The following is a 54,546-nucleotide window of genomic DNA, read 5'->3' as shown; positions in this document are numbered from 1 at the left end:
CCTTGGAGGGTATGCGATGGCTGACCACCGCATGCCGCGCACAGCCAAGCCGCCTCGACCTTCTCGAGAACCTCCGCGGGCGCGTGCTCCGCATCATGCTTCGGGATGACTACCAGGAGCACGACGAAACCTGGACGCAGGAGGTGGAGGTCCGCGCGAACGCGGCCGGAGAGGTCGACCTCATCCTGCGCGAAGCACTCGAGCGCGCCTGGACCTCCGAGCTGGACGACTACGGTCGGTTGCTTGTCACCGCTCTGCGAGCCGACCTGGACATGCGCGTCGCTCAACCGTGGGAGGCTGAAACCGCTCTCGCGTGGGCAGGGAAGCTGGAGACCCCCGCGACTGCTCCGTATGAGGAAGGTGCGTCCAGGTCGGCTCGGGACGCGCTCACCCCTCAAATCTGGGCCCTTCTGTGGGAGTTCCAAAACACTCCGGTCAAGCATTTGGATTCCGTTTTCAGCCGGTACCCCGAAGGCCTGGGGCCGCGGTGTGATGGGCTGCGCAAGGTCGTGACGAGCTTGACTGCTAACGGCAGCGACCAGGAAAACCTCTTCTTTGAAGGCATGGCGCTCCTTGCGAGCGTGGCGGACCAGGAGGATGGCATGTTCGGCCAGGCCCTCACCGTGCAGCACAAGGGCAGCGTAGAGGTGTTGCCCGTGGGCTGGAACTCGTTCCTCGCGCCCAGCCTTAGTGAAAGCCTTGCCCGGCTCATGGACGAGGCCGAGCGCATTCGCTTTCAATGGCGTGACGAACTGGCTTTGGCAGCTGTGATTTGGACGGCCCTCGCGCAATACGCGGTCGTAGACAGGGAACTGCCTGGGGATGATTCCAGCTTCGCTTGGCTTGGCGACAAGGTGCCGCTCTTCGCATTCCAGGCGGCGCATGTCCATGCCCTGCCAGCGCAACGCCTGTTGTTGATGCTCCGAGCACTGCACGGCTGGCTGAAGCGGGGGCAGTTGCCGCCGACCACCCACGTCTGGGCTGACTTGGAGGCTATCCTGTTGAGCGCGGAGGAGCGAGCCGAAGTGCGGGCGCTACTTGGGAAGCTCGCGGTCGCGGACATGGCCGAACCCATATGGGAGGTCTGGCTGCAGGTCGTGGGCCCCGCCTTTGTGGCTCTGTGCAATGGCTTCGAGACCCAAGAGCACGCTGGCGTGCTCGCTCTCGCGCGGCAGTTCCGGGATGACCTTGAGAAAGGGGAGGGTGGCTTCCGGCTTGGGTATCTGGAGCAGCTGGCGGGCTCTTCCAGCCTGTCCCTGGAGAGCTACCTCTCGGTGCTGGCGGATGAGCAGAAGGCGTCGTTCGAAAAGTCCACGCTCGGCAACCTGCGGATATTGCTTGACAAGGAAAAGAGCGAAGCTGCGGCCGCGGCTGCCGTGACGCGCCTTACCGAGGCCGCATTGCCTGAACGCGTCGCTGAGGCGCGTGGCGAGCTTCTGAAGCTGGCAAAGGCCCGGCTCGCGGCACTGAAGAAGGAGGCTCAGTACGAGAAGACCGCGGTCAATCGTTGGCCCTCCATCGGAGCTCCCGCCAGAAAGCTCCTGGGCGTCCTCGCCCAGATTCAAACCTACAGCAGCATGGACGAGCTCGCCGACTACGCCCACATGGAGGTGAAGTGGGTTCGATTCCACTACGAAAAGCTCGTCGATACCGGCATGATTTTCGAGAGTGCCGGCAAGTATCGAATCAACCCGCACATCGCTCCGCTCGTCGAGCAGGAGGACCAGCACAAGCTTGTTGGCCGAATCATCCGCGCGCAGGGGACGAGCACCGTCAAGCAGGTCTTCAACAGCGGGCTCGAGTTCCGCATCTATCAAATCATGACACAGCTGTGCCCGAACCACCTGGTGTTCCCGAACTGCGCGTTGCAGAGCTTCATGAAGTACGAGTTGGTGAAGGAACTCGTGACACCCGAGGACTTCAACTACTACCTGTTGGCAAGCGTGGACCTGCTTGTGGTCAATTCGACAACCTATATGCCGATGCTCGCCATCGAGGTCGACAGCATCTATCACGACACGGAGCGCCAGCAGAAGAACGACGGGAAGAAGGACCGGTTGTTCGCAACAGCCGGGGTCCCGTTCCTGCGCCTGCGCCCGGTCGGTAGCCCCTCCGAGCAGGTCGTGCGCGGCCAGGTGGCGGAGCACCTCGACGAACTGGTCCGCACCCTGCGGCCGGAGATTCCAGGCTACGCGCAGGCCCGCATGCTCCTCGAAGACCTGTCCGGCGGAAAACTCGTTCCTTGAACGAGTCGCGCCGCGAGTCAACTGGTCAAGGCTTGGTGAGCGCTACGCCCGACTAGGCCGGCTCGACGCCAGGCGGGCGGCCAGCCCCGCGACGGGCTCACGTTCTTGGCCTCATGGCCGGCCGGATTTAAACGGTCGTTGGCTATACGCGAAAAGCCCGTCTCAATGCGCTTCCATGCGCTCTCCTTTTCGCTTCTCGATGAACGTTTTTACCATGCGGCGCTCTGGCGCCGCCCTCGTCCTTGCAACAGTGCTGGGCTTCGCCGGCGCCGCAACCGCCGCACCAACCCTTGTCTTCAAGGTGCCTGCCACGGGGCTTACTGTTTTGGGAGCGCCTCCGGTCGGCGGTCCGCGGTCCGAGACGCCGAGCGACTCCGCGTTCAAGGCGGCAAGCGCGAGGTTGGTGAATCTCCAAGCATCCGGCGCCCTTACGGTCGGAAGCACTGTCGAGCTGGTGGCCGACGTCGTCGATGCCGAGGGAGCGAAGGCCCCCGACGGTGTGGAGGTCCGATGGGCCGCAGACGTGGGCTTCCTGTCCGCGCCAACCACCTATACGGCCGGAGGAAGGGCCCGCGTCACCCTTGAAGCCCCCACGTTGGCCCAAACGATTCGCGTGACTGGAACGACGCCAAGCAGCGCAGCGTCAACGTCTCTCGAGGTGGCGGCCCGGCCCGACTACGGGCGCGCCACCGTGCTCTACGTCTTCGCAGCGCCCTCCACGATTTCCGCGGGCGGCCAGACCACTCTGCGCGCGCTGGTTGCCGACCCGCACGGGAATGGCGTCAGCGACGGAGCAACCGTGCAATGGGAGAGCACGAGCGGAACGCTCAGCGCCGCAACGAGCCGGACCGCTGGCTACGGCGAAGCCACCAACATCTTGACGGCAGGGGACAGCCCGGGCATTGCCATGGTGACCGCAAAGGGGTCGGCCTCCGACCCCGGCAAGTCCATCAACATCACGGTCAACCGCCGGCCCGGGGTTTACTTCGCTTCGCCAGTGCCGACCACGGCCGAGGGAGACAGCGCGGCCGGCTCGACTTTCAACGTGAACGTGTTTGCGAGCAACACCGCGAGCGTTCCAATGCCGCGCGCCGACTTTGGCTGGGACGGCCAAGGTCCGATGCCTGACATCAGCAGTGGCTGCGCCGCGATGATTCCGGCCTACAGCAACTGCATGGCGACGTACAAGTTCAGCACTGCCCAGCGAGGCACCTACTCCGGCACGCTTCAACTGAAGCTCGATGGCCAGGTCGTCGACGCGGCTCCCCTGACATACACGGTCTACACCAACATCTCACTCACCTCTCCGCAGACCGACGGGCTCATGACCCTGCTATTCCAGGCACCGTCGCGCACGTCCGGCGACCCGGACGTCTTCACCTTCAACGCGACCTTGACGAATCCCGCTTCGTCGCATGAAGCGGTGTCGGTCGCCGGCGTGCGCGTCTCGGGCATCACCAACGGGACGAGCGTGGACCTCGGCACCTGTGGGGCTGCCCTCGAGCCCGGGCAAAGCTGCGCGATTCAGGTGGCCTTCGTTCGCCCCTCGAGCTTCGTGGCTGCGACGAACTTTTCCGTTTTCGTGGCGAAGCGCAGCCCGGAAGGGCGAGTGGCGGAGCAGCTCTTCATGTTGAGGGTCAGTCCAACCAACTGATAAGGGCTCAAGGCCTGGTCATGGGGGGACGGTAGCCCAAAGACAAGCGACGCCGAAGCGCCGCTTGCTGCCTGCAGTCGATATGCATGGTGCTAGATGCTCTCGTCCTGGTCATTGGCACACCCGAAGGTGACGCAAACGCCCGGCTATACCGAGCGCGCGAGAACATCATAGGCCCAGTCGCGCCGCGGCGCGATGCCGTCAGTCGGCACTTTCAGCGACGGTGCGCGGTCATGGGCCGGCGGCGATGCGCTCCATATGCTCCTCGAGCAGCTTGAACCGGTCCGTCAACTTGTCCATGCGCTGCACATTGCAGTGAAAGCAGAGGAGCGGGCCCCACGCCGTGCCGGCGGGCCGGCCGCAGCGCCACAGGCAGAGCTTGCCCGTGTGGTGTTCTGCGGAATTTCCGGGGTGGTGAGGGTCTTGGTAGGGGAGCATGCGAAGGTATAGGACCGCGATGTCCCTATCGGCAGCGCGCCGCACACGACCAAGAAAAAGCCGCCCGGGTGGGCGGCTGGAAGGAGGTGTAGGGGGCGCCCTGGAGCACCAATGTTCCTGAGGAGGCGCGCGAACGTTGCGGCGCGCCAGGCTGTCCTACTTGGTGGCAGGCGGAAAAATGCTGGCTCGCAACGCTTTCGACGCTCTTGGGCTGAGTGCCAGGCCGGCCTCGCGCGCATCGCTCAGGATGCATTGCAGGGGCTCTGCTGCGGCGTTGACCGCATCCGCCAGGGCAAGCTCCAGGAACGCACGCTCGGCGGGCGAGCCCTCCTTGCATTCAAGCGCTTGCCCTGAGACGTTGCAAACGCCCATACCGCTACCAGTCTCGTAGCGCGTGTAGAACGTCAGGCCGTCCCGGCGCTCGATTCGATACTTGCGGTCATCGTCCATTTCGCCGAACAAGAGGTTCGTCTCGAAGACGGGCTTCTTGGTGAACCCCTGGAAATCAGGGTTCGGGTCGTCGCTGTAAAACATCACCGCCTTGGGATGGAAGCGGTGCTCGAAGTCGGCTTCGACCACGGCCAGGTCCGGATGGCGCCCCGTGACATATTTTTCCACGAGGGACTTGACCTTGGAGAGGGTAGATTGGGTTTGCTTTGGCATGGATGGCCTTTGATGTAGTGGTCCTCTCGTGTGTAGCGCTTGGCTCCCCCGCGCCCTAAAACACCAAAGACACCCGGGTCGATGTTGACGCAGGGCTCGGAAGTGACTGGGGCCGAAGGAGCCTTAGCTGGCTGGGGCTAAGTTCAGGCGTCCAAAGAAAAACCACACCGGTGAGGGTGTGGTTTCGAAGCAGAACAGAAGTTCGACTTGGGCGTCTTGCAGTTGCCTGCAATGGCCAGGTTACCAGCCGGCCGGAATTCGGAGGGTTTCGACGGACGGGCGGCGTTGGGAGACGCGCTTGCGAACGACGGTGACCTCCTTGAACCGGGTCGGAGCAGGGACGTTTTCAAGCAGGAACTGCGGAATTTTCAGCTCGAGGAACGTGCGCGCCTTGGGGGCAGGCATCTTCAGGAGCTGGAAGTCCTCACGGATGTCGTCCAAGCTACGACTTGCGAGTTCGGCGTTCAAAGCGTGGCGGGACTTCCGACGCTCGTTGCGCTTCAGCATTGCCGTGAGGGCAGCACCATCGAACATAGAGCGGCGACCGCTCAGTTCGTAGCTTGCCCAGCTGTTGGGGACGATGGCAGCGTTGACAGTTTTCATGGAGAGAGTTACCTCGTAAAAAAGTTGACCTACTCCGTGTAGCGACGTCGGCGACGCCGCCCCTTGGCACGGCCAGGCGGCGGCGGGGCGCCCCGCCCTGCTCCGGACCTAATTGCGCCGCGCGGGTCAGGCCTCCGCGACCTCTTCCAGCGAGATGAGCGCTTCCAGCTGAAGACGGTTTGCCTTTATGATGCCGCCGACTTCGCCTTGCTCCGCCCCAAACTCCAAGCCGTTGCACGGCAGGCATCGCACGAAGCTGTCGCGCAGCGCCAGCTCGAACGCCTCCTGGCTGAGTGCCCCGCCAATGACCTCGTGCACCGACTTGCCGCTTCCCTTGCCAACAAGCTGGAGCTGTGAAGTTCCTCCGCACTTGGAACAGGTGCAGCCTGCCAGGTAGGCGTCCCGCTGGGCGACGTAGCTGGCGCGAACGACCTTCTTGCGGACAGCGGAGCGGTCGACGTAGTCCTGCTTGTTGCCGGCGTAGTGGCTCTTCGAGTAGTTGCGCGTGCATTCCTTGCACTTGGATTGCAGCAGCCCGGTTTGGCGGTTCTTCACTGAAAAATCAGTTTTTGGCTTGCACACTTTGCAGCAGCCGCATGTTTTCATTTCCATCACAGATGTCCTAAAGAGAAAGCCGGCTAGGCGCCGGCGAGTGAGTTCTTCAGGGTGTAGCAAGCTGCGGTAGGAAATGGCCGCGCCTAAAGCGGATGGCCCACCCCTGGGGTTGCATTTAGGTGGCGTGCTAGCCGACTGAATTGAAAAGAGCCGACGAATGGCAAATGTCTGCGGCTCGCCAGGTCGTCATCAAATTGGTGTAGCCAAAAGTTAACGTTTCTGGTCCACTTGGACCCCATTGTTGGCAAGGCTGGAGGAGCGTTCGATGCAGAAGTTTGTGAATGTCCAAACCGTGAACCTTCGCAGTGCGCCCAGCACCGAGGGGAACGAGCCCATCGGCCAGCTCTCGCTCGGCCAGTCGGTCGAGCTGCTGGACGGCGGTCAGCCAGGCTGGCATCGGGTCAAGACTCAGGTTGACGGCAAGGACGTCGAGGGCTTCTGCGTCGAAGGCCTGACGGACGGCCGAATCTCCTGGACCACGGCCAAACAGCCTACCTTGAGGGACCCCGCGTCGCCGGCGCGCGAAACCCTGGCCGCGACGGCCGCGGAGCAGTGGCTGCTCTTCAGGAAAGGCGAAGGCAAGGAGAACGTCGAGCCATTCAGCAGCATGGTCGGGAAGATGTGGAAGGCGTTCAACAAGAATTTGACGGGCAAGGACCAGGGCATGCCCTGGTCCGCCGTGGCCATCTCCCTGATGGTGCGAAACGCCGCGAAGTCCGTTCCGGGGTACAAGGCCTTTCCTGAATCTATCGGGCACTCGAAGTACATGTGGGATTCCATCCGGAAGGCTGCCAGCGGCGACACCGCGGCCCCCTTCTGGGGCGTTGCCCTCGACAAGGCCAAGCCCCAGGTGGGCGACATCATCGGCAGCTGGCGCAACACGCCGTTCAGCTTCCAGCAGTTCCAGGCTGCGACCAGGAACCCTGAGACCCCTTGCCATTCGGACATCGTGGTTGCGGTCGGCCCGGACCTCGTGCTCGCCATTGGCGGCAACATCAAGCATTCGGTCTACGCCACCGGCTACCAGGTGACCTCGGACGGATTTTTAACTCCAAACCGTCGCATCGACGTCGGCGGCAAAGTCGTCGGAGAGGCCGTCGTTTTGATGGCCAACCGGGTCTAGCCCAATCTTCGACGCGTGCAGCCTACCCGGCTGCGGCCCCCCTTTTTCCTAAACTGACCTGAAATACGAATCCCATGTTGACATCCTCCCCGCCCTAAAGCACGGGGATTCCCACCGCTGGACGGCCATGCCCGGCCGCGGCACCTAGCCCTAAAGGGCCAGGTGCCTTATTCACTGCGGCCGCACTCTTTGTCGAGCTCGAATCCGCAGCGGAAAACGTCTTCTCAAGCCACACCAGCCCGCGCGCAAGGATGTTGCGCGCCGCGTTCACGTCCCGGTCATGATGCGTGCTGCAGCAGGGGCAGGTCCACTGCCGCACGGCTAGCCCGGCTCGGCCCTTGGGGCCGGCTCGCGTGCCGCAGACGTTGCAGTCCTGAGTGGAGAAGGATTCGTCGACCTCCGCGAACCAAGCACTTGCGTCATCGCACTTGTACTTGAGCATGGTTCGGTAGCTGCTCCAGCCTGCATCGAGCACCGACTTCGCAAGTCGTGTCTTCGCGAGGGAAGCGGCGTTGACGTTGCCGACGAAGACCGCCGCATGGCCGCAGGCCTGGGCGGTGGAGAGCTTGTGCAGGAAATCCTTCCTGCGATTGGCGACCTTGGCGTGCAGCGCCCGCACCCGGTGCTTCTTGCCAGCGCGCTGCGCGCTGGCAATCTTCGGCTCAAGGTCGCGATAGAAGCGCTGGGCGTCCACCGAGGTCCCCGATGAGTCGGTCATATGGCTCTTGAGCCCCAGGTCGGCACCAATGGCACCTTTGAGGCCCTCGGGCGACGGCTTTGCCTTCGGCTGCACCTTGACCGTGACGTTCAGGTACCAGCGCCCGCGCGCGTCCTCGCTGATGCTGCCCGCCCCGAGTTCGTGGCCGGCGAGACCGTAGCTGTCCCAAAGACTCAGAAGATGGCCCTGGAAGGCCACCTGCCCGCCCTTGTAGCGCAGCGAGCGAGCTTTGAAAGGAATCCACCCCAGGCTCCGGTTCGCGCGCTTAGGGTCGGAGACGCGCCAGCGCAGGCGCGCCTTCTTGAACTGCCGCCGGCGCGTGGCGAACTCCTCGGCGACCTGCTGGAACACCGCAGAGCCCACGAGTAGGCCCTCCTTGCTTGCGCCGTTGAGGTACTTCTGAAAGTCGAACCCGCTCATGAAGCGGCCCTCGCGGCGCAGCACCTGCTGGCCGAGGTCGTTGCAGTAGTTCCAGACCTGGTTGACGTCGCGCGCCATCGCGCGCAGCACGGCCGCATGCTTGTCCTTCAGCCGAAGCCGAAGGACACGGGTCGAGAGCGGGGGAGAGCTGGGAAGGGACACCGCGGCACTGTTGTTTCATACAGTGTATCGGCGCGTTTTAGATAGAGCAACGCCTTCGGCTGCAAACAACCGCGATTCACTCCCCGCCCTAAAGGGACGGGGCTTCTCTCGCGTTGGCTTCTGGTGAAAGTAGTCGACCGGCAAACGTTTGAGCGCACCTGCGGAAGGGTAATGCCCGTGCTACGAAATATGGCAACATTCAACGGAGACAGCTTTAAGTGCGGCTGCGGCGGCGAGCACACCTTTGACACCGCCTATGTCCCCGTGCTGCTCGAAGGATTCAATGGCCGCTTCGTGGTCGCCTGCCCAAGGAACAATGAACTCATCAGCCTTATCAAGACGAAGATGAAGTTCGGCATTCTGTACAAAGGGTTGGAGCTTCTCGCCGCCCATGACCCGGGAGCTGAGCCGGGGCAGCGCCGCGTCGCCTAGAGGGCCAGGCTAACACGCCGAAAGCGTACGGAGCTGGGCCAACAGTTCCGACCGCAAGAGCTCGGCAGCTCCATGGAGAACAATCGTTGCGACCTCGTCGAGCTCGATTGGCTCCATGTTCACCGCGATGATGCTCGCACCGCGCCTTCCGCCCAAGGTATGGCCGGAAGGCGCTGGATGCGCACCTGCTGTCAGCGGCACGCGATGCCGCCGTGGCTTGCGACGCCTTCCTGGCTGTCGGCAGCACGGCTGCGGTCTTCCTGGCCAACGCATTGCCGCTCGGACATCCGGTCGCGCCGGTTCGCCGCATGGCTCGGACCTTCGACAACGCCGCTGCTGGCCTCCCTCGACCTAGAACCTTGACAAGCCTATTCGGCTTATCGACACTGCGCCCTGGACGCTGAAATCGACAACTCCAACAAACGGGTCCCGCGGAAGCGCACGTCGAAAATGGCCGGGACTGGTCAAAGCGTGCGCGCCTTCGCATGTCGACCTGACTGGAGGCTCGAATGAACGGCTTGGCAAAAACGAACGAAGTCACTTTGCGTTTCCCGGAACAGGGAAAACCGGTTAAAAGGGAGCACCTCTACGAGTTGTACAGTGATGTCATAGGGGTTCTGCAAAAGGACCATGACTGGTACATCCCGAGGAAGCGCGCTTACTACTTGCTCTCGCGGGTCACGCTAGTTGGGTCGACCGCATTGCTGGGCTTTGCAGCCTTTCTTGCTTTCACCGACCAAAGCTGGACCCCGAGCTTCCTCGGCCTGACGTTCGCCAATCCGGCTCAATTCGCCTTGGCACTTGCGGCTTTAGCGGCCTTCCTTCTGGCTGCGAACCAAGTCCTGATGTTTACGGGTACTTGGGTGCGGTATACGGAGGCCGCCATGAAGCTGAACTCACAGATGCTCGCTGCCCAATTCGACTGGAGGCTGTGCACGATTGGCTGGGAGGCCAATGACGGCAACGCGTCCGCGGACCAACAGGTGAAGGCGCTGACTCTGCTCAAGACCATGGTCGCAAACTCGCGCGCGGTCATGGAGTCTGAGACGTCGAAATGGAGTAGTGAGCTTGTAAAGGCGGTCGACCAGCTAAAGGCGCTCACTACCAGTCAAACGACCGCTACCCAAAGCCTCATCACTGCAGCAGGGAAGGCAGCAGTAGCCGCGTCCCCCGCAACCCTAAAGGTTAATTTCGCGGGCGCGCCGGACCGTCTAAAGGGACGCGAGGTTGTCGTCACCGTAGGGGACCACACCGAAAAGCGCACCGGCGTCGATTCAAGCGTGGTCTTCCCGAGCGTCGCACCTGGTACTTACAAGGTCGGGCTTGTAGGCACTGATGAGAAAAACGTCGAGGTCCGGGTGGATGGCATTGTGCAGGTTGAGGGCGGCTCGACTAAAGACATCACGCTTAGTGTGCCGAAGGGTTAGCGCAGCCCTTTCCCCGCCAGCTCTCTAGTTGCAGTAAGTTTGGTCGCCGATTTGCTGGCACGTCCGCCCGTTGGGGCCATAGGTGGTGTCACCAATCTGCTGCCAGGTCTGTCCGTTCGGCCCGTAGGTGGTGTCCCCAATCTGCTGGTACGTCTGGCCATTGGGCCCGTATGTCGTATCGCCTATCTGCTGATAGGTCTGCCCCTGCGGCCCGTACGTGGTGTCGCCGATTCGCTGCCACGTCTGGCCGTTGGGGCCATAGGTCGTGTCGCCGATTTGTTGGTAGGAGCGGGTCTGGGCCACTGCCGGCAAGGCAAGCAGGCTTAGGACGACTACGAGTGCAAGTTTCATAGAAATAGTTGTTTAGGGGCGGTTGACGCCTTCTGGGGCTCCCAGCGTTGAGTTTATGGAGAAACGCAACTACGGAGCAGGAACTCCGTCACGCATGCCTCAAGCCTATATCTCCCTTGCAGGGTAATCCCTAGCCTGTCTGCTAGACTACCTGTACTCCAGGGGCCGGAACACTCCGGCCCTTTCCTATGAACGCCACTTACCTCATCAACGCCACGGGCTTGGTCGCACTTGCGCTGACTGTTTTCAGCCTGGTCGGCACCAACGACAGGATTCTTCGCAAGTCCACGGGCATCGCATCCGCCATCTGGGCGGTGAACAACCTCCTGCTTGGAGCTCACACGGCGGCCGCGCTGAGCGCGGTCTCCGTCGGCCGCCAAGCCTCCGCGGAAGCGGTGCAAACACGCAGCTCGAGGACGAGGTTGCTCGCCTGCCTCAGCTTTGTCGCCATTACCGTTGTCGCCAGCGCGCTGACCTGGAAGGGCTGGACCTCGCTGGCAACCGCAGCCGGTTCGCTGCTGGGCACTTGGGCCATGTTCTACCTTCGCGGGGTCGGCCTGCGCTTGGTGATGGTGCTGGTCGCAGCGCTGTGGATGTACAACGCCTGGGCTTACAACTCGTGGTGGCAGATGGTGGGCACTTCTGCCTCAGGCGCTGCCGCGTTGTACGGCGCTTGGCGCACCCGCGCGGTGGACGGCGGCGGCGCGGCCTGAGCCCGTACCTGCCGATGAAAAGCACAAGCGAATAGGCCAGGCGAGCACTACGGCACGCAGCAGGGTTCGGCCCTCAAGCGGAACCGCTCTGGCTGCCGCCAGCCGAGTTAGAGTTCAGGCATGGCAACAATTCCTTGGCACGAAAGTTTGAGCAAGCAAGCTCAGGCTGACCTTTATCGGCTTTATGAAGTGCTATTCGAGGTACGTGACCTCCCGGCGCCAAACAAGCAGCGCGCGTTTGAGGCAGCGGCGGTCGGCAAGCACACTTGGCCAATAGTAGGCATCACCATGGACGCGCTGAAGCACCTCTGCACGAAGGGGACGTGCGACGGATTGCGTAGGGCCCATCGCGTCAAGCGCATCGACCGCGCGGCCGCCATGTTCGTCCGCGCGGAACGAATGACGCCCGACGAGCTGTTCAAGCACTTCTTCGAACTCGACGAGGTCGTCCTGGCGACCGTTAAAGAGAACGGCCGCCATGGGATGACGCATTGGGCCGAGGTCATCGACGTGCCCGTCGAGTACTTCACGCGCACCGGCATGAAGGCCGTCGCAACTGATGAGGACCTCGCTTGGGCCAACGGCGCGCTTCGGTCACGCGGCATCGCCGTTGTGCCTGAGTTCACCCCAAAGAAGCGCCGGCGCAAGGGGCCGGCGAAGAAGAAATCCCACTAGGCGCCCGAAGATTTTGGGTAGCCGGCCTGGTGCGCATGTCGTGACTTGATTGCCGTGCGGTTCCCGCCCGCGTCCCGCCCTGCAAATGCCCCAGGCGAGAAGCAGACCGCCCAGAGTGGGCGGGTTCGCGGGCGGGACGAATTTACTGACGAGGTCCGGAAGTCGTGCTCGTTCGTACCCGTGCCACGCCCCCCGCGCGCTAGGCGGCCCGCCGGTCGGGAAACTCTTCTGCAATCCGAGCTACGCGCTTCAGGGCCCGAACCTGGCGCAGCACCTCGATTCGGGCGGGGTCGACGCCGTCCAACAAGTCTCGAACGGAGCACTGCGGTGCGGCCGCCAAGAGCATCAGTTCTGACGGGTCCGGCAAGGCCTCGCCCTTAAATGCACGCAGGAACCGATACTCGCCACGTGCATCATGGACCGTGCCTCCGCTCGCTCCCAGACAGCTTCTAATCACGCTCACGCGGGTGAGCCCCAGTGCAGCTGTGCGCTCGCGCAGTTGCTGCGATACGCCCCATGCAACGCGCTCACCTTCCTTGACGGCAGCCAGCTCGTCGGCTTCACGTAGTCTCTTGCTCGACGTGCGGGCGTAGCCGGACACGGACGACCGAGCTGATGATGGCTTGGAAGCAGGACCGCTTGACCGGTCGCGGGCGGCAAGGTCGCTCATGGGCTACTGATGGAGGAGGGCCGCCGGCGCAAGGTCGACGCGCGATGCGGACTGAAGGCCGCGGGGACTGCGCGGTCGATTTTACGGGCTAACCCGAGCCCGAACCTTTAGGCCGGAATTTGGCCCTGGCCTCAGGTGGGCTCAGCACCCCCGGACGGCCCGCAGGACGCCCTCCCAGTAACTCTTTAGGTTGCCTTTGGAGAGGTGCGCGGACCGCTGACTCGCGGTGCGCGCGAGCTTGGCGCCGGCGAGCTCCGGTACCAGTTCGAACCAAGCCGCCACGCTGCGAACAAGTACGAAATGGCTGCCCGCGGCGAGCTGGTGCAAGGCGAGCTCTCGCGTGTAGGCCCTCGACGGGAGCTTCAGTTTCGGGGCGAAGTTCTCCGAGGCCCACGGGCACAGCTGCAGCGCCAGCACGTTGTTGCTCACAAGCTCGGGCCCCAGAGCCTCCCGGAGCTCGCGCAGGCGCTGCCAGGTCCATTGGCCATACCCGTTGCGGTACGCTGGCGCCAAGCTCTGCAGAGGCCAGCCGTCCACCACGGGGGGAGGGTGGTTGAACCCGTAGCCAGGGGTGGTCACATAGCTTGGGTTCGAAAGCAGCCAAGTGACCGGAGCGCCCAGGCGCCCCTCGTACAGCAGCGGAGCCACCTCCGAGCGCAGCCGGTACTCAGACCCCGGCGCAAGGCGCGCGTTGTAGGCGTCTAGGAAGGGAAGGTCAGCACTGAAGTCGAAGGTTGCACTCGTCATCGTCGGCACACTTTCCGGGCGAGGGAGCTCAACGCTCGGCCGCCTTGGCGGAGGTTACTTGGCGCAGTCAGCGGCCCGCACTTCGATGTCTGTCATTTTCCGGTCCGGACCGAAGTAAAGGCTCCGAAGCGTGATGCCCCGCTTCATGAAAGCAGAAAGGTTGGGCGATGCGCACTGCTGTTTCACAAGCGCCGCGCGCTGGGCCTTCTCGTTCATCGGAAACGTGGTCTCGTAGCGATACATGTACACCTTGTTGAAGGAGGTGTACGAGACGCTTTGCAAGATGGTTGTCGCGTTTACTCGACTCGGAAGGTCCTTGTTGAAAGTGTCGACGCCGGCTTTGGTCTCGGCGGCCAGCTCGCTCTCGGACATTTGAAGGATGCTGGCGGAGTTGTCGGCTGCGCCCGCAACGCCAGCAAGTAGAAGAACGAAAGGTGCGATGAGGGCGCGCATAGATACTTCATTTTGTAAGCAACGAGGTTCAATTGTGCCCGACGACGCTGAGGCTGGGCTAGGCTGTATCGGCAGCGTCGGGGCCGGGGCCTATACGAAGGAGGTCAACTCAAAACACTAAACCGTGAAATCTGCACAAACCATCTCCCGCTTCGCCCTCCGCGACAAGACCACCGGCCAGCTGGTGCGCTACTACGTTGAGGACAAGAAAGGGGCATACGCATCGGAGCCCGTCGCCCATTTCCTGGCCTGCGGCCAAATGGATTCGGAGCTCCCGGTCTACGAGCAGCCAACCGCGCGAAAGCTTCACCGTGTGCTCCAGTCCGACACGCCGTCGTACAACGCGACGTACGACAGCCCGGGCCACGGCGAACTCGAGGCAGCCACCCTGGAAATCGTGCGCCGCACCGTCACGGAAGAGGTGGAGGCCTATGCTTACACGCCCCCGCCTCCTCTGAGGTCGCGCCTTCAACAGGACAAGCCGCTGCTGATGCTGAGGCGCTACGCGGGCAATCCGAACCTGGACGCGACCGCTCGGACCTTCGAGGTCTTCAACATGCCCGAGGGCGAAACCCTCGCGAGCATGCAAGCCCGTGCGCGAAACGCGGAGGCCTTCCTGGTCAACGACTTCCGCTTCGTGGAAATGCTTGCTGTGTTCGAAGTCCCTGAGGACTACGTTCCGGACTTGGGCGGGAAGGATGGCTTCGCTTCCATCACCCGCGCGGTTGTCGAACCGACCGAGCAGAAGGTGCCGGAGCCGGTGGAGCTGTGCGCATACGACGAGAACTCGCCGATGCCCGTGTCCGCGGCCTGGCCCCTGCGCGAGGAGCTGTGGCGCCCCTTTGTGGACAAGGACGTGCTCGTGACCTTCATCGCGGTCGTGCCCTTGCAAACATTGGTTTTCCCGTCCCCGCTCGAGGACTACCTGGTCGAGGCCTTTGACCGCCAGGTCGATGTCTCGGACGCCGAGTTCCGTGCGGTCGGTGCGCAGTACGACGGCTGGGATGACAAATTCGCCGGCGACGTCGAGCTCCAGGTCACCTGTCGGCTCATCAGCGTCGACGCATAGCGTGAACGTTTGATTTTTCAAGGCCTCTGAGTTCAACCTCAGGGGCCTTCCTCTCGCAGGCCTAAGCCGAGTGCCGGGCAAGTTTCCCAGGGCCGAGTAAAAGAAAAACGCCAGACCCGAAGGTCTGGCGAAATCAGCAGGGCGGGCACGGGAGGGAACCGCCCCTGCGATTTCAGCGGGGCGGTGCCGGCTGGGCGGGCGGGCTCGGCGTGGGGCATTCAATGAGCATGACGCCCGAGCAACGACCCCAGTCGCGCCAGAGGCCGAGCCCGCTCGCAAGAATCGTAGCGAGAGCGAACACGCCCCAAGCGATGAAGGTGACGCGAGTGCGCCTGCCTTTGCCTAGTCGCTCGAAATAGGACTCCCATCGTCCATGCTGAAGCTCCTCGGCTGACGGCTTGGCTGTTGGCTTGGCTGGCGCCTCGGCAATCTTCGCGCTATCCATGGGATAGGCCTCCAGTTCGAGGAGACGAAGATAGCCGCCAAGCAGCTTAAGATGGGAGTAGATGGCGTGCGACTTCCAGATGCCGTAGGCTACGACAAGGAAGGGCGTTATCCAAACCAGCGCTCCAAAGCCGAACCGGTACTCTGCGCTTGCAAGCCACGCAAAGATGGCTACGACGCCCAGGACGCAGGCCCTCTCCGTAAGCGCGAGTTCGGCCATGCACCCTTCGACTTCCTTGCGCAGGGCGATGTACTCTTCCTTCGGTAGCCAAGGTTCCGCCATAGTCCCTCCGTCGCAATGGACCGAACTGTGGCAGTGAACGAGCCAGAGGGCAAGCGTCGCACCGAAGCACCTTAGTGGCAGCCGTCCGCCAGCGCTCGCCGCTGTCGTACGTCCCGGGCATCGGCCGATTGTTTGCGACAATCAGGCTGGGATAGCAGCAGACGGTCGGGGAGCCTGGGGCCTGGCTACACGAATCGCACCCAACAACGAAAGGCCATTTGTGACCACTTCAAATATCCTTTCCGCCTCCATCAGTGCCATGCCGCGCCTCATGCCCGAAGGCATGTTCGACCCCATGCCGAAGGTTTCGGCGAAGTTGTCGACCGGCGAGGAAGTTTCCCTTTCCAGTTCTACCCCGACGAGCTCGCCTTCACCGAAGCGGAGTTTGTGGGCCTGACTGTGGAAGGGCACGGAAGCTCCATCAGCGCAAGGACGTCGCGTACCTGCGGAGCTGATTGCACAACCACTATTCAAAGGGCCGGAGACCTTTTCCGGCCCTTCTTTCGTCCAACGCGTTCGTTATCAGCTCCTATGCACACAAGTCAGCTCCTTACGCGCCTCGGGGTCTTAGCCGCCCTGTCGACCCTCGGCCTTGCGGTAGTGCTCACCGGATGTGACCGGAAAGCGAAAGCGCCGCCCATCGCGCCCGTGGCGTCGCGTCCGCTTGCGGACCCGCTGGGCCTGTTTCAAGAGATTCTGCGACCGTGCCAGGCAGTGCTGGGAGCTTCAGCAGAACGTGTTTGGCAAGCGCCAACGGGGAAGTGGGTTCGCAACAAGTTCATCCCGAAATCGCTAAGCTTCGACGTGAAAAAGACCGACTCCTTGGTATCCCCGTACGTGGCATACATCGATGTCAGGTACTTTGAGGCGACGGACATTGACAACTCCGAGCAGGCCGTCAAAGCCCTGACAGTTCCAAACAAGCTGAGCAGCAACGTCGACCAACATTGGGCGCTGAAGTACGCCTTCAGGGACGGCAAATGGCAGCAGGTCGAAGTTGACTACTCCTTCGCGTTTCCTGATTTGAACATCGCCGAATCAGCGCCCAAGCCGCTACGCTTCGAGGACCTGGTCGAAGTCAGGCCAGACGCCACCGCTTGCGCAGTTCCGGCAACCTGAACACCTGCGGCGCTCTCCCGACCTGCGGGGTCAGCGGCGACACTCACTGGGTAGCAAGCTCGGCCTCATGTCCACAGGCTTGCAGACCCAGGTCACCCGGCCAGCGGCGTCCGCCGACGGGATGAGCTGGAAGGTGCGCCCATTCGCGGGGCCTGACGCAAGGACGAACTGCAGGACACCGTTGGACGTGTTCAGCTGCACGTCCTTAAGCTCATATGGCGGGCGCGTGTCGGAGAGCACCTCGGCCAGGCTGCCTGGCAGCCGCCCCTGTGCTTCGTAGAAGGACCCGACCTCTGCCGCTACCGTTTTGCCGTACATCAAGGCACTCGTCGCCTTGGCGCGCGTCGTGTAGTCCTGGTATGCCGGCAAGGCAATCGCGGCCAGGATGCCAATACCGGCCACCACGCCCATCACCACGGCGAGGATGAGCGCGATGTTGCTCGTGCCACCCTTGCTTGCGACCAGCACGACCTGGGCCTGCGGATTGCTGCTCGTGGCCCGTGCCTTCGCGACGAGGCGCTGGCAGTGTCGGTAGTAGCCACCATTTGAGATGAGCGGCGGCACGATGAAGATTCCAAGGAGGTACACGACGTAGCCCAGGCCTCCCGCAGTCGGCGAAACCGCGGCAAGCCCGCCGAGCGCAATGGCCAAGAGGTACGGCAGGAAGAAGTAGAGTGCCGCCTTGCCCCACATCTTCCGGTACAGCAGCCACCAGAACGTACAGAAGAAGGCCGGCCAGTGCCAACCGACCGAGGTTGTGCCCGCCCGGTCGAAAGCTTCAAAGCGGCGCAAGTAGTAGTCTCGATTCTTGTCGCCAATGGCCAGGCCGTACAGCTCGGCTTCGTTCTCGAGGGCCTGCGCCTTCGCGGCCGCAGGGCCCTCGGGGCCTTTGCCAACATCGAGGGAGGGCTCTTGACGGCCAGGTGTGGTTGCCGGAACGGGTTTTCCGCAGCCAGCGCAAAAGTTCGCGTAGCCCGGGTTGAGGGTTCCGCAGTCAGTGCAATTCATGTGCAGGTCGGTCTTTCACAAGGGATTTGCCTGCGCAGGGCTGCACCCGGCGGCAGGGGCTCGAACTAAGGGAAGGGGCGGGCTCAGGAGGTGACCTGATACACACGCACCAGCTGCGCCTCGTCGGGGCTGAATACGCACGACCACTGCTTCTTGCCGGTGTATCCGCCGTAGCTGTTCTTGGCGTTGATTTCGAGCCCATACGAAACGCCTGGATAGGTCTTGCCGGCGTGGTAGTCGTAGGCGGGGCCAAGCCGCTGCGTCTCCGACATGCGGGCGCTGTCTGGGTCCTTGAGCATGTCGCGCGCGGCCGCGCTGCACTTCGCCTTGTTGGCAGCCAGCAGCTCCGGCGTGGGCGGATTGGTGTCAGGAATCTTGGCGGCAAGCTTGCGCTTGGTCTCGTCCAGGTTGGCCAGGATGTCTGCGTAGCCGCTGTTCGAATTCACGCCATTGGCCTTCGAGTAGACCGACGTTTGTCCCTCGCCGCAGGGCACCTGGCTAAAGGTGTTGCCGCATCGATAGACGGTTTGGCCGTGCACGGTGGCTCCGCATAGGAGCAGCGCCAGCGCTGCGATAGTTTTCATTCATTCTTCTCCTCGCCCGCGGTTGTACCGGCAAAACGAAGGCAAAGCGAGGGAGCGGTCCCGAAACGTCGGTTCCTCGCCACCCTTAGCGGGCAAACTTCACGCTTCGTGCGAGCTAGAGCGTCGGGCCTGCGCGCAACAATCTCTTGAGAAGCGCTCTTCCGCCGGCGCTGTTCATGGTTAACGAAGCAGAGGTCCCCTGGGCCTTGTCGTACACCACGAGGTTCTCTCCGCTATCGGCCGAGCCCTGGTAGCCCCAGGCGTCGATGTGCCTGGTCACGATGACCAGCTTCTCGCCTTCGAGCACCAGGTTGCGCGCGAGCTCCATAGCCTCTTGCACGCTTGGCAAGCTTTTCAGGCTTGGCGTCGCGGTGAAATCCTTCGACCGGTAGGGACACCACTCGAGCACGGCGACTTTGTGAGCAAGTACTCGGTGCACCTCCTCCAGTGGTACCTTCCAGTTTTGCCCGAGCTCAGTGGCCACACCACGAAGCTTGGCCATCTGCCGCTGCTTTACTGCCAGCTCTGCGCCACCCTTCCAATAGGCGACCCCAGGGTGCGTGCGAAAGGCCGGATTGAAGTCGTAGAACGGATAGCCGCCTGGCGTGTGCTGCTGCTGGATATTGGCGCTCTGTGCTGCAGTCATCGCCTCGTGTTCTTTCGGCCAAGCCTTGCGCCAAGCTTCATCGTTGTCGCCATAGCCTGCGTTAAGCGTCAGGATGACGGCCTCCGCCGTCCGCAGGTTCCCCAGCACGGGAATCGGCAGGACCTGGAGCTGGAACTGCGGATGCTTTGTAGGGTCGAGATGGGGCTCGTCCTTGGGGTGGACATACAAGGACTTTGGTGACAAGTCCAGCTCTCGCCAAAATCGTTCGAAACGCTCAATGCCTTTGCTCATCCTCGACTCCGTCTTGCTGCGCCCGCTCGCTGGCGCGATTCGGGGAATGGTACGGAAGGAGCGATATAAAGCGAAGCTCAATTCCGGGTGCGTTGCGCAAGTCTCACGACCGCGGACAGGGGCTTGACTTATATTCGCGGGTTTCGCAGCCGCGCCGCCGCCCCGAGGTCAGGAGAACCGCTCCGCAGGGCCTGCTCGTCGCCTTCGTCCGCTGCAAGCCACGCTCGGACCGATTCGATATGCCGGTTCAGTTCGGCTTGGTCGCCAGCCCGGTATCGGTCCCGCAGCGACGTGAGAGGCTCGATGATGATTTCTGGCCAGCCGAACTGGTCAGCTGTGATGTCCGCCACCGTCGGCTCGCCGGCGATTTCCAGCTCGACCCAGTAGTGTCCTCGCCAGTTGCCGGAGACGTCTCGAACGCCATCGTTGTCGCCACCACCGCCGCGGATGACACTGCGGTGCGGTGTGAACTTGTGAAAGGCGTCCAGCAGCAAAATGCTCCCGAGCGCGCAGACGCCATCGGTGCGCTGATGCTTCAGCGTCATATCGAGCGTCTGGACGAGAAGTCGACGCATCGTGGCGGCAATCTCGAGCGGAGGGGGCAGGGCGGACTCCTGTTGGTGCGAACGTTGCAAGTGTGTCATCGCCGGGGAGCCTGCTGCACCGGGTTTCGGCGCTAGACGGCCCGGCCAGTGTTGGTGATGGCCGCGCGCTGCCAGCCTTGGCCGGGCACCAGGAACGAGTACGGGCCGTCGGTATCGATGGTGTCGGCAGCGAAGGCATCACCGCAGAGCCGGACCGCTGTGCGCCCCAGAAGCTTGTTGGCAACGAGTACATACTGCTCAGGCTCGTCGATATCCGGCTCAGAGATGCCAGCAACCAGTCCACGCGAAGGGTGGTGGATGGCAGCTCGAGTAGAGGTCTTGCCAGAAGCCCGGTCGGTTAGCACCGCGACGTAGGCGCTCAGCTCGGACTCGTCGGTGTACGTCGCGTCCGCCACGCGCTTCATCGCGACCGAGAGGGTGTGCGCCTGCTTGATGTGATAGACGCTGCGCAACACGGGCCAGGGGCTGCCAACCATCAGGCACGAGTGGGTAACAGACAACGGCGGCCGGCTGGCCACACCGTCAGAGTACTCCGCAGCGAAGCTGAGGGGACTTGCCTGCAGCTTCTCCAGGTCTTCAGGCGTGCCGTCCTTGACTCGCACGAGCAGCATCGTCTCGTCGTAAAAAGGCGTCTCGTCGATTTCGCGCCAGCAATTGGGCTCCGCTTCCTGCACGTGGCCGTCCTTCAGCTGCGCGCAAATCTGGAAGGCGAGGGTGGGCGACAAGCCAAACGCTTTGGCGGCATTCAGGTGCCCCGGCAAGACGTCAAGCCGCTCAGGCGAGATGCCCGACGCCTTCGAAAGGTCCGCTGCGACGGCTCGCGGGTCGCTCAAGCGATTGAGCGTGACGCCCCGCGGGCGCGCAAAGACCGTGGCCAGGGCGGCCAGCGCGTAGCCGCTGGAGTAGTTGTTCCCGCCTCCACGAAGCGGCTGGAACATCGACGAGCTCAGCATCCCGTCGAGCTCTTCGAGCGCACCGTCGTTGCCCGGCCGGGCCGCCTCTGCGCCCAGCGTCATCATCCTGGTGCTCTCGTTGCGAGCCAAGAGCCGGAAAATCTCTCGCCCGACAGGCCCTCGAAGGGCCGACGCACCTTGGGCGATTGCGTTGAGGCTCCTGATAAGCTCTTTGTCGTTCATTGGGCGGTCGGCGCGGAATTGGCGCTTATTTTAAGTAATTTGGGACGCGGATTTTAGCAAAGATTGTTTTAGGCCACCAGCATTATATTAGACTGGTTTAGGTCCGCGAGAAGCGAAACGCCCTTCGAAGACCCAAGAGGTCCGCGAAGGGCGTGCGAAAAAGGAGTTCTCTATGACTCGGCGGCGTCCATGAACTTGGTAGTTGCCCACAAGCCGCGCTTGAACTGCTTGATTTGGCCTTTGGCTACCAATTCCCGGCGAACTGCGTCCAACACTCGACTGGCGATGATGGCATGGTTGGCGGGGAGGGGGTTCGTCCGTTGGAGCCATAGGCCGCCGTGCTTCAGCAGGTGCTGTCGCACTTCATCTGGTGTAGATGTCGCGTTCCCGAGGAGGCGCTCTCGAGCGAGGTCGAAGAGCTGCTCGGGGATTGGAGTAGTGCCGAATTTCATTGGTCGAAGGTATTGGTCCGGAGTTTAAGGGAGGCCTGTACCCGGTATAGGAAACGGTCGCAGGCCCGGGAGCTCGACCGTGCCGTCAAAGCTGAATAGGCCGGCCTTGGCCGAGGGGGCCGCGCGCTCACCCTGCATCGGGCGAAGCGCCTCGCGCCAGGCCTAAAAGTCCAATCCGTTCGTCCCGAACACGTTCCCGTGAACGGCGAGCCCAGAGCCATGGACCATTGGCAAACCGTTTGATGGAGTGACGGAGCCGAACGGGTCGGCGACGTACCAATCATCCCGGAGTCGACCGCGGCACGGGAGTTCGCAGAACGCCAGTGGAGGCTGACAGGAAAAAGCCTGCTCGCATCGCTGCAGCAGGCTTTCGGTAGAGGGTGACAGAAATCGCGGTGCCTAAAGTTCGAAGTGTGAGTTAGAAGGAAGGCGACCACATGGCTGTCGAATGGTAAGACTGGAATTCCGGAGCCTAAGTTTCAACCAAGAGAATTTAGAAGGAAGGCTGTCAGGTAGCAGTCGTGCAAGCATTATAGCATCAGGTTTTATATTTTTCGGACCCTGCGCGAGAAATAGTTTAGGGTTAGCCTCGATGGTCGTGCAAAAGGCGACCGATTTCGCCAACGGTCATGGTGCCAAGCCGCTCCATGCTCACAAACTCGCCGTGGAGGACCTCCTGCCTAGCCGATTCTACGGCGCGGCTGCGCGCATCGACAATCTCCTGCCGGCGCTCCTCGTTCGACTGCAGTGCGGCCGCGCGCAAGCACCGGTGGGAGTCGATAAGTTGCTGCAGGCTCAAGGCGCTCGTAAGGCCTGTCTCCTCGCCGTAGCGCCGCAGCTGCTCCCAAACTTCTTCGATTAGCACGGTAGTTCTCTCTTGCTCGAGGGCGGCATGCTTCCACGCCGCCCTCATTTGTTTACAGCCAGTCCGCCACGACCTCGTCGAGCTCATTGAGCTTGCGCTCGTCCAGGACCAGGTCGGCCTCTTCGCGCGTCGAGACAAGCTCCCCGCGCGCCTGACCATGGAGTTCGAAGAGCTCCTTGAGGCTCACCCGCTGGTCCTGCATGGCGATGACCGCCTTCAGCTGCTTCACCGCCCGGCCGCCGGCCGACTCCACGGTGTTGTACATGTTGCGTCCCTTGAGGGACAAGTCCGCCCACACCACCTGGCAGGTCGCCAGGTCAACGACCATCGGCACCATGATGACCATCGCTCCGTTCACGGAAAACTTGTGCTTCACAGCCTTCGGCTCGAAGTTGGCACCCTTGGCGGCATCCTCACGCTCCATGAACCCGGCGAAGCACGGGAAGGTGTCGAAGCTCTGCCCCGTGTACGAGAACACCGTAACCGCGGCGTAGCGCACGCCTTGCACCTTGAGCGCCGCCAGGTCCAGGTCAATGAACTCGCAAGCCCCTTCCGGCCCGGAACCGGAGCGCAGGTCACCGGAGTGGGCGCTACGGCCGTACGACCGCACGTTGGTCCAGGACAGGTGGTCCTTCTTGTTCCAGTGCTCATCGTAGAGCGCGCAGGACAGGTCGACGTCGATGTGCGGGCCCGCCCAGTGCATGAACAGGCGCACGATTCCCTTGGACGAATCCAGCGCGATACGCGAGCCGCGGGTCATCGGGGACATGCCGGACGACGCGCTGCGCTGGGAAAACGGCACCAGCACTGCTTCCAGAGCCTCGTCCACGAAAACCTTCCCGAGCGCCTTGCGCTCAGCAAAGCGACGACGCAGCTCCTTGTCGACAAGGTCCAGCACGGCGAAGCGCGCCTCCGCGGCCAACGGCTTGCGTCCATCGCCATCGACGATGTACATCTTGGCCACGGAGCCCTTCGGCATGAAGGCCCGGAACTCCGACTTGGCCGCACGCTGGCGGAAGTGCGCCAGGAGCGTCAACAGGATGGTCGTGCTGACGGACTCCACGCGGAGTGCGCCAAGCACCTCCTCGAACGGCAGGCCGCGGCTGAGCAGCGCGTCAAGCTTGCGAGCAAGCTCACCCGGGCGCTGCGCCAGCGTTTCGAGCAGGGCGAAGCGCGCCTCCTGCTTGTACAGGTTCGAGCGCACGAGCAGCTTCTCCACCCGCGACGCGTGAGTCGTGATGTCGTCCTCGCGATTGCGCAGGGCGTCAAAGCACGCCCACGCCTTCGGGAAACGCGCCTTGAACTGGCCGATGTGCAGCACTTCACCCAGGCGCAGCCAGCGGCCGCGGTAGCCGAGCATCTCCTCGAGCACGTACGCATCGGCTTGCTTGAGCGCATTGAACGCTGCCATCAAGAACTGGCGCTGACCGTTGTTCAGCTTGAAGCGCGTCACTTCCTTGAGCGACACGTCGCCCCCGCACAGCGCGACCGCCAGGCGGAGCACGTCCGTCGGGGTCTTCAGCAAGCGCAGCAGGTGGGCACGCTCCACACCCTGCTTCAGCAGGCCCGCGGTCACGAAGGTCGCGGTCTCCTTGAATGCCATTTCATCCGGCAACCGGCGTACGACGGCGTCAGCCTGCAGCTCGATGACCGCCGACACGAAGCCTTTGTACGACTCGGAAAGGGACGTGCGCGACCGTACGACGTTGTCGAACGCCTGGAAAACGTGTTCTTCGGTAGCCAGGCCGAGGAGCTTCAGCGGGGTGAGCTCGTCCAGCGGCACGACGTTCGTCTGCTCGACGTTGATTTCCGGCACCTGATGCTGGCAAATCGGGCACGCACCGAACTTCTCCAGGTCGAACAGCCGGTGGTTCACCAGGTGACCGCAAGAGAGCGCCGTGTACTGGCCACCCAGAATCGGGCCCAGGGCCGACTCGGCGTAGCCCATGAACCGACGGACGAAGTAGTCGAACGTGTCCGGCACGTCATGCGGGAAGTTCTTGAAGAGCGGGCGGTACTTCACCTGCGCGCCGACTGCCTCGCGGAGGATAGCCACCAGGCGACCATGGAACGCCTTCAGGCCTGCGACATCAAGCTTGCGCAGCAGTGCGCACAGCTCACCGTCCAGGGTGAAGCCCAGCTGGCCCACATCTGCCAGCACTGCCGGGATGAGCGTAACCGCGCTGCCGTTCAGAGCGGCAGCATCGACAGACAGGAACACCTTGCGCTTCTCGCGCAGCAGGAAGGATTGGACGACAGTGTTGTTGGCAAAGGAATTCATAGCTTGCTCGGTGTGTTGTGAAGGCTGCACTGAGGGCTGCCCTATATCCGATTCATTGCAATGCCCGTGCCAGCACGCCCCGCGAACGGCCTAAACAACACTAAGCCTTTGATGTCATTGCGCTTTCTCTATAAAACCTTAAATCTAAAATGCTTGTGGAAAACTATCCATTAGGATATAATCTATCCATGCAGACTGAACATCTATCTAAAACATGACCTGGAAGCTAGCTCGGACCCGGCAGTGCGCAAAGTGCCCCTGGCGCACTGACGTTGACCCGCGCGACATCCCCAATGGCTACTCGGAGGAACGGCACCGCGCCCTGGCGAGAACCATCGCCAAGCCGGCCGATTTCACGAGCATGGATGCGCCGCTGCACATGATGGCATGCCATGAGACGGAGAACGCGCACTGCATCGGGTGGCTCGCGAACCAGGTCGGCCCTGGCAACAACATCCCGCTGCGCATGCGACTGCGAGATTGCGAGAACGCCCACCGCATACAGACCGTAGGTGAGCAGCACCCCACCTTCGAAGACACCCTCCCGAAAGACACGCCCAAGTGAAAACGCTCCGGTTCTACGGCCAGTCCGACGACCAGTTCAACCTGGATATCAACGGACGCTATGTCGCGCAGGTCAACGCAAGCCAGCGGCTCGCGCACTACCGGATTGAGTCGCCCGAGGGCGAGTTCATTGTGCACGCCACCTTTGCCCCCGAGCAGCTGCCCAGCGATACATGGGCCATTGGCGTCGCAGCCGGCTCGGCTGGCAAGCGCCTGCCTGCTTGGCCGATGCGATTTGAGCAGGATGCTTCCCTCGTCATCGAGGCCCCCGATGAAGCTGTTGTCATCCACGGCGACCACGCGCTCTTCGGGCGCTACGTCTAAACGATTTCTCCGCCCCCATGACCAAGAAGTTCATCGTCACCTACCGCCCGCCGGAGCACGCCGGCAAGCTCATCGCCGTCGAGCATGAGGCGGCCGAAACGCTACTTGAAACGCTCCTGCCGGCAGCCGTCTCCGCCCTCCAAGCGGACAACGGTCCGTTCGAACTGTTTGGACAGCGGTTCGACGTGGAGGCCTTGATGGTCTGTGTGCCTGACGACCCAGTCCGCCACGCCTACGACGAGCGCAGGGCGAAGCTGGAAGGGCGGCCGGCACCGGTGCGGTACGAGGACAGCCGCGGCCTGATGCGCCGCTACGTGGCTCCGAAGGTGGAGGCACTCGACGACTGGTTCGACCGAATCGCCAATGCGGGCGGCGCCCGTAGATACGAGCTCGAGCGGGAAAACTCGGAACTCATGCGGGCGGAGGCCTGAGCCATGAGCAGAACCGTTGTCCTTGGCTTTCTCGGCAGTCAGCTCGACTCCGGCCTCACGGCCAAGCGGTGGGAGCGCTGGCGCCCAACCGTGAGCCTGGCCGCGCAAGGTGAGATTCCCGTCGACCGCATTGAGCTGTTCACGTTCAAGGCCGCTGAATCCGCCTTGGCCGAAGTCGTCAAATCCGACATGGAGACCCTCAGCCCGGACCTCCAGGTGACCGTGCACGACCTCGCCATCAACGACCCGTGGAACTTCCCGTCCGTCTACGCCGCGCTGCACGAGTTTGCCCGGGGCTATGAGTTCCAGGAGGACACCAACTACTACGTCCACCTGAGCACAGGCACGCACGTGGCGCAAATCTGCCTCTTCTTGCTGACAGAGGCGCGCTACTTCCCGGGCAAGCTCCTCGGCACCCGAAAGGGCACCCCTGACGGCAAGCCGTGGGAAGGCCGGGCGGAGGTCATCGACCTCGACCTGTCGACCTACGACCAGCTCTCCTCGCGCTTCCGACGAGAGCAGGACGACGACCTGAGCCTTCTCAAAGGCGGCATCGTCACGCGCAACGCTGCTTTCAACCAACTGATTGCTCGCATCGAGAAGGTGAGCCTGCGGTCGACCGCGCCCATCCTGCTGACAGGCCCGACCGGTGCCGGCAAGAGCCAGCTGGCAGCTCGCATCCACGCGCTGCGTGCCCGCAAGCGCATGGCCCAGGGCGCCTTCGTGGAGGTGAACTGCGCGACCCTGCGTGGCGAGAACGCGATGAGCACGCTCTTTGGCCACAAAAAGGGGGCTTACACCGGAGCGACCTCTGACCGCGCTGGCCTTTTGCGCTCGGCCGACGGGGGCATCCTCTTCCTCGACGAGATTGGGGAGCTGGCGCTCGATGAGCAAGCCATGCTGCTGCGCGCGCTTGAGCACAAGCGATTCATGCCCCTGGGCGCCGACACGGAGGTCGAGAGCCGGTTTCAGCTGCTCGCAGGTACCAACAAGGACCTGGCCGTCGAGGTGTCGAAGGGCACGTTCCGCGCCGACCTGCTTGCTCGCATCAACATGTGGACGTTTGAGCTTCCGGGCCTTGCTGCACGGCCGGAGGATATCGAGCCGAACCTGGACTTCGAGCTTGAGTGCGCAACCGAAGAGCTTGGCACCAAGGTCTCCATGAACAGCGAGGCGCGCGAGGCCTATCTCGACTTTGCCGGCAAGGCACCCTGGCCTGGCAACTTCCGGGACTTCAAGGCTTCAATCGCCCGGATGGCCACCCTTTGCACCGGCGGCCGGATTCGTCTGAGCGACGTCACGGACGAATGCGCCGTCCTCGCTCGGCAGAACCGGTTTTCCGAACCTGCGCGAACCCGGCCGCACCCGGCGGGCGACTTGGGCGATAGCCTCACCGGCGCGGTGGACCGGGTGCTGGGGTCGCGCGCGAGCCAATACGACCCCTTCGACCTGGCACAGCTCGAGACAGTGCTGCGGGCGGTTGCCACCGCCCGCAGTCTTGCCGAAGCGGGCCGTCATCTGTTCTCGGTCTCTCGACAAGGCAAGGCGAAGAGCAACGACTCGGACCGGCTTAAAAAGTACCTGGCCCGGTTTGCCCTTGAGTTTCTTGAAATCAAGCAGCAGCTGGGCGGTAGTCCGGGGGCGCTGACGGCGTAACCAAATCCCGCGCCGCTCGCAACGCGGCTCCCTCAGTTCGACGGTGCCCTGGGGGCGCAAGGCGACGGCGAACGCACATGCACGGCGCAACCGTGCCATTGTTCGCAAAGTCCCAACAAATGTGTCGACATGCAACAGCATTTAAAATAGACTGGCGTTCTCCCTTCGTCCTAAAACGAAGGGAGAACATAAACACAAATGATTCGAAGGACAGTCATCTAATGCGTTTCCGTATCGCGCTCTGCGCAGGATTTCTGATGGCCTTGGCTGGGTGCCAAGCGAAGCTGGACGCATCCAGCCCCGAGGCGCTCGATGCCTCCATCCCGAAAGTCGTGGACTCTGTGCCGGAATCCCAGCGGGCTGAACTCTCCGGGTACATCAAGAATTTGGTTCGTCCCGTCGGTGCCGCCCTGATAGTGGGCACTGCCGACAAGAACGTCGGAAATGCGATGTTCAATGAGGCCGCAAAGCATCTGGACGGACTCACGGCTGAGCAGATTTTCACAATGGCGCGCGAGTCCGAGGTTGCTGCCAAGAAGGCGCAGCAGGAGCGCGCGAGGTCCGATGCAGCAAGGCTGGTGAAGGAGGCTCAGGACAAGGTCGACCTTTTGCTTGCGGGCCAGGCTGCCTTCACCAAGGTGACCGTCACGCACGCAAAGCAGCCCGTTCAACAAGCCGGTGCCGGAATGGGCTCCTTCGTGGTTTTTGACGTGCTCAACGGGAGCGACTCGGCGGTGGAACGCGCCACCTGGGAAGTGACGTACGTCCGGACCACCGCCCAGCGTGTAGCCGGGGGCAAGTTCGTGCGGCAGTCCGCCCTCAACGAAGCGGGCTTTGCTGGAGTACCTGCAGGCCAAACGGTTCAGGTCCGACTGCCGGAATCCGCCGGGGCCTTCGGTGGCGAGGCCAAGGACTACCTGGAGACCGAAATCACATCGGTGAAGCTGATGAACTTCCAATCGGCAAATGGCGCCTTCGCGTCGGCCGACAATGAGCAACTCATCGGGCCAGCTCAGGCACGGCTGAAGGAAGCGCAGGAGACACAGGCCCGCGTCCTGCGCGACATCGACGAAGAGAACTCCATCAAGGGCTGAAAGAGCGACCGGGCGCTCACCGCGCGACGTCTCGTGCGTCGCACCGGCCGCGCGAGAGCCCCTGCGCCTGCAGTCGCGACCACGCACACTCCAAGAGCTATGAACCTCGTATCCCTCTCCGAAGCCAAGCCAGAAATCAAATGCGCAGAGCTGGAGCTTGCCCCCGACACCAAAGTGATGTTCTCGTACGGGCGTCCGGCGGCGGCACTGCTCCCAGACCGTGGCTACGTCCGTGTCGACCAGGTCATCTCCAAGACGACCGAGCGGCATATCGCCGAATGGGTCGGCGCCGAGGCATCCGAGCAGGTCTCACAGGACTTCTTGGATGGTCTCCTTGCCGGTACGGCGAGGTGCTGACCAAGTGTTGAGGGTGAAGACTATTGCAGCAGCATCTGCGCTCGCGCTGTGCTGCGCGAGTGCTTTCGCAGACAAGCCAACGGTAATCGTCCCAGGGGACTGTGGGCTCTGGGTCAAAACCAAGTCGCCTGCCTACCGTGACACGATGTCCGGATGGCTGCTGGGGTACCTGTCCGGGCTGAGCATGAGGCACGAGCCTCCGAACGACCCACTCGCGGACCTATCGCCCGAGCAGGCGAACCTTTGGATGGACAAGTTCTGCCGAGAAAACCCGCTGAGTAATCTGCAGATTGGCGGAAGTCGACTTTTCAGCGAACTCGACCGGCTAGGGCCCCGCACAAAATAGGGGACTGTCCCTTCCTGCTCAGCTTCAGTACCGCGAGGGGAGGACGATGCTGTTGGCAACTTGCTGGCAGAGGGGCTTCACGCCGGTGTAACCGCTCGCCGCCTTTCTTGCGTCGCCCTTCGTCGCACCGGCCATGCACTGCAGGCTGATGAAGTAGTCCCCGTAGAAGATGCCGTACATCTCAGCCCGCATGGCCAAGTCGATGCCCGCTCGGTCCTGAGCCGAGTCGTACTCGACAACGAATGCCGGCTGGCCTTCGACGGTGACAGCCTTCGCGGCGATGAACGTCCCGCCCTCGGGAATCATGGCCTTGACCTCACCGTTGCGCAGCGACTCCGCGACGTCTGCCTTGGTCACGCGTTCGCCGCCAATCGTTTTCACCAGCAGGAGGATGGTCTCCATGCCGGTGCCGTTGGCACTCGTCCATTTCCGAACGATGTTCGGCCGATAGCCCTCCTCGCCCTTCCATGACTTCGGCATCTGCATGTCCAGGCGCAACCCTTTGGCCTTTGGGTGGCCGGTTGCGCTGTAGGACTGCCTGAAGCCGTTTACGAACTCACGAGCTGGCGTTTCCTCGTACTGCGCTGCCAAAATGAACTCGAGCTCCGGGCTTGGAATCTTACCTGCGGCGCGGTCATTGACGAGCTCCAGAAAATCGGTTGCCTGCTGCCGCGTGATGCCTTCAATCTGCTTCGCGAGCATCGGGTCGAGCTTGCTACGCAAGGCGGCGGGCTTTCCAATCGAGGCCATGGCCTTCTCCAGGCGCTCTTCGAGGCGGGGGAACTTCGCCGAAAAGTTCAAGCCTGCCAGCTGTACCTGCTGGTGCAGCTCGGGAAACACTCGGTCAATGTATTCGAGGCTCAGCCGTTGGCCATACACGAAGCCATACGACCGGCCGAAGCCCTTGGAGGCCTCGTCGTTCATGTTGAGCGCAGAGGCAGTCGGGCTCAAGAGCAGGGCGCACAGCAGCTGTGCTGCAACAGCGAGGGAAGGTCTGACGCGGGGCACTGGTTCTCCTCGTTGGCGGCCGTCCGCGGTGGCTCTGCGGCGCGGCCATTCTTGTTAAAGGGCGAGTGCACTCTACAGCGCGCGGCCCGCCATGAAGCCCTTGCGGCGAAAAATTCCCCCTATTCGTGCCGTGCCTCACGGTTCGCGCGCTGCCCGGTTCGCCCGGCTGCGCCAGCCTTGCTGGCCTCCCATCTCTCGACCACCTCTTCTCCAAACTGGTGTGACGCAAGGAAACTCATGCGGCAGAAGTGGCTCGGCGCTGGTACAACAAGGCCAGGCCATCCCCGTCGCTCAAAATACTCCCGCGCCTTTCGCCCATGGGGGACGATGACCTCCGGCTGAATGCAATCCAGCAGAAACTCAAACAACGACGTGTCCCGGTCCGAACTTGAGAGTCGGCGCGCATCAGGGGAAGGAATGTTGTGCAGGTTGGTGACAAGGCAGCCTTTGCCGACCACTTCAAGCAACGGCTCCATCCGGCTGCGCGTCGCGCTCATCGCCGTTCGCTTGCCGGCGGACCGACGGTAAGCGCGGTAGTCCTCGAGCCACTTGCTTTCCAGGAACCCATGGCCGGACTTCCAGTGCTCCCAGAACGGCGTGGCCATCGACGTCGCTGGATTGAAGCCAACGACGAACCATTTGCATTCGACGGGGTTTCCGTCGCAAGTAAAGGGACGCGCGGTGGAGTTGCGAGGGAGCCGGCGCAGCAGCCGCCGCTCGAAGTCGTTCAAGCGTGCGATGTCAACGGCAGAATTTGCGCGGAGCCGTGAGCGTATGGACATGCCCGGCAGTATCTCGCAGCGCCCAACTGACGACAAGGAGTGCCCGCCCGAGCCGCTGGCAGTAGGCGAAGCCATACGGGCGAATGAAGCCCTTCGTCGCGGCATCGCTCGTGTTGAGGGGCGGGAGGGCTTCCCAAGCTCTGACGCCAAAGAAAAGCGCCCGACTGTGTCGGGCGCGGAAGGATGCGCCGGTCCAGTGCCAGTCAAAGGCCGGTGGAGACGACGGAGCTCGAGGTGTCGAACGACCAGCCGCATCCCGCGCAAGCGTAGCCTGCGACGTTCGTACGACCAGAGCGGCCGCTGTAGGGGTTCATTTCGAGGTCGCACTCGTCACAAATCGGATTGCCGCTGAGGCTCTCGAGGCCATACGGCCCCTGACGAGTCGCTGCGGGAGCGGGGGATGCGGGGGTGGTCGCTTGAGTCATGAGAGATGTCATGTTGAGTGGTCCTGCCTCCTATAGCGAACGTAGCGTCACCTAGCACTATAGGGGACCTGTTGTTCCGCCTGGCTCCGCGAGTGGCGACCCGCGGAGCTTCAAGAAGCCGCCCGCGCTTCAAGCAGGCTGCTGGCTGCGCTGAAATCCCCTTCCGATTTCTCCGACAAGGTCGTACAGCGTAGACAACTCCTCGCCGATGAAGGGGATACCGCAGGCTGCAGAACCCCAGTCACCGCAGACCACCGCGACGCAGCGATTCTTGATGAACACCGGGACAAGAACCAGAGACTTGGTGTCAGGGAAGGCCTCGCGGTACCAGCGCGGGACGCGGTGAGCAATCTCAGGGCGATGTGAGTCCTCCAGGTGCGTCGGTCGCTGGGCGGTCGTCGCAAAGTGGAAAACGTCCGGCACAAAGCCTTCCTCGAAGGACAAGCCAGCGAGCCGCTCCCGCATGCCCGGCCCGAAACCGATGCGCGCGCTGAAGCGCTTCGCCTGGGGGTTCAGGAGCATCAGAAAGCAGTGCGTGAAGTTCATTGCCCCCATGGTCGATTCAATGACGAGCGGCACCAGTTCGGAGACCGGATGGTCCGTGGCCGCAGCCTGGACTTCCTTGAGGTTCCGCAGTAGCCGGCAGTGCGCGTCGAGCGGCTTGCCCGGCGCGTGGCGTCGCTCGACTTCCGCTGCAGCCTCGTCCTCGTGACGCGCCTCCCTCAAGTTTTCTACCTTGAGCCTTGCTGCCTCGACGGCCTGCTCCTGGAGGCCGAGGGCTTCCGCGTGCCGCCCGAGCAGCTCCGCCACCTCGTCCGCGTCCCCGCCACGGGTCACCAGCGCGGCGGCCTGCGCCGACACCTCAGCCATCGCGCCGAGCCAATTCGTGTGGGACCGAGACACCGTCTCAGCGTCCGTGGCGTTTTGCGTCATGGTGGCCGTGATGAGCGGTGGCATGCGCCACTTCTGCGCCGCGGCGCGCGCAATCTCCTCGAGCGTCACGCCCAGCACGTGATGGCATGCCATGCTCTCGCTCTCGGAGACCCCACCGGACATGGCCTGAATGCGCGCCCATTCCTCCGGGTAATAGAAGACGAGCAACAGCCGGCTGAGGTGATGCATGAGCGTGCACACGACGAGCTCTTCGCCTTGGTTGATGCCTTGTGAGGCGCTGAGGGTGCGCGCGAACTCGCCCGCGAGAATCGCCCGCTCGAGCTCCTGCGCGGTGTCTGGACGCCGAGCCGCAGCGCCGGCGAAGTTGTCGAGCAGCTGAAGGCCCAGGGCCAGGTGCCCGACGGCATCGACTCCCAACACCATGATGGCGCGGGACACCGTCGTCACCCCGCCACCGAATGGCGCATACATGGCGGAATTTGCCAGCCGAATGACCTTCTGCGCCAGCGAGAAATCGGTCAGCACGCTCTCTGCCAACGTGCCGACGTTGGCGTCGGCGCCCAGCGCTGGAAGCAGGTTGTCGAGCGAAACCTGAAGGGTCGGAAAGTCGCCCTGCTGCTGCATGCGGGCCCAAAGCGTCTCGAAGAAACGCGCCTTGGTGAGTTTTGTCATGCTTGGTGGTCCTTCGAATCCTGACGGCAAGCGTGGAGCTTTAATGCGCCCGATGTGATGGCTTGTTCGAGTTGCGCGGCCGGCAGGGCCTTGGAGTGGTGCCAGCCTTGGCTGAAGTCGCATCCGTGTTCCGAGAGCAGCGCGCACTGTTGGGCCGTCTCAACGCCTTCTGCGACCGACATGAGCCCGAGCTCCCGGGCGAGCGACAGAATGGCGAAGACGATGGTCCTGCTGGGGCCCGACTGGAGCATCTCGGCGACGAAGCTTCGGTCAATCTTGAGGGCCTGCAGCGGAAACTGCTGCAGGTAGGCCAGGCTCGAGTAGCCCGTGCCGAAGTCGTCGACCGCAAACCGCACCCCGGCCTGCCGAAGTTCGCTTAGCAGCCGCCCGGCATGCTCCGGGTCGGCCATGAGCGCGCCCTCCGTGATTTCAATGACCAGCCGCCGGGCATCGACGCCCGACAGCGCGATGGCACGTTTGACGCTTTCGACGAACGCGGGATGCTGAAACTGCACTGGGGACACGTTGACCGAGATGTACTTGAAGTGCAGGCCCATCGAGTCCCAGTGGACAAGCTGGGCGCAGGCGCACCGAAGCGCCCAGTCACCCAGGAAATTGATGAGGCCGTTGTGTTCCGCCAGTGGAATGAACGTCGACGGCGGAATCAAGCCATCGGGTCGCTCCCAGCGCATCAGGGCTTCGAGGCCCCAGACCTCGCCGGTGGACGGCGCACAGATAGGCTGGTACTGCAGCGAAAATTCGCCGTTCTGTACGGCGTCGAACATGTTTTGCTCGAGCGCGAACTGCACCTGCTGCTTCCGGTCCATCTCAGGGGTGAACACTGCGACCCGGTTCTTCCCCTGGGCCTTCGCCTGGTACATCGCGATGTCCGCGCGTTTCATGAGCGAGGACTCTGTCAGGTCCGGGTCGTCGCCGGAGAGGGTCAACCCCAGGCTCGTGGTCACCCGCAGCTGGCAGCCGGCCAAGTGAAATGGCTTGCGCAGCGTAGCGACGACGCGCTCCGCGAGCTCGATAGCGACCTTGGCCTCGCCGGCGCCAGGCAACAACAGGACGAACTCATCTCCGCCCAGGCGTGCCACGATGTCCGAGGTGCGGACTGCCGCCTTCAGTCGCGTCGCGACTTCCCTCAGCAGGCCGTCGCCCACGTCGTGCCCCAGCGAGTCGTTGATTTTCTTGAACCCATCCAGGCCGAGAATGGCAACGGCGAACTGGCTCCTGTTTCGAACCGCCGTCAGGATGTGCTCAGAGATGGCCTTGCGCATCAGCGCCCGATTACCGAGGCCGGTGAGCGGGTCCGCCATGGACTCCTCCTTGAGGCTCTCCTCGGCCAAAACCCATCCCGAAACGTTGTAGCCGAACAGAATGAAGCGCTTGAGGCCGTCCGGCGTGGGGTCCGGGCGTATGGTGACCTCGAGCCAGACGCTCTCGGGCAATCCGCCGGTGAACCGAAGCCGTGCGTGCTCATCCGTCGAGCGCGCCCAGGCGTTTCGCAGCAAGCCCGACAAGATGTCTCGGTGGTCAGGCGCCACGATGTCCGAAAGCGACGCGCGCAGCAGGTGCTCTTTCGGATAGGCGAGCAGTTCGGCCGAGGCGTCGCTCGCATGGAGGATGCGCCCACCCGAATCGATGTAGATGGCTAGCGCCCCTGAGGCGTTCAGAATTGCTTTCAGGTCTCGCGCGTCGCACTCTGCCTGAGGTTCGGGCTCAGGCGCGACAACGCGGCCGAAGTTCGCCGATAAGGCGGCTTCGATATCCAAAAACATCGGGTTCTTTTTGCTTCTGTGCATAGAGGTCTTGTGTCCTGTACTCAAGTCGCCCCAAGGCGCGGGAGGCACTCTGGTGGCGGTCAAGACCTGTAGTGAAGAGCCACGTTTTATTAGCGTATAGGTAGAAAGTGCCGGGTTTAGGCGTGTGCGCACCTGCCGCGAAGGGGCTGCAGAACACGGGCCGATGCCAAGAATCTCGGTGTTGGCGACAGCGGAAGGCGCGCCCTCCTCCCCACACGGCACGCGGGGCGTGGGACGTCGTTCCAAGAGCGCGCGTCCCTGCTGGCAGCTGCGTCGCCGGCCTGGGGTCTCAATGAAAACGCCCCGAGGTAACCGGGGCGTTGTGAAATCAGGCTAGGCGATGTGATACCGAAGGTGGTGAGGCAACGCCTCTACGGCTTCCCAGTACCTGTTGCTTCCGCCGAGGAGTTCCTTGATGGCGTTTTGCTCGCTCTCTTCGTCCGGAAGCACAAGATAGTCGTCTCCGTGGTAGTCTCCGAAGATGAGCTTGACGCCGGCGGCGGCCGCTAGGTCGCGGACGAAGCTACCAGGTGCTATGGCGCCCTTGCTGAGCGAGGCGGGGAGGCTGAAGCGAATGAAGCCAGGCACGGTTCTCCTGTTGGCGCTGTGCGCAGTTGGACTATTCGGTATAGCCCTCTGACGGCGCGAAGGTCTTAAGCGCAGACCAGGTGCGTTGTGTAAAGTGCACGCGACCCGCTTCTTTTAGGGCGCCTGGCCATGCGAATGAGTACGTTCGGGTTACCATTCGCTTATAAGTCGGAGGTGCACCATGAATATCTACCCCACCCGCAGGCAGGCGACAGGCGTGGCTCGCAATTTCAGCAAGACAGCGCGCTGCGTAGTCGTCGTCTACAAAACGCCTGAAAACAAGTACGCCGCGGCGAGGTCAACCGAGCCCGTTGCCGGGCAAATCGACATCGTCTTTCGAGACGGGTACGAGGTGCGGTCGCTTCTCACGCTCTCCGGACAAGCGGCAGCCGCGCTTCGACGGTAGGCGCGAGCTCGCCGCCAGCAGAAAAAGGCCCCTTCGGGGGCTTCTTTTTTGGAGGGCCGGCAACGCCTGGCCAAAAGAGGAGCCCGCGTTCCGAAGAATGCGGGCTCGAAAGAAGATTGTCAGGGTCTCAGAGCTTTAGGCCTGAGGCCGAAAGGTCGGCTTCAGCCAAGGTTCCCTCGAAGCTCCTCGAGGTCGTCGTCAAGTACCTGCCAAGCCGTCACGTCGTTGGCCTTCACCTGGCGCACCTCAAGCCATTCGGAGTCAAGAAGCTCGCTTTCGATGCGAACTCGGACTGTGGCGCTTCCTACGTCGGCTGGCACCTCGCCGATGGCCTTTACCAAGCCGGTGGAGAGGTTCACGGCCGCTTCGACCGAGTCGCCGTCTTCGTCTGGATAGACCCAGCTGAGGGTGACCCAGGCCGAAGTGGCCTTGCCTTCCGCGGCGGTTGTTTCCGACTCGACGCCCTGCTGGATGAACCGCATGCACCAGTCAGCCTGATGAGCACGCGACATCGCCTGCATGTTCGCTCCGTAGTGTTGCCCCACCCATTCGGCGATGGTGTCCCAGACCCCTGGGTTATCGTCGATAACCGCCAGCACCAAGCGGTGCCATTCCACATCTGGCATCCGCACGCCGAGCTCACAGGTGTCGCCAGAGTCGTCGCGCGTATCGACCGTCTCAGCGGAGTAGGCCTTGGCTTGGCTCAGGAGGAAGCGGTTGCGGTAGAACACTTCGGGCTCCTGGAGGTACACGGGGATGCCGTACTTCTGGATGCGAGGAATGCGGGCCTTCTGGGAGACGAGTTCAGCGCTCGGCGCGAAGTCGAAGCTGTTGGGCAGCTGATATTCGCCGGCCTCGTCCAGTGCAAGTCGTTCGAGGCATCCGATGTCGTCCTCGACCAGGTACAGCGTCCGCGTCGCCCACTTCGTGGTGACCGGTGCCGCCGGAGCCTGTTGCGATGCCTCGCTCTTCTGCGACTTGGCGAAAGCGTGCGGGTGCTTGCCCTGCGCCTTCAGGTAGCTGGCGCGCAGCGCTGCATGGGGCACCTTGATGCCATGGTCCACGTCGAGCGCGCGCTTGATTGCCTGGACCACTTGGGTCACTTGTTGGTTGTCTGTCGTCATTGCGATTTCCTTTGGATTTGCGCCTGGGCGCCGAAAGTCTCCGAAGAGACCTGATTTCCGCTTTGTCCTTCGACGTCCTTTGGCGCGAGCCTTAGGAAACGTGGTTCGAAAGTTCGTTGCCGAAGCAACGCCTTGTCTTCTCCCGCCGGTGAGGGCGACCCGTTGTGGGCGCGGAGAGATAGGCGCAAGGTGGCCTAGAACGCGTATAGGTAGCCTGCGGTGGGCTGCAGCCCTATTTAATGTTGCCGACATCGCGTTGCGGGTTGTGGCGGTGACGCCGCCGCCCGCCCGATAGCACCATGGGCTGGGCCGCGCCTTACATCGAGAAGCTTCGAGCAGGCGAGGTCGTATCTTTCCGGCCGCGCGGCCACTCGATGCGGCCCCACATGCGAAGTGGCCAGCTCGTCACCCTCGAGCCCATCCTAGCGGGCAGCGCGCCTGGCGTTGGGGACATCGTGCTCGCGCGTGTACGCGGGGCCGACTACCTGCATTTCATCGGCGCCGTGCGGGACGGGCAGGTGCTCATTGCCAATGCCCATGGGCACGAGAACGGCTGGACGGCCCGAGAACGCGTTCTCGGCAAGGTCTGCGCCGTCGTCGAGTAGCGCACAGCGAACGGCAAACGAACCGGAAGGTTTGGCGGCACGGGCGAGGCTCCAGTCGGCATCAAGCCGTTGATTTCATTGCGCTTTCTTGCCCAGTGGGACCGACCAACGAACCGGCAACCCGAACGCGCGAAAGTAGGCCGCGTCCTGGCCGTCCACGGGATTCGCTAGACGGCTTAGGACCTCACCACGCAACAGGAGCGACATGCCAACACCTACCAAATCTCAGCGCCTCTTCAGCGAGCTCGCAACTGACAACAACTGGTCCGCCGAGCTGCAGGGCCAGGTCGCACTGGCTTTTCTCCACCAGGACCCCGAAGCCATGGACCGGTTCTCCGCCTACGTTCTGGAGCAAGTCAACATCGCCCTGGTTCCAGACGACTTCAGCCACGAGGCGCTCAGTGTTCAAGGCTACCGAGTGCAGCTCGGCGCCAACGGCTACACCTGGATGCGCCTCGGCGACGCCCAGTGGCAGTCGAACTACAGCTACCCGAGCGAAGACATCGCCTGGCGCAGTGCCCACGTCGACGCTGTCGCCGAAGGCCTGGTTTCCGCCTAGGCTCACCGCGCATCTCTGATTTCACCAGCCCCGTCCATTTGGACGGGGCTTTCTCTTCGCCGGTCGGGTCAACGGCACAAGGAAAAAAAAAGACCGCCGGCGAGGGCGGTCTTCAGAAGTAGTTTTTAACGTGCCAGCCCAGGGATACGTCCCGTGCGGGGGCACGCCTCGAACTGGTTCGGGGTGGTGCGGATGCCCTTGTGCTTCTTGGGTCCGTAGGCCTCGATGCCGAGAGCGGCACAAGCCTTTGGCGTCCTCAGGGCCACGAACCCCACCATGCCGACAAGGTCGGTTGGTGCGTAGTCCGTTTCTTCGAACTGGCGCTTGCCGTTGAGCAACGCATGTGGCTGTGCCGGGTCGAACACAACCACGGTGCCTGGCTTAAATGGCACCTCGATGTCCATCTCGCCAAAACGCACCGTCCGCTCGGGCGGTCCTTCGATGCACCAGGCGCCGAAGATACCGTTCGAGTAGGGCATGTCGTGGTGGTAGGGCAAGCCGCCGCCGACGATAGCCCCGTAGTCTGTTGACAGGTAACGGATGCTGCGCTCGCCGAGGACTGGTTGGAGCACCGAACGCAAGAGGTTGCGGATGACAAGGCTGTTGGTTTCGCCGAGGTCCTCCAGTTCGAACTCGCTGACCTTGCTCAAGCCGAGCTTCTGGACGAGCCGTGCGGCGCGCCCGTTTGCCCAGTTGCCAACGAGTGACGGCGGAGCCTCTCCGACCAGGACGTTTCTGGCGGCAAGGTACTTGGGCGTGGAGGTATCCGACCTGTTGCTGCTCCAGAGGTAGCGGAAGGACGGGTGTGCTGAAGTCAAGGTTTGCATGAGATGAAATGTCGGTTGGCCTGATGGGTGTAGCCATCTGCCGTCAAGCTCATCTCCGACCGTTGTACATTGCACAGCAGCCGCTGTAGATTCCACAACAGCGCAGCCGTGGCCGCTTCGGCCAGGACATCAGGGCTTCGCCGAGGAGCCACGCTCTTTCTTACCGGGCACCGCCGAGGGGCAAAAAGAACCGCCTGGAGTGTTAGCTCCAGGCGGGAATCAGCGGATATCCGCTCAGGCAGTTATGCCCAGCATTGCTGGACTCGCCACGCTCAGCTCGGGGAAGCGATGCGGGTGGGCCTGCATCAGAGCGAGACGCTCTAGAGCGTCGACTTCATCGATGCACCACTCGAGCACACCGCTGCTGCCTTGCTTGTCCTTTCCCTCGACAGCCCATGTCGCCGAGGCACAATCGCAGCCCAGCCCTCGGTACACGTAGTCTGGGTAGTCGAACAACGCCGTGGCGTTGCGAGACACTGCGAACTCTTGGAGCGTGTCGTTGAGGACCAGCACCAGATGCACCAGGTGGCGCATCTCACGCACTGAGGCAGTGTCAATGTCCAGCTGCACGATGTACACGTTCGCGACCGAACCGAAGTCGTCGTCACGGGCGCAGCCGACTTTCTGAATCACGACGTCCGCGGGGAAAAACGTCGCATTCAGCTCGTCGATTGTTTTGGCGTAGCGCTCGACGGCCGCGAGTTGCTCAGGGGAGTAGCCGTCTTCGAAGCAGAAAGATTGCACGAAGACGATTTGTCCGTTGACGCAGCCGCCGTGCCGTCGGATGAACCGGCGAATCGCGCGACCGTTGTTGCCTTGCTTGTTATCAAGAAGCTTGTAGGCCTCGCGAACGACGCCAGCGACCTCGAAGAGCAGATTGGAACGAGAAGAGAGTGCCATGGATGGCTCCTATAAGAGTTGACCTACCTCGTGTAGAACCAGCCCCCGTGCCGCCACCCCGCGTGGCGAAGTGAGTGTGCTGCGCTCTTAGAACCCGAAGGCCTCTGCTCACAAGCCTGGTCAGCAGGAAGCGGCTTCGCCTTCCCCATCCGACGGATTTCCGCCAACGGACCCCTTGTGGCTGCGCCCGCGTCCAGGGTTCTGGCGCAGGGAAGAAAGACCCGCACAAGGCGGGTCTCGAGGGAGGGGAGGGACTAGCTCTGGGGGTCCGCGCCGTCGACTTGGTCACCGGACGGGCGTCCGTCTGGCGCGACTTCTTCAGGCGCAGCTTGCGGCGACTCTGCGCGAGAAGTCAGGCCGCCAGGTTTCGCGGAGCAGTCTGCAGGCGGAGTGGAACAGGTCTTGGCGCACGAACCTGCGACGGCGCAGGCAGCAACGGCCGACGCGATTGCGATGGTCCGGGTAGGCAGAGCAGATGGTTGGCACATAGTTGGGAGCGGGTTGGTTGTCCTCCTGCGTATAGCCAGCCAATCTCGCTCCCGTGCGCGCTTGTGTACCAGAGGGCCCCCGGGCTCGCAAAGCCGTTGGCCCTATCTCCCGCGTTCCGTTTTCGGCTATGCCGCCTTCAGCTCGCGTGCGAGGTCACGCTGTTGGTCACGTTGACGAACCGTATCGCGCTTGTCGTGCAGCTTCTTGCCCTTGGCCAAGCCGATGTTCAGCTTCAGCTTGCGTGTGTACGTCAGGGCGAGCGGCACAACGGTGTAGCCGCGCTCGTCCACGCGGCGCTCGAGCTTGCGCAGCTCAGCCTTGTTGAGCAACAGCTGCCGAGGGCGGGTGGGTTCCAGCTCTTCCAGCAGACCCTTGCGTGCTTGTGCCAGGGGGGTGATGGTGAGCGACTCGACGAAGGCCTCTCCGTCCTTGAGGCGGATGAAGGCGGAGCCGCCATTGAACGTGGCCTGGCCGGCCAGGATGGCCTTGACCTCCCAGCCGCGCAGCATGAGGCCGGCTTCGAAGGTGTCTTCGATGAAGTAGAGGTGTCGCGCCTGGCGGTTGTCCACGACCGTCCGAGTTTCGCGCTGTCGAGGTCCGCTTTGTGCGGGGTTTGGTGCAGTCACGATGGAATCCTTGAGAGGAGGGCGGCGCGTGAGCGCGCCAGAGGGTCAAACGCCCCGATGCACGTGAGTACATCGAGGCGCCGGCAAGCCGCATTGCTGCGGCTCACAAAGGCTTAGGTTACAGGGTGCCTTTAGACCCCGGCCTGCTTAAGCAGCGAGGCGGAAATTGCTTTCGTTGGCAATTGTCATGTCGTTCTGTTCTACAAGACCTAAGCCTTGCCGGGTAGTCCCAACCCGCGTTGCCGCCTGCACTTCCGCCCGTCTTCGAATCCAGGTCACCCCCATCAACAAACGCCTCATCTAAAGCGTTTCTTGGTGGAAGTGTGGGGAATCGAACCCCATTTAGACACGTTTCCGATTCAGAGGATATACAACGATGTCGTCAGTATAGCACATCGCCACAAGCGCAGCAAGCAGCTGAGGCTTTTAAACTCGACGTTTCGTTGGTTCAGCATATAGGCGACGCGACCAAGTCAGAGCGCTAGGGCGCGGAACGCTATTGGCAGCCAAGAGCTCGCGCACGCGGCGTGGGTCGTCGCGGTCTCAAGCCCATATTTTGGCGAGTCGTCGCCTGCTGCCAGCGTCGCAACAGGATGAACCTGCCGCCCGTCGAGCGCGGCTTTCATTTTAGCGGGGCGCGTGCCTCGCCCCTTGGTGCCAGGTCCGTTCCTACACGAGGGAGGACCACTTCACACAGGACACTCACATGAAGAAGACCAAGACGCTCGGGCTCACCGTGCTCCGCAAAGGCGACCGCGAGCTGATGGCAAAAGGCGTTGAAAAACTCGTTCGCGACTGCGGCGCAACCTCCACCCGGCGCGAAGGCGGCGAGTACCCCGGCCCGCGTGGAATTCACGTTGAAATCGACACGCCTCGCGGCCTGCAGGTGACCGTCTACTTCAACGGCTACTCCAGCCAACCGGACGTCTACGTGCTCTCCTGGCACATGGACCTCGAATCGGATGACACGCTGAGCCCGGCTATCTTTGGCGGCAACGTGAACCCCCACCATTTCCGCAAGGCCACCTACGTGGCGCACGGCTACGACGACCTCTGCGAGAAGCTCAGGAAGGGCCTCGACATGGCCATTTCCGGCGTTGCGTTCCGCGAACGCGAGCTCGAACCGGCGTAACGCTCGGCTCCGCTGACCTCCTTCAGGCCTCTTCCAATTTGGAGGAGGCCTTTCCTTTTCTTGAGCTCCCGGCCGGCACTAGCGAAGGCTGAGGTCGCCCGACCACGCGGACAACGCGTTGCAGCAGTCACCCAGCGTTGTCGTCGAGGCAAAGCCCAGGTATGTCAGCAGGGCGCCTGAAGCGGGGTCCGCGTCTGAAACGGTGAGCCGCGGCGCGTAGGCCTCCAGCCACGCGACGTTCAGCTCCCACAGTTGGCGCGAGAGGCGGTTGCATGCCTCAGCGGGAATCTTGGCCCTAAAGACCAGGTTGACGAAAGGAAGCATGTAGGGCGCGCGGGCTGTCTCCCCTGTTGGCAATTCGATGACGAGCCCGCCGTCCCTCGCTCCCAGCAGAAAGTCCCTCGCATCCACGATGTCGAGCACTTCGCGCTCCGCCAGCTCGGTTCCCCGCAGGTAGGCCTCATTCAGGTAGGTGAAGCCGGCCACCTGGACGCCTTCTGCCGTCAGGAGGGCGTGCACGGAATGCTCCGTGTCCCCCGTGGCCTTGTCATCATCCAGCACACGCCACTTCCGGGACCGGTCGAGGCTGGCCAGTTGCAGCGCGAGGGCCGCGGCCCCGGGTCTCGGTACGCGCTGTGACGAGAACACTTGGCCACCTCCGACGTCAAAGAGCCGGCTCACACGCAGCTGCGCATCGCCCAGAACGCACGCGTCCAGGCTCAGCATCGACGTCTCGGGTTCGCGCGCTGCAGTTGCCAACTCGATTTGCGCCGCCAGCGGGATGCCGTGAACCACGCCGGCGGCGCCGAGGCTCGAAGCGAGAACGTCCATGAGCGACTCCTCGAACTCGGCCTGGGCCGCAGCGTCGACCCCCCAGTTGGACGTCGCATGGGCCAGGTCGCGACGAACGAGGTATGCCGGTGTCATCGTCGGGGCCTGGCTCGGCGGCTGCACGAGCGCCCGGTACCGCGCACGCGCTGCCTCGGGGATAAGGGAGAGGTTGCCGCTACGCACCTTGGTAGACGATGCGGTCTCGGCCCGCGTCGCGCGCGTAGCGGGCATCATGTGAAGGCGATGCTCACGGCCGCCAAGGAGCGCATGGGTTTCGCGCAGCGCTTCAGTGGTCATTTCGCCTCGAACACCGCAAAACGCCAGGCCGCGTTCTGCGAAAGCCGCCAGGAACCCCAGGTTGTCGCTGCCAAAGACGTATCCCAACTCAATTGCGTCAACGTGCCTGGCCAGGTAGGCCGCTAGGCGGTCGAGCACATCCGTGAAGTTGAGGGCTTCCGGCGCATGCCGTGCCTCCCACGGGCAGATGGAGAGCCAGTCGCTGTGGCGGACGGCCTCCTCGGCGAGCGCGATTCGTTGCTCTGCATGCAGCGCCGCCGTACCGCCGTTCTTCACGCTGACGTAGGCGTCATGGGAAGGGGACATATAGCCGCCTACGACCGTGTATCCGAGCTCCTGCGCGTGCGTCCGGGCTCGCTCCATGAGGGCGATGTGCCCTTCGTGCATCGGGGAGTAGCTGCCCGTCGACAGGAGAACGAGTTTTCGGGCGTCTTCCGGCGACTGGGCGAGTGCTCGTCGCACCTTCATCAAGGGCGTCGTGAGCATCGCCGGCGACCAGCAAGGGTGCGCCCGAACGCTGCCGTCCAGGAGGTCGTCAATGAAACCGGCGGCTCGGAGCGTCTCGTGGCTCGCGCCGGCGGCGGCGAGCGGCGCATAGTAGGGGTCCAATAGCGCCTTGGCGACAAAGCGGTCAGGGCGGGGGTGGCGTTCCGTCAAGTGGGCGCCCCCGTTCGCTCGAAGACCAGGTCTGTTCTCAAAATCAGCTTCTCCTGCCCGAGGACCGGAGCTCCGTCATGAAGCATTCGGTGCTCGAACAACAGGGCATCGCCCTTTAGGGGCGTCACTGCCAGCAGCACCTCGTCGGCATTGGCATTTCGGGACCAGTCACTGAAATCTCGGGCTGCGAAGGGGAGCGGGTCCTGCGCGTCACGCAGAAACCTCGTCTCACCGCTTTCGTTGTCGCTCAGGTACACGACCAGGCTGAAAAGCGTCCTGCGAGCTTCGCTCTCGATGTACGGAGCGTCGTAGTGACCCACCAGATGGCCACTGCCGGGCTCGTAACGAATGAATCGATGCAAGGCGTTGACGCCAACCGGGTTCCAGAGCGAATGGCCGTCGTGGTCTGCTCGGTCGTGCTCACTGAACGCGCGTGGCTCGAGCAGGGAGGAGGGAAGGCAGGACCAGAGATGGCTCGCCAACTCCGCGCTGAAGCTGCTGCTACGCCAGGAGGCTGGGTGGGTTCCAGGCTTGAAGTTGCTGAGGATGCCGTCAGGCCCGACTGGCACGCTCGGCGCCGACAGGACCTCTCGGCGCATGGCCTCGACAAGCTCGGGTTGAATCAGGCCCCGGATATGCCAAGCTTCGCCCGGCACGGGGAGCCTTCGTGCGCGAGCGCCGGGCCCGCGCGCGGACGGCAGGGCGCTCATCGTGAACAAGGAGGCAATGGGGGCGCTTGCCTCGGTCTTCATTGCCTGGCTTCCCTGGCCACGTGGTAGTCCCACCCACCCTCGATTCGGCAATCCCAAAGGTCGAAGTGCACCGCCGGCGACTTACCCAGATACTTATGGTGGTTGTAGCGGTGAAGGTCCTCCAACGCCGCGCGCTGGCTCGCAAATCGGTCGCTCCGGCCATCTGCCATACCAACTGCCGCAATTCGCCGGGCGACATCGGTACAGGCCTTCTCGCGAAGGAAGAGCTCCACAGCGTCATAGCTGGCGCCAAAGACTTCTTCGTCCGTGCGGCCGTCGTACATGTCTCCGGTCGGCGTCGCCTCGAGGATGGAGGACGGCACCCCCAGGTGCCGGGCAACCTCATAGACCTGGGACTTGTACAGGTCCGAGATGAGCTGTGCGTCCACGAGGCCGTCCGAGGCTTTGCCGAAGTAGCCCAGGTACGCACCCTCGTCGCGATTCGTCGTGCCAATCAACATGCCGGGCGTGCCGGCCTGGGTCAGAAGGCTGGTGACGTAGTAAAGCGCCGGAGTTCGCTGATAAGCCACCAGCTGGCCCGAGGCCCAGCCTTCGCCTAACGTCGACAACGCGTTGTCGACGAGCGTCTTCGTCGCCAGGTGCGCCTTCGACAGGTCGATAACGACAGGCAGCAGTTCAAGCGCGCCGCAGAGCTCCACGCCGCGTGACGTTGCAAGGTCCTGGTTGGTGGCAGCGCCATCGGTGAAGACCGGCAGGAGCACGGGAACGATGCGCTGAATCGGCGAGCCGGGCTGTTGGCTGGCCGCCTTGACCAGCGCCAGCACCAAGGCGGAGTCCACGCCCCCGCTCACGGCCACCACGGCGGCCCGGAGCCCCGATGCGCGAAGGTAGGCGTTCAGCGCATTGCCCTTACGCCAAACGTAGTCAGGTGCGGAAAACGCATCCTCCAGACGAAGCTGGGCAAGCAGCTCGGTGAGGCCGCTCGGAAGGGCGTGCTTGGCAGGAGGGGGATAGTGATTCATGTTGAGGCTTGGAAGGAGGCCCGAAATAGCGCCTGCGCACGGTCAGCCGTGGCGCGCACCAGGCAATTCATGGTGTCGAGCACCCGTTCATCGGGTTCGAGCTGCGCGCACGACAGTTCTGTGCAGGCAATGCGCACCTCGGCGACGCCGCGGCGCAGCTGCTCGGAGATGAGCGCCTGCAGTAGGCAAGCTGAGGGAGCCTGACCCGCCATCCCCTGCTCGATGAGCAGTTGAACTGCGGCTTGGGCGGCGTCGCTCGGGAAAATCAATTCTGGGTAGCGCGCGGAGAGATACGCCCTCATGCTCTTGGAACACAGCACCGCCGTGGACGCGGGCTGTCGCATGGCGGGTGCCGAGTTCCATGGGGTGAACACCTCAAGACCGAGGGTGCCCGTGCAGTTGGTCAGGACCTCGCCCAGGCTGTTGCAAGGCGCAGCGACGAAGGCGGCACCCGCTTCTTTCAACAGCGACACACCGCGCGCAAGCGAAGCGGCGGCCCTACGGCGGCATTCCACGCCGTCGGCGCCGAGTCCTTGCAAGGCCTCACTGAGGTGGATGATTGCGGGGTAGTGCTCGTCTTGGAGGCACGCGCCGGACATCTGACGCGCCCAGGCCTGGACCAGCCGAACCTGGAACACCGCACTCGCGAAGGGCCCCGCGCCGCCCAAGATGCCGATGCGGGCCGGTGCTGTCTCAGCTCGCATGCTCTGAAAGCAGGTAGAGCTGCTCGTCGTGCGTCCCGGTCGCGCGGGGGTCCTGCCCCAGGAAGATGATGTCGCTGCCCGCGGTCCACGGGTGCAGGTCCTGCGGCCGGACGCGGTCGATGTGCGCTCGCAGCGACTCGACGGCGTCCACGGCGTCCATCACCAGCTGCGGCGGCAGCTTCTCGGAGACCGGATAGTCGTACTGGAGCGGGAAGGGCGCCATGGCAATTTTGCTGACACGACGGCGCAAACCACCCAGAGCCAGCGGGAGCAACTCCTTCAGCAGCTCGGCCCCGAGCCCCTGACCGCGCAGGTCGTGCCGGACCTCGAATGCTTCCAGGAACAGGAGGCCCTTGCCGTCATAAAAGCTATCAGGGAGCCGCTGATGCTGCTCGAGCACATGGAGGCTGGTCCCAAGCTTGAGGCCAGCTTCGTCATAGGCGTCGAGCGTCCACAGCGCCTTGGCGGCAGATTGGCCGCGTCGAAGGTAGACGATTCGAGCGTCGAAGGTGGCCACGGGCCGGCCCTTGGCATCAGAGACCAAGGCAGCGATGTCGTAGAGCTTCTCGCCGTCCTCGGCATAGCGGTGCAGGCCGGCACGCCACATCGACAGCACGAGGCCTTCCCCCGCCGCCAGAGGCAGGTTGTCGGCGAGGCGGGCGACCCCGTTCTTGTCGACCCTTCCCCCGAAGTAGTTCTGAAGGGTCACGTCGAGCTCGTCGGACACCATGCTCGCGTACCCGCCGATGAATCCGGTCGCGCCCGGCCGGTACTGCAGAAGCTCCGTGACGCTCGTGCCCAGGACGGGTGCCAGCAGCGGCGTCGCAAGCGCGATGCACGCGTCCAGCTGCCGGCCGGGGGGCTCCCAGTTGTCATCGACCAGGCCTTCGTGCCAAAGCAGGGGTGCGATGGCGTCCATGCAGGCCCGGCCGGCTACCGTTTCGGGCGTAACGATTTCTCCGCCGAGCGCTTCGACTCGGACCATGAAGTCGCAGAGCAGCTGCCCAACTGTCAGGCGTTCGAGCACGGGCCAGCGGGTCGGTGCGCCACTGCGGTCATGCGGCGCGCCGCTCAGGATGGCGACCACGAGGGCCGTCGCTCCGATGCTGGTGCGGTCAAGGTAGGGGCGCAGTTGCGCAGTCGAGAAGTAGGTAGATGCCATCGCGGTCGTCCTTGGCAGCAGCGCTGCGGTCAAGACAGAAAAGCGACACGGTTTATGGCACCTATAGAAGAACGTGGGAGCAAGGTTGATTTACGGACCGCGGAAACCGTATAAACTAAATGCACATGCAATCTAAACTACAAGTCGCCAGAGGCCTGTGCGCCCCCGCTTCCTCTGGAAAACCAATTCCTACGCAACGGTGGCGGGACGGCAAGTCGTCCTTCCGTGTCGACAGGGACGAAGGATTTAGGAAGGGGGACTTCGCTGTGGACCTCATCACGGAGGGCGTCGCAAGAAAGTTCGTGGAGGCCCACCACTACAGCCGGTCGTTCGTAGCGTCCGTCGTACGCGTGGGCCTGTTTGGTCCCAAAGCGGAGCTGATGGGCGTCGCGGTGTTCTCCGTGCCCATGAACCAACGGGTGATTCCGAAGTACTGCTCTGTGCCCCCGAGCGAAGGCTTGGAGCTAGGCCGCCTGGTGCTGCTTGACGCCGCTCCCTACTGCAGCGAGACCTATTTCCTGGGTCGCGCGTTCGACCTGCTCAAGAAGGTGAAGCCGGCGATGAAGGCCGTCGTCTCGTACTCCGACCCAGTGCCCAGGCGAGACGAGGACGGGGGACTGACGATGCCTGGGCATGTCGGCATTTGCTACCAGGCATTCAACGGGCGGTACCTGGGGCGAGGGACCCCTCGAACGCATCACGTCACGGCGTCTGGGCGCGTGGTCAGTCCCCGCTCGCTCTCAAAGATTCGTCTTCTGGAGTCGGGACACGAGGCGGCCGAGCGCGCGCTGGTTCACCTTGGTGCACCGGCACGGCCGTTCGGCCAGGAGCCAGCCCAGTGGCTCGACGGAGTTCTTCGAAGCGGCCTCCTGCGGCCTGTGAAGCATCCGGGCAATCATGTCTACGCCTGGCCGCTGGGACGCACCGGCGAGAAGGCGATTGTGATGTCGGGCTTTCAGCCTCCGCAGCCGTACCCTAAGCAGTCCGATTCGCACCGGCGGGTTGCGCTGATACCGAGCACCTGAGCGAAAGGCTCTCCGCTCATGCCTTTCCGACGTTGCTTGCAACCCAGGTCTTGTCGTGGGCCTTCTTTACTACATACGCCAGATTTGCGTCCACGTAGTCCACGTTTTGGGAGATGCGCTCAATCCTGCCACGGCTGTGAGGGGGAATTTTGCCGCCATAGGTCGCCTGGACCCACAGGAGCCGCTTCGGTAGCCCGCGGATTTGCTGGAACTCCGCGCTTGCGGCAATTTCCGAGCTAAGCCGCTCAATTCGCTCTGCCTCCAGCGTGTGCAACTGCTCCTGCAATACGGCCTCGTCATCGAAACGTTGTTCGATGAAATCGGAAATCTTCTCCGCGATTTCATTGGCCCAGGTCAGTAATACGCTGGAGGTACGGAACGCGCCATCCTTTGTGTACATCGCCAAGATGAAATAGGGCTGGCCGCTGAAGCGCTCGACCAAGGCCAGGTCTGCGGCGACGTGCGCACTAGTCTCGGCCGGCGTTGGCCAGCGACCTCTGCGGCTCATCTCAAATACGGGCTTCCAACCCTCTTCCTCCATGCATTCCTGGACGTAGTCCTCTGGCACAAAGCATTGTTTTTGCCAAAAGACGGCGCTTGGTTTTTCAGCGGCGACTGCCTTCAGGAAATCCTCCCACGCGAACCGCAACCTCGGAGTCGCATCGAGGTCGCTGGCGGTGGCCGGTATTAGCGCACTCCCATGCTTCGCACAGTCATTGCCGAGCGCCTCCAGGAGGTCTTCGATAGTTAAAGTTGGGGTCATGTTTGGCGAATGAAGAGCCTCCTCCGTAGGAGACGGCCCAAATCATCGCATGCGCACTAGCCGAACGGTGACCGAAGTGCTTCGCCATGAAGAAGCCCCTCGCTGCGCAGGGCAGGAGGGGCGAAGAGTTTCAGTCGCGAGCGACGGTGACCGCTTTGACCTGATGCAGCCGTGCCGCGTAGGTCTGTGAGATGACTTGGTCCGCATTTACGGCAAATTTCCGTGCGAGCAGCCGTACCGCGTCTTCATCGGCGCCTTCAGGGATGAGCGTGCCGTGAGGCTCTAGGGCATTGCGGCCCTCGCTTTGGTAGTCGCCTGAGAGCGTAACGTTGTACCCGTCGCCACGGCTCACGTACGCGTGAGCGACCTTGGGCCCGACGGCGGTTTGGAATACCTTGCTTGCAACGCCGGTGCCGCTCTCTTTCTTCCAGCCTGCTGCAGCCAGTTGGCCTTTGATGGTCTGGATGAGCTGGGCGTGTTGGGCTGAGTCCATGTGGTTCCTTGTTTTCAGTGTCCTGCCACGTGTAGCCTCGCGGCGATTTCGCAGTACAGCCTGGCAAGGATAGCGTTCCTCAGTGGTCCCAGGCCTTTCGGCCCTTGTGTTGGGACTTCCAGGACCGCTCGACGCCGCGCGGGCGGCCGTCCCAGGAGTGGAACAGGTAGGCGTCGCGTCTGGTCGCGCGGCATTCCACCTCGCCTTCCTCAGGGTGCCAGGCTGCGTTTTGGCGGCGCTGCGCCATGGTCGCGCAGTTGCGGTAGGTCGGTCCGCCACGCCATTTGCGGATGCCGTACACGGAGCCGCGCCGGTTGCTGTAGCCGCGGGAAGGGTACCGGCCGGAGTCGTACCAGGCGGGGCGTGCATTGGCGTACAGCGTAGGCACGTCCAGGGCCTTGCCGCGCGGGCTGTAGGCACGCAGGTGCGTCTCCGGCCATGCGACGGTGTGCCCGGTGTGGGCTCGAGTCGGCGGAGCCAGTCGTCGTGGTTGTGCCAGGCGCCTTTCAGAGCCTGGGACAGCGCGGTGAGCGTGTCGAAGTACTGGGTTTGCGTGCTGCCGTTGGCAGCGACGATGTCCAGTTGGTAAGGGGTGCCCTTACGCGGGCGTGCGGGGGTGGGGAAAGTCAATCGAGGTCTCCAGTCTTGCTAAGGTGCAAGAGTGGAAAGACGCTCGGTGCTTAAAGTGATGGCGGGGCATTGGCCCAGTACAGGGATTGCGTTTAAACGCCGTTCCGCGCAAGCGCAACCAGGCGCGCCGGTACGGGTCAGGCTCCTTGTCTAACGGCCTGGCGCGGCGCGAAACCGCCGATACAGGTCGTTAGCGGTGCCCGTTTCATCGTCACTGGCGACAAACCCATCTTGCTCGAGCCCGGCGAGCACCCGGCCGGCCTCCATTGGTGTCAACCTTCCGCCCAAGGCCTTGGCGACCTGGTAGGCCTCGAGCGGCTCCGGTGATGCTTGCAGGTGCAGAAGGACCTCGCCAGGGAGGGCCCGCAGTTCAGCGGCACGCTGCGCAACAAAGGCCCGAACGACGTCGATGCCGACCAGCTTCGCGTCCTCCCATTCGGTATCAGAAAAGCGCACCCCTCGAGCCTTCCTGCGAAGCCCGTCAGGTGCCCCCGGCTTGCGACCCTGATTGCGGCCAGCACCGCCGCGGTTCGACGCGGGCTTGCTCTCAGCGGCAAGCTTGCGCGCCCAGGCCTGACCAGCTTGGAAGCAGGCGGAGCTGAAGGTGCCTGGCACGACGTTGGCCGACCGAGTTGCGCCGTTAAGCGTGTACTTTCCGGAGAAGCCATCCCAGAACGCCGCCCGGTGCCCCGCGCCGCGACGAGGCTGGCCCTCGTGATAGAGCTCACTGTTCTTGTCGGCAGCCGCGGCGAGCATTCCGTCGTACAGCTTCTGCAGGTGCGCATCTTTGAACTTCGCCATGGACTCCCTTTCGTTTTAGGTGTGCTTGATGTTTGATATTGTATAGACACATTCAATCGTCGGCAAGTCCGAGGCACTACGCTCCGGCGCAGCATCGCATCGCGCCGTGCGAGAAAAGTCGCTCCGTGACATCCTGCCTCGCTTGGTCGCCGTCTCGCTGCCCATAATGCTGGCCAACAAATAGAAAGAGGAAGACCAATGCAAGTAGAGTTACTGACGGACAGCAAACAAACGACGAATACGCTCGTCGACCTGATGGCAAAATGCGACCTCGCCGCTTGGGCGGTGGCTTGGGCCACGGACAACCAGGTTCTCGAGGCGGCGTTTGAGCACCGCGCCAAATTCCGCCACCTCGTCGTCGGCACGCACGGATACGTGACCGCGCCGTCGGTCATTGAACGCTTCCAGGAGATGCCGAATTTCAAGGTCATGCTTCCGGAGGGTCCGCTCTTCCACCCCAAGGTCTACCTGTTCCGAAGCAAGGAGGACTGGACCGCCGTGGTGGGCAGTCACAACCTGACGAATCGAGCTTTCACGACGAACATTGAAGCCAGCACCCTGATGCGCGGCAACGCGACCGACGCCGGACTCCAGAAGCTCTTTGCCTTCGTTGCCCAGTCGTGGGGCGCTGGGGTCGATGTCACCCCCGAGTGGCTTTACAGCTACCAGGCCAATCACCGCCGCGCCAAGGCCGCGCATGACGAGCTTGCGCGGTGGGTGCCTGTAAAAAAGTCCAAGGCGGAAGACGACATTCCCGGACCACAGGACCTGGCGTGGCAGGAATTCGTTGCCCGGGTCAAAATTGAAAACCCGAACTCGGACCATACGCTTGAGGGAAGGCTGCAGGTGCTGGAACAACTGGGCGCAATGTTCCGTTCCAAGCCCACATACGCCGAGCTCGATGTAGACGTCCGCAAGCGCATTGCTGGCACGATGGGCGGGACACAAGCCAAGAAGGACGGCCATGAGTGGGCCTGGTTTGGCGCGATGGGTGCCAGTGGCTCGTTCAGCACCACTGTCATCAATAAGCCGGAGGGGCTGTCGCGCGCGCTGGACTTCATCCCGCAAACCGGCCCCGTAAACCTGGAACACTACGAGCTGTTCCGAGAAGAGTTCATGGGCGCGCTGAGCGAAGACCTACGCGCCTCGGGCGGCATCGCAACCGGAACGCGCCTGCTCGCAATGAAGCGGCCGGACCAGTTCGTTTGCATCAGCAGGCCAAACAAGAAGGGCATCGCAGAGCACTTTGCCGTTGCGAACAACACCTCTCTCGACAACTACTGGGAGCGAATCGTACTTCGGATTCGCAGCTCGCCCTGGTGGCTCGCGCCCGAGCCCACGGACCCGCTGGAGAAGCGGATTTGGGCCGGGCGTGCCGCGTTGCTGGATGCCATCTACTACGACCCCGCCACGCGCTGACTATTCCCTCGTGATGGCCAGACGCAGGTCTGTTCAATCGCGGGCATGCAGCAGAATGCGGGCATGAAACTCCTCCTTACCCTCGCGTGCGCATTGGCTGCATTTCATGTTGCTAGTGCTTCCGCGGCCGACGAAGCGTCTGAATTGAAGGCGCTGGTCGAGCGGCAGAACAGTCAGTGTCGTGGGGGCTCCGGCGGCGACCCAAAGACGATGGCGGCCTGCGACGACCGCACGGCAACCATGGCGAAGCTGAAGCGACTTGGGTGGTGCTGGGTAGCCCGGGGCAGGCGGCATACCAGATGAGCTGGGAGCGTTGCTCCGCGACAGCTCAGCCAAGCCCGCAAGGGACAAGAGGTCAACAGGCGGCACGGCCGCAAAGTGCAGATGACGCGGTGCTGGAATCTTGCGGCAAGCAAGCTGTGTTGCTGGCCGATGTTGCCAAGAGGCGAGACCAGGGGTGCCAAGCAGCAACGGCCAGGCGTTTCAGCGTGTCCAAGCCAGGGCAGCATACCTCGAACTTCCGAAACCTTTCGTCGATGCGCTGCCCGGGCTCTACGGCGACATCTACTTTGGCCGGATGCTGGGGCTGACCCCGAACGAAATCCGCGCGCGGACTACTCGATGAAGTGCCGAAACCGCCAGCAAACTAGCACCAGGAGGTAGCCGTATCCGAAGAAGGCTGCAAACGTCGTCAGACCAAGCTGCGCAGGGCCAACTTGCGCGTTCGTCAGCTTCACCAGAAGCCAACGCGAGAGAAGCCCATCCTTTAGGGCGGGGAGTGAATCGCGGGTTGTTTGCAGCCGAAGGCATTGCTCTATCTAAAATGCAGCGATACACTGGATGAAACAACAGTTGAAACAACAACGCCTCGGTGTCCCTTCCCAGTTGCCCCCCGCTCTCGACGCGTGTCCTTCGGCTTCGGCTGAAGGACAAGCACGCGGCCGTGCTGCGCGCGATGGCGCGCGACGTGAACCAGGTCTGGAACTACTGCAACGACCTCGGCCAGCAGGTGCTGCGCCGCGAGGGCCGCTTCATGAGCGGGTTCGACTTTCAGAAGTACCTCAACGGCGCAAGCAAAGCGGGCCTGCTCGTGGGCTCTGCGGTGTTCCAGCAGGTTGCCGAGGAGTTCGCCACGCGCCGGCGGCAGTTCAAGAAGGCGCGCCTGCGCTGGCGCGTCTCCGACCCTAAGCGCGCGAACCGGAGCCTGGGGTGGATTCCATTCAAGGCTCGCTCGCTGCGCTACAAGGGCGGGCAGGTGGCTTTCCAGGGCCATCTTCTGAGCCTTTGGGACAGCTACGGTCTCGCCGACCGCGAGCTCGGCGCGGGCAGCATCAGCGAGGACGTGCGCGGACGCTGGTTCCTGAACGTCACGGTCAAGGTGCAGCCGAAGGCCAAGCCGTCGCCCAAGGGCCTCAAAGGGGCCATTGGTGCCGACCTGGGGCTCAAGAGCCATATGACCGACTCTGCGGGGACCTCGGTGGACGCCCAGCGCTTCTATCGCGACCTCGAGTCGAAGATTGCCACCGCGCAGCGCGCTGGCAAGGCGCACCGGGTGCGT

Annotated in this window: 58 protein-coding genes, 1 other RNA gene and 1 pseudogene (1 of these 60 running past the window's edge); 22 read left to right on the top strand and 38 right to left on the bottom strand. The window is 63.0% G+C overall.

Translation table 11 applies throughout. The features are described from left to right. Together APY03_RS04465 and APY03_RS04460 are read left to right on the top strand one after the other, a co-directional pair. On the top strand, nucleotides 1-2,246 hold the 3' portion of the coding sequence (locus APY03_RS04465; RefSeq protein ID WP_083944154.1) for a DUF2726 domain-containing protein. Its footprint begins 427 nt before the window's first position; only the last 2,246 of its 2,673 coding nucleotides appear in the window; the start codon falls outside the window, past its left edge; the stop codon is at nucleotides 2,244-2,246. A 403-nt stretch (nucleotides 2,247-2,649) separates the two neighbouring features. Continuing rightward, complete coding sequence (locus tag APY03_RS04460) at nucleotides 2,650-3,900, top strand: Ig-like domain-containing protein (protein ID WP_146039530.1); 1,251 nt, start codon at nucleotides 2,650-2,652, stop codon at nucleotides 3,898-3,900. A 231-nt stretch (nucleotides 3,901-4,131) separates the two neighbouring features. Here APY03_RS04460 and APY03_RS43245 read toward each other — a convergent pair whose 3' ends face one another. From APY03_RS43245 to APY03_RS04440, 4 genes are all read right to left on the bottom strand, one after another. Continuing rightward, a complete protein-coding gene (locus tag APY03_RS43245; RefSeq protein WP_232324150.1) occupies nucleotides 4,132-4,338 on the bottom strand; it encodes a hypothetical protein in 207 nt (68 codons plus the stop codon). A gap of 156 nt (nucleotides 4,339-4,494) precedes the next feature. Further along, nucleotides 4,495-5,001, bottom strand: a complete 507-nt coding sequence (locus tag APY03_RS04450; RefSeq protein ID WP_102905942.1) for a hypothetical protein — start codon at nucleotides 4,999-5,001, stop codon at nucleotides 4,495-4,497. A gap of 240 nt (nucleotides 5,002-5,241) precedes the next feature. After that, on the bottom strand, nucleotides 5,242-5,604 hold the full coding sequence (locus tag APY03_RS04445; RefSeq protein WP_068674299.1) for a hypothetical protein: 363 nt from the start codon (nucleotides 5,602-5,604) through the stop codon (nucleotides 5,242-5,244). A gap of 126 nt (nucleotides 5,605-5,730) precedes the next feature. Continuing rightward, the gene (locus APY03_RS04440) at nucleotides 5,731-6,216 is read right to left on the bottom strand and encodes a hypothetical protein (protein WP_146039531.1); all 486 of its coding nucleotides are present in this window, start codon (nucleotides 6,214-6,216) and stop codon (nucleotides 5,731-5,733) included. Between the two features lie 268 nt (nucleotides 6,217-6,484). On the opposite strand from APY03_RS04440, the gene APY03_RS04435 reads away from it, so the two are divergent. Next, nucleotides 6,485-7,342, top strand: coding sequence for an SH3 domain-containing protein (locus APY03_RS04435; RefSeq protein ID WP_068674295.1), 858 nt, complete (start codon nucleotides 6,485-6,487; stop codon nucleotides 7,340-7,342). A 94-nt stretch (nucleotides 7,343-7,436) separates the two neighbouring features. Here the strand turns inward: APY03_RS04435 and APY03_RS04430 are convergent, their stop codons facing one another. Next, nucleotides 7,437-8,642 (bottom strand): RNA-guided endonuclease InsQ/TnpB family protein, encoded by a 1,206-nt coding sequence (locus tag APY03_RS04430; protein WP_232324149.1) that lies wholly within the window; start codon nucleotides 8,640-8,642, stop codon nucleotides 7,437-7,439. Nucleotides 8,643-8,831: 189 nt separating this feature from the next. On the opposite strand from APY03_RS04430, the gene APY03_RS04425 reads away from it, so the two are divergent. After that, nucleotides 8,832-9,074: a hypothetical protein gene (locus APY03_RS04425; RefSeq protein WP_146039532.1), complete on the top strand. Its 243-nt coding sequence runs from the start codon at nucleotides 8,832-8,834 to the stop codon at nucleotides 9,072-9,074. 509 nt (nucleotides 9,075-9,583) lie between these two features. Continuing rightward, the gene (locus tag APY03_RS04420; protein ID WP_068674290.1) at nucleotides 9,584-10,501 is read left to right on the top strand and encodes an SLATT domain-containing protein; all 918 of its coding nucleotides are present in this window, start codon (nucleotides 9,584-9,586) and stop codon (nucleotides 10,499-10,501) included. Nucleotides 10,502-10,525: 24 nt separating this feature from the next. Here the strand turns inward: APY03_RS04420 and APY03_RS04415 are convergent, their stop codons facing one another. Beyond that, nucleotides 10,526-10,852, bottom strand: coding sequence for a hypothetical protein (locus APY03_RS04415; protein ID WP_068674288.1), 327 nt, complete (start codon nucleotides 10,850-10,852; stop codon nucleotides 10,526-10,528). A gap of 188 nt (nucleotides 10,853-11,040) precedes the next feature. On the opposite strand from APY03_RS04415, the gene APY03_RS04410 reads away from it, so the two are divergent. Both APY03_RS04410 and APY03_RS04405 read left to right on the top strand, forming a co-directional pair. Then, on the top strand, nucleotides 11,041-11,565 hold the full coding sequence (locus APY03_RS04410) for a YgjV family protein (protein WP_068674286.1): 525 nt from the start codon (nucleotides 11,041-11,043) through the stop codon (nucleotides 11,563-11,565). Between the two features lie 120 nt (nucleotides 11,566-11,685). Then, nucleotides 11,686-12,240, top strand: coding sequence for a hypothetical protein (locus APY03_RS04405; RefSeq protein WP_146039533.1), 555 nt, complete (start codon nucleotides 11,686-11,688; stop codon nucleotides 12,238-12,240). 199 nt (nucleotides 12,241-12,439) lie between these two features. Here the strand turns inward: APY03_RS04405 and APY03_RS04400 are convergent, their stop codons facing one another. The 3 genes from APY03_RS04400 to APY03_RS04390 form a co-directional block, all read right to left on the bottom strand. Continuing rightward, a complete protein-coding gene (locus APY03_RS04400) occupies nucleotides 12,440-12,910 on the bottom strand; it encodes a hypothetical protein (protein ID WP_146039534.1) in 471 nt (156 codons plus the stop codon). Nucleotides 12,911-13,051: 141 nt separating this feature from the next. Next, nucleotides 13,052-13,657: a hypothetical protein gene (locus APY03_RS04395; RefSeq protein WP_068674279.1), complete on the bottom strand. Its 606-nt coding sequence runs from the start codon at nucleotides 13,655-13,657 to the stop codon at nucleotides 13,052-13,054. 54 nt (nucleotides 13,658-13,711) lie between these two features. Then, nucleotides 13,712-14,110, bottom strand: coding sequence for a hypothetical protein (locus tag APY03_RS04390; RefSeq protein WP_068674278.1), 399 nt, complete (start codon nucleotides 14,108-14,110; stop codon nucleotides 13,712-13,714). A 124-nt stretch (nucleotides 14,111-14,234) separates the two neighbouring features. Between APY03_RS04390 and APY03_RS04385 the strand changes: the two genes are divergently transcribed. Next, nucleotides 14,235-15,179 (top strand): hypothetical protein, encoded by a 945-nt coding sequence (locus tag APY03_RS04385; protein ID WP_068674276.1) that lies wholly within the window; start codon nucleotides 14,235-14,237, stop codon nucleotides 15,177-15,179. Between the two features lie 172 nt (nucleotides 15,180-15,351). On the opposite strand, the gene APY03_RS04380 is transcribed toward APY03_RS04385, so the two are convergent. Continuing rightward, nucleotides 15,352-15,906, bottom strand: coding sequence for a hypothetical protein (locus APY03_RS04380; RefSeq protein ID WP_068674274.1), 555 nt, complete (start codon nucleotides 15,904-15,906; stop codon nucleotides 15,352-15,354). Nucleotides 15,907-16,047: 141 nt separating this feature from the next. After that, entirely contained in the window at nucleotides 16,048-16,317 is a 270-nt protein-coding gene (locus APY03_RS04375; RefSeq protein ID WP_068674272.1) for a hypothetical protein, read from the bottom strand. Between the two features lie 393 nt (nucleotides 16,318-16,710). Here APY03_RS04375 and APY03_RS41195 point away from each other — a divergent pair, with 393 nt between their 5' ends. Beyond that, nucleotides 16,711-17,025: a hypothetical protein gene (locus APY03_RS41195; protein WP_146039535.1), complete on the top strand. Its 315-nt coding sequence runs from the start codon at nucleotides 16,711-16,713 to the stop codon at nucleotides 17,023-17,025. 30 nt (nucleotides 17,026-17,055) lie between these two features. On the opposite strand, the gene APY03_RS45300 is transcribed toward APY03_RS41195, so the two are convergent. The 8 genes from APY03_RS45300 to APY03_RS04330 all read right to left on the bottom strand — a co-directional run bounded on the left by APY03_RS45300 (nucleotide 17,056) and on the right by APY03_RS04330 (nucleotide 24,854). Next, complete coding sequence (locus APY03_RS45300) at nucleotides 17,056-18,033, bottom strand: DUF2628 domain-containing protein (RefSeq protein WP_068674268.1); 978 nt, start codon at nucleotides 18,031-18,033, stop codon at nucleotides 17,056-17,058. Between the two features lie 83 nt (nucleotides 18,034-18,116). Further along, nucleotides 18,117-18,617: a hypothetical protein gene (locus APY03_RS04360; protein WP_068674266.1), complete on the bottom strand. Its 501-nt coding sequence runs from the start codon at nucleotides 18,615-18,617 to the stop codon at nucleotides 18,117-18,119. A 115-nt stretch (nucleotides 18,618-18,732) separates the two neighbouring features. Further along, nucleotides 18,733-19,515: a hypothetical protein gene (locus APY03_RS04355; RefSeq protein ID WP_068674264.1), complete on the bottom strand. Its 783-nt coding sequence runs from the start codon at nucleotides 19,513-19,515 to the stop codon at nucleotides 18,733-18,735. Between the two features lie 128 nt (nucleotides 19,516-19,643). Then, nucleotides 19,644-20,159, bottom strand: a complete 516-nt coding sequence (locus tag APY03_RS04350; protein ID WP_068674262.1) for a hypothetical protein — start codon at nucleotides 20,157-20,159, stop codon at nucleotides 19,644-19,646. A 32-nt stretch (nucleotides 20,160-20,191) separates the two neighbouring features. Next, the gene (locus tag APY03_RS04345) at nucleotides 20,192-21,256 is read right to left on the bottom strand and encodes a hypothetical protein (RefSeq protein WP_146039536.1); all 1,065 of its coding nucleotides are present in this window, start codon (nucleotides 21,254-21,256) and stop codon (nucleotides 20,192-20,194) included. 170 nt (nucleotides 21,257-21,426) lie between these two features. Beyond that, complete coding sequence (locus APY03_RS43225) at nucleotides 21,427-21,708, bottom strand: hypothetical protein (RefSeq protein WP_068674258.1); 282 nt, start codon at nucleotides 21,706-21,708, stop codon at nucleotides 21,427-21,429. Between the two features lie 583 nt (nucleotides 21,709-22,291). Next, entirely contained in the window at nucleotides 22,292-22,573 is a 282-nt protein-coding gene (locus APY03_RS04335) for a hypothetical protein (protein ID WP_146039537.1), read from the bottom strand. Nucleotides 22,574-22,625: 52 nt separating this feature from the next. Next, nucleotides 22,626-24,854: an RING finger family 4 domain-containing protein gene (locus APY03_RS04330; protein ID WP_068674254.1), complete on the bottom strand. Its 2,229-nt coding sequence runs from the start codon at nucleotides 24,852-24,854 to the stop codon at nucleotides 22,626-22,628. A gap of 214 nt (nucleotides 24,855-25,068) precedes the next feature. Between APY03_RS04330 and APY03_RS04325 the strand changes: the two genes are divergently transcribed. The 6 genes from APY03_RS04325 (at nucleotide 25,069) to APY03_RS04300 (ending at nucleotide 29,280) form a co-directional block, all read left to right on the top strand. Further along, complete coding sequence (locus tag APY03_RS04325; RefSeq protein ID WP_068674252.1) at nucleotides 25,069-25,419, top strand: DUF6283 family protein; 351 nt, start codon at nucleotides 25,069-25,071, stop codon at nucleotides 25,417-25,419. Next, nucleotides 25,416-25,742 (top strand): hypothetical protein, encoded by a 327-nt coding sequence (locus APY03_RS04320; RefSeq protein WP_068674250.1) that lies wholly within the window; start codon nucleotides 25,416-25,418, stop codon nucleotides 25,740-25,742. Before APY03_RS04325 ends, APY03_RS04320 begins: the two co-directional genes overlap by 4 nt. Before the next feature lie 17 nt (nucleotides 25,743-25,759). Further along, nucleotides 25,760-26,173, top strand: a complete 414-nt coding sequence (locus APY03_RS04315; protein ID WP_068674248.1) for a hypothetical protein — start codon at nucleotides 25,760-25,762, stop codon at nucleotides 26,171-26,173. Nucleotides 26,174-26,176: 3 nt separating this feature from the next. Continuing rightward, the gene (gene rtcR / locus APY03_RS04310) at nucleotides 26,177-27,829 is read left to right on the top strand and encodes an RNA repair transcriptional activator RtcR (protein ID WP_068674246.1); all 1,653 of its coding nucleotides are present in this window, start codon (nucleotides 26,177-26,179) and stop codon (nucleotides 27,827-27,829) included. Nucleotides 27,830-28,050: 221 nt separating this feature from the next. After that, on the top strand, nucleotides 28,051-28,923 hold the full coding sequence (locus tag APY03_RS04305) for a DUF6694 family lipoprotein (protein ID WP_146039538.1): 873 nt from the start codon (nucleotides 28,051-28,053) through the stop codon (nucleotides 28,921-28,923). 99 nt (nucleotides 28,924-29,022) lie between these two features. Then, nucleotides 29,023-29,280, top strand: a complete 258-nt coding sequence (locus APY03_RS04300) for a hypothetical protein (protein ID WP_068674242.1) — start codon at nucleotides 29,023-29,025, stop codon at nucleotides 29,278-29,280. A gap of 370 nt (nucleotides 29,281-29,650) precedes the next feature. Here the strand turns inward: APY03_RS04300 and APY03_RS04295 are convergent, their stop codons facing one another. From APY03_RS04295 to APY03_RS04275, 5 genes are all read right to left on the bottom strand, one after another. Next, the gene (locus APY03_RS04295) at nucleotides 29,651-30,550 is read right to left on the bottom strand and encodes a hypothetical protein (protein WP_068674240.1); all 900 of its coding nucleotides are present in this window, start codon (nucleotides 30,548-30,550) and stop codon (nucleotides 29,651-29,653) included. A 203-nt stretch (nucleotides 30,551-30,753) separates the two neighbouring features. Beyond that, nucleotides 30,754-31,365, bottom strand: a complete 612-nt coding sequence (locus tag APY03_RS04290) for a hypothetical protein (protein WP_146039539.1) — start codon at nucleotides 31,363-31,365, stop codon at nucleotides 30,754-30,756. A 605-nt stretch (nucleotides 31,366-31,970) separates the two neighbouring features. Then, nucleotides 31,971-33,359 (bottom strand): HDOD domain-containing protein, encoded by a 1,389-nt coding sequence (locus tag APY03_RS04285; protein ID WP_162487211.1) that lies wholly within the window; start codon nucleotides 33,357-33,359, stop codon nucleotides 31,971-31,973. Nucleotides 33,360-33,403: 44 nt separating this feature from the next. Beyond that, the gene (locus tag APY03_RS45295) at nucleotides 33,404-35,215 is read right to left on the bottom strand and encodes a putative bifunctional diguanylate cyclase/phosphodiesterase (protein ID WP_269475654.1); all 1,812 of its coding nucleotides are present in this window, start codon (nucleotides 35,213-35,215) and stop codon (nucleotides 33,404-33,406) included. Between the two features lie 333 nt (nucleotides 35,216-35,548). After that, nucleotides 35,549-35,803 carry a hypothetical protein gene (locus tag APY03_RS04275; protein ID WP_068674232.1) on the bottom strand — a complete coding sequence of 85 codons (255 nt, stop codon included), beginning with the start codon at nucleotides 35,801-35,803 and terminating at the stop codon, nucleotides 35,549-35,551. A 181-nt stretch (nucleotides 35,804-35,984) separates the two neighbouring features. Here APY03_RS04275 and APY03_RS04270 point away from each other — a divergent pair, with 181 nt between their 5' ends. Beyond that, complete coding sequence (locus APY03_RS04270; protein ID WP_068674230.1) at nucleotides 35,985-36,209, top strand: hypothetical protein; 225 nt, start codon at nucleotides 35,985-35,987, stop codon at nucleotides 36,207-36,209. 161 nt (nucleotides 36,210-36,370) lie between these two features. On the opposite strand, the gene APY03_RS04265 is transcribed toward APY03_RS04270, so the two are convergent. Continuing rightward, nucleotides 36,371-37,333 carry a hypothetical protein gene (locus APY03_RS04265; RefSeq protein WP_068674228.1) on the bottom strand — a complete coding sequence of 321 codons (963 nt, stop codon included), beginning with the start codon at nucleotides 37,331-37,333 and terminating at the stop codon, nucleotides 36,371-36,373. 299 nt (nucleotides 37,334-37,632) lie between these two features. Between APY03_RS04265 and APY03_RS04260 the strand changes: the two genes are divergently transcribed. Together APY03_RS04260 and APY03_RS42335 are read left to right on the top strand one after the other, a co-directional pair. After that, the gene (locus APY03_RS04260; protein WP_068674226.1) at nucleotides 37,633-37,938 is read left to right on the top strand and encodes a S26 family signal peptidase; all 306 of its coding nucleotides are present in this window, start codon (nucleotides 37,633-37,635) and stop codon (nucleotides 37,936-37,938) included. Between the two features lie 205 nt (nucleotides 37,939-38,143). Beyond that, complete coding sequence (locus APY03_RS42335; protein WP_068674224.1) at nucleotides 38,144-38,497, top strand: hypothetical protein; 354 nt, start codon at nucleotides 38,144-38,146, stop codon at nucleotides 38,495-38,497. 125 nt (nucleotides 38,498-38,622) lie between these two features. Here APY03_RS42335 and APY03_RS04250 read toward each other — a convergent pair whose 3' ends face one another. The 4 genes from APY03_RS04250 to ssrA all read right to left on the bottom strand — a co-directional run bounded on the left by APY03_RS04250 (nucleotide 38,623) and on the right by ssrA (nucleotide 41,766). Then, entirely contained in the window at nucleotides 38,623-39,324 is a 702-nt protein-coding gene (locus APY03_RS04250; protein ID WP_068674222.1) for a hypothetical protein, read from the bottom strand. 234 nt (nucleotides 39,325-39,558) lie between these two features. Beyond that, nucleotides 39,559-40,224 carry a hypothetical protein gene (locus APY03_RS04245; protein WP_068674220.1) on the bottom strand — a complete coding sequence of 222 codons (666 nt, stop codon included), beginning with the start codon at nucleotides 40,222-40,224 and terminating at the stop codon, nucleotides 39,559-39,561. 614 nt (nucleotides 40,225-40,838) lie between these two features. After that, on the bottom strand, nucleotides 40,839-41,339 hold the full coding sequence (smpB, locus tag APY03_RS04240) for an SsrA-binding protein SmpB (protein WP_083944153.1): 501 nt from the start codon (nucleotides 41,337-41,339) through the stop codon (nucleotides 40,839-40,841). Nucleotides 41,340-41,420: 81 nt separating this feature from the next. Continuing rightward, nucleotides 41,421-41,766: a transfer-messenger RNA gene (gene ssrA / locus APY03_RS04235) on the bottom strand. A gap of 279 nt (nucleotides 41,767-42,045) precedes the next feature. On the opposite strand from ssrA, the gene APY03_RS04230 reads away from it, so the two are divergent. Beyond that, nucleotides 42,046-42,471, top strand: a complete 426-nt coding sequence (locus APY03_RS04230; RefSeq protein ID WP_068674216.1) for a hypothetical protein — start codon at nucleotides 42,046-42,048, stop codon at nucleotides 42,469-42,471. A gap of 78 nt (nucleotides 42,472-42,549) precedes the next feature. Here APY03_RS04230 and APY03_RS04225 read toward each other — a convergent pair whose 3' ends face one another. Genes APY03_RS04225 through APY03_RS04205 form a run of 5 tightly spaced genes read right to left on the bottom strand, consistent with a single transcriptional unit; the run spans nucleotide 42,550 to nucleotide 47,857 of the window. Beyond that, nucleotides 42,550-44,256: a hypothetical protein gene (locus APY03_RS04225; protein ID WP_146039542.1), complete on the bottom strand. Its 1,707-nt coding sequence runs from the start codon at nucleotides 44,254-44,256 to the stop codon at nucleotides 42,550-42,552. Then, on the bottom strand, nucleotides 44,253-45,008 hold the full coding sequence (locus tag APY03_RS04220) for a 2OG-Fe(II) oxygenase (RefSeq protein WP_083944152.1): 756 nt from the start codon (nucleotides 45,006-45,008) through the stop codon (nucleotides 44,253-44,255). The genes APY03_RS04225 and APY03_RS04220 overlap by 4 nt, the downstream gene beginning before the upstream one ends. Continuing rightward, nucleotides 45,005-45,991 carry an NAD(+) synthase gene (nadE, locus tag APY03_RS04215; protein ID WP_068674213.1) on the bottom strand — a complete coding sequence of 329 codons (987 nt, stop codon included), beginning with the start codon at nucleotides 45,989-45,991 and terminating at the stop codon, nucleotides 45,005-45,007. Before nadE ends, APY03_RS04220 begins: the two co-directional genes overlap by 4 nt. Then, nucleotides 45,988-46,629: an aspartate/glutamate racemase family protein gene (locus tag APY03_RS04210; protein ID WP_162487212.1), complete on the bottom strand. Its 642-nt coding sequence runs from the start codon at nucleotides 46,627-46,629 to the stop codon at nucleotides 45,988-45,990. Before APY03_RS04210 ends, nadE begins: the two co-directional genes overlap by 4 nt. A 55-nt stretch (nucleotides 46,630-46,684) precedes the next feature. Next, nucleotides 46,685-47,857 (bottom strand): hypothetical protein, encoded by a 1,173-nt coding sequence (locus tag APY03_RS04205; protein ID WP_068674209.1) that lies wholly within the window; start codon nucleotides 47,855-47,857, stop codon nucleotides 46,685-46,687. A gap of 119 nt (nucleotides 47,858-47,976) precedes the next feature. Here APY03_RS04205 and APY03_RS04200 point away from each other — a divergent pair, with 119 nt between their 5' ends. Further along, complete coding sequence (locus tag APY03_RS04200; RefSeq protein WP_443082795.1) at nucleotides 47,977-48,882, top strand: Mom family adenine methylcarbamoylation protein; 906 nt, start codon at nucleotides 47,977-47,979, stop codon at nucleotides 48,880-48,882. Nucleotides 48,883-48,898: 16 nt separating this feature from the next. Here the strand turns inward: APY03_RS04200 and APY03_RS04195 are convergent, their stop codons facing one another. The 4 genes from APY03_RS04195 to APY03_RS04180 form a co-directional block, all read right to left on the bottom strand. Then, a complete protein-coding gene (locus APY03_RS04195) occupies nucleotides 48,899-49,645 on the bottom strand; it encodes a hypothetical protein (protein ID WP_068674205.1) in 747 nt (248 codons plus the stop codon). 130 nt (nucleotides 49,646-49,775) lie between these two features. After that, nucleotides 49,776-50,138, bottom strand: a complete 363-nt coding sequence (locus tag APY03_RS04190) for a hypothetical protein (protein WP_068674203.1) — start codon at nucleotides 50,136-50,138, stop codon at nucleotides 49,776-49,778. 79 nt (nucleotides 50,139-50,217) lie between these two features. Beyond that, nucleotides 50,218-50,526 (bottom strand): hypothetical protein, encoded by a 309-nt coding sequence (locus tag APY03_RS04185; RefSeq protein ID WP_068674201.1) that lies wholly within the window; start codon nucleotides 50,524-50,526, stop codon nucleotides 50,218-50,220. Between the two features lie 392 nt (nucleotides 50,527-50,918). Continuing rightward, nucleotides 50,919-51,569, bottom strand: coding sequence for a hypothetical protein (locus APY03_RS04180; protein WP_068674198.1), 651 nt, complete (start codon nucleotides 51,567-51,569; stop codon nucleotides 50,919-50,921). Nucleotides 51,570-51,767: 198 nt separating this feature from the next. Between APY03_RS04180 and APY03_RS04175 the strand changes: the two genes are divergently transcribed. Together APY03_RS04175 and APY03_RS42330 are read left to right on the top strand one after the other, a co-directional pair. Beyond that, the gene (locus tag APY03_RS04175; protein ID WP_068674196.1) at nucleotides 51,768-52,988 is read left to right on the top strand and encodes a phospholipase D-like domain-containing protein; all 1,221 of its coding nucleotides are present in this window, start codon (nucleotides 51,768-51,770) and stop codon (nucleotides 52,986-52,988) included. 871 nt (nucleotides 52,989-53,859) lie between these two features. Continuing rightward, nucleotides 53,860-54,546 (top strand): annotated as a pseudogene (locus APY03_RS42330) (RNA-guided endonuclease InsQ/TnpB family protein); the annotation flags it as partial.

It is taken from the genome of Variovorax sp. WDL1 (assembly GCF_001541225.1).
GTDB lineage: Bacteria > Pseudomonadota > Gammaproteobacteria > Burkholderiales > Burkholderiaceae_C > Variovorax.
The sequence above is the reverse complement of the archived record's forward strand: the minus strand, read 5'-3'. Positions and strand labels throughout refer to the sequence as shown.

Bases quoted from the DNA above. Each gene is read 5' to 3' on its own strand.
- APY03_RS43245 (WP_232324150.1), bottom strand. From the start codon at position 4,338: ATGCTCCCCTACCAAGACCCTCACCACCCCGGAAATTCCGCAGAACAC.
- APY03_RS04450 (WP_102905942.1), bottom strand. From the start codon at position 5,001: ATGCCAAAGCAAACCCAATCTACCCTCTCCAAGGTCAAGTCCCTCGTG.
- APY03_RS04445 (WP_068674299.1), bottom strand. From the start codon at position 5,604: ATGAAAACTGTCAACGCTGCCATCGTCCCCAACAGCTGGGCAAGCTAC.
- APY03_RS04440 (WP_146039531.1), bottom strand. From the start codon at position 6,216: ATGGAAATGAAAACATGCGGCTGCTGCAAAGTGTGCAAGCCAAAAACT.
- APY03_RS04435 (WP_068674295.1), top strand. From the start codon at position 6,485: ATGCAGAAGTTTGTGAATGTCCAAACCGTGAACCTTCGCAGTGCGCCC.
- APY03_RS04425 (WP_146039532.1), top strand. From the start codon at position 8,832: ATGGCAACATTCAACGGAGACAGCTTTAAGTGCGGCTGCGGCGGCGAG.
- APY03_RS04420 (WP_068674290.1), top strand. From the start codon at position 9,584: ATGAACGGCTTGGCAAAAACGAACGAAGTCACTTTGCGTTTCCCGGAA.
- APY03_RS04415 (WP_068674288.1), bottom strand. From the start codon at position 10,852: ATGAAACTTGCACTCGTAGTCGTCCTAAGCCTGCTTGCCTTGCCGGCA.
- APY03_RS04410 (WP_068674286.1), top strand. From the start codon at position 11,041: ATGAACGCCACTTACCTCATCAACGCCACGGGCTTGGTCGCACTTGCG.
- APY03_RS04405 (WP_146039533.1), top strand. From the start codon at position 11,686: ATGGCAACAATTCCTTGGCACGAAAGTTTGAGCAAGCAAGCTCAGGCT.
- APY03_RS04400 (WP_146039534.1), bottom strand. From the start codon at position 12,910: ATGAGCGACCTTGCCGCCCGCGACCGGTCAAGCGGTCCTGCTTCCAAG.
- APY03_RS04395 (WP_068674279.1), bottom strand. From the start codon at position 13,657: ATGACGAGTGCAACCTTCGACTTCAGTGCTGACCTTCCCTTCCTAGAC.
- APY03_RS04390 (WP_068674278.1), bottom strand. From the start codon at position 14,110: ATGCGCGCCCTCATCGCACCTTTCGTTCTTCTACTTGCTGGCGTTGCG.
- APY03_RS04380 (WP_068674274.1), bottom strand. From the start codon at position 15,906: ATGGCGGAACCTTGGCTACCGAAGGAAGAGTACATCGCCCTGCGCAAG.
- APY03_RS45300 (WP_068674268.1), bottom strand. From the start codon at position 18,033: ATGAATTGCACTGACTGCGGAACCCTCAACCCGGGCTACGCGAACTTT.
- APY03_RS04360 (WP_068674266.1), bottom strand. From the start codon at position 18,617: ATGAAAACTATCGCAGCGCTGGCGCTGCTCCTATGCGGAGCCACCGTG.
- APY03_RS04355 (WP_068674264.1), bottom strand. From the start codon at position 19,515: ATGAGCAAAGGCATTGAGCGTTTCGAACGATTTTGGCGAGAGCTGGAC.
- APY03_RS04350 (WP_068674262.1), bottom strand. From the start codon at position 20,159: ATGACACACTTGCAACGTTCGCACCAACAGGAGTCCGCCCTGCCCCCT.
- APY03_RS04345 (WP_146039536.1), bottom strand. From the start codon at position 21,256: ATGAACGACAAAGAGCTTATCAGGAGCCTCAACGCAATCGCCCAAGGT.
- APY03_RS43225 (WP_068674258.1), bottom strand. From the start codon at position 21,708: ATGAAATTCGGCACTACTCCAATCCCCGAGCAGCTCTTCGACCTCGCT.
- APY03_RS04330 (WP_068674254.1), bottom strand. From the start codon at position 24,854: ATGAATTCCTTTGCCAACAACACTGTCGTCCAATCCTTCCTGCTGCGC.
- APY03_RS04325 (WP_068674252.1), top strand. From the start codon at position 25,069: ATGACCTGGAAGCTAGCTCGGACCCGGCAGTGCGCAAAGTGCCCCTGG.
- APY03_RS04315 (WP_068674248.1), top strand. From the start codon at position 25,760: ATGACCAAGAAGTTCATCGTCACCTACCGCCCGCCGGAGCACGCCGGC.
- rtcR (WP_068674246.1), top strand. From the start codon at position 26,177: ATGAGCAGAACCGTTGTCCTTGGCTTTCTCGGCAGTCAGCTCGACTCC.
- APY03_RS04305 (WP_146039538.1), top strand. From the start codon at position 28,051: ATGCGTTTCCGTATCGCGCTCTGCGCAGGATTTCTGATGGCCTTGGCT.
- APY03_RS04300 (WP_068674242.1), top strand. From the start codon at position 29,023: ATGAACCTCGTATCCCTCTCCGAAGCCAAGCCAGAAATCAAATGCGCA.
- APY03_RS04295 (WP_068674240.1), bottom strand. From the start codon at position 30,550: ATGAACGACGAGGCCTCCAAGGGCTTCGGCCGGTCGTATGGCTTCGTG.
- APY03_RS04285 (WP_162487211.1), bottom strand. From the start codon at position 33,359: ATGCAGCAGCAGGGCGACTTTCCGACCCTTCAGGTTTCGCTCGACAAC.
- APY03_RS45295 (WP_269475654.1), bottom strand. From the start codon at position 35,215: ATGCACAGAAGCAAAAAGAACCCGATGTTTTTGGATATCGAAGCCGCC.
- APY03_RS04270 (WP_068674230.1), top strand. From the start codon at position 35,985: ATGAATATCTACCCCACCCGCAGGCAGGCGACAGGCGTGGCTCGCAAT.
- APY03_RS04265 (WP_068674228.1), bottom strand. From the start codon at position 37,333: ATGACGACAGACAACCAACAAGTGACCCAAGTGGTCCAGGCAATCAAG.
- APY03_RS04260 (WP_068674226.1), top strand. From the start codon at position 37,633: ATGGGCTGGGCCGCGCCTTACATCGAGAAGCTTCGAGCAGGCGAGGTC.
- APY03_RS42335 (WP_068674224.1), top strand. From the start codon at position 38,144: ATGCCAACACCTACCAAATCTCAGCGCCTCTTCAGCGAGCTCGCAACT.
- APY03_RS04250 (WP_068674222.1), bottom strand. From the start codon at position 39,324: ATGCAAACCTTGACTTCAGCACACCCGTCCTTCCGCTACCTCTGGAGC.
- APY03_RS04245 (WP_068674220.1), bottom strand. From the start codon at position 40,224: ATGGCACTCTCTTCTCGTTCCAATCTGCTCTTCGAGGTCGCTGGCGTC.
- APY03_RS04230 (WP_068674216.1), top strand. From the start codon at position 42,046: ATGAAGAAGACCAAGACGCTCGGGCTCACCGTGCTCCGCAAAGGCGAC.
- APY03_RS04220 (WP_083944152.1), bottom strand. From the start codon at position 45,008: ATGAAGACCGAGGCAAGCGCCCCCATTGCCTCCTTGTTCACGATGAGC.
- nadE (WP_068674213.1), bottom strand. From the start codon at position 45,991: ATGAATCACTATCCCCCTCCTGCCAAGCACGCCCTTCCGAGCGGCCTC.
- APY03_RS04205 (WP_068674209.1), bottom strand. From the start codon at position 47,857: ATGGCATCTACCTACTTCTCGACTGCGCAACTGCGCCCCTACCTTGAC.
- APY03_RS04200 (WP_443082795.1), top strand. From the start codon at position 47,977: ATGCACATGCAATCTAAACTACAAGTCGCCAGAGGCCTGTGCGCCCCC.
- APY03_RS04195 (WP_068674205.1), bottom strand. From the start codon at position 49,645: ATGACCCCAACTTTAACTATCGAAGACCTCCTGGAGGCGCTCGGCAAT.
- APY03_RS04190 (WP_068674203.1), bottom strand. From the start codon at position 50,138: ATGGACTCAGCCCAACACGCCCAGCTCATCCAGACCATCAAAGGCCAA.
- APY03_RS04180 (WP_068674198.1), bottom strand. From the start codon at position 51,569: ATGGCGAAGTTCAAAGATGCGCACCTGCAGAAGCTGTACGACGGAATG.
- APY03_RS04175 (WP_068674196.1), top strand. From the start codon at position 51,768: ATGCAAGTAGAGTTACTGACGGACAGCAAACAAACGACGAATACGCTC.